The organism is Metaplanococcus flavidus, assembly GCF_042675885.1.
Lineage (GTDB): Bacteria > Bacillota > Bacilli > Bacillales_A > Planococcaceae > Planococcus > Planococcus flavidus.
Genome location: NZ_JBHTKI010000001.1, coordinates 1 through 57,671 on the forward strand (window position 1 = coordinate 1; position 57,671 = coordinate 57,671).

Below are 57,671 nucleotides of genomic sequence, written 5' to 3' on the forward strand. Positions count from 1 at the left end.
GTTGTTGTGGTGACTACCATTATACAGGATTTGGGGAGGTGCTCTATTTTCATGCCGTTACACACCTAGAGCCGCAAGGTCTCGGAATTATGAAATTTACTCATGTATCAAGAAAATCAAAAAGTCCATTGTAATTTCAGTGATCTAGAGTTGCATCATTAAATGAGAAAATATAAAGCACCTTCGATATGGTACATTTTTAACAAGTACTCAATTTGGAGGTGTTTTTGCATAGGCAAAAACGTTTATTCAAGCATCTTGAAAATTTGTTTACAACCTGTTCGTAAACGTGTACTTTTACGAACGCTTCAAAAGTAGCTAAAAAGTGCAATAAAAAACGTTCGTAAAAGTGGATAAGCACTTTACGAACGTTCTCTTATTTCCGGATACGTTTACGAACGGTGTCTCCAGATAAAATTAAAAATTTTATCATCCGTCAACATTCGCAGAGGTTCTATTTAATAGACCGATAAACGACCAGCGATGCCACGAAGGCTCCGGAAGAAAGCCAGAGGTAAGGCTCGTTCGAAAACCAGACGGAAACGGAGATTCCCGTAAATGTCAGGATGCTGAAAATGCCAGCGAACATTCTGCTCTGCAGATCGCGGCGATACTCCCGCATGCGGCCGTCCCGGTTTTCCAGGTAATTGCGCATCCGTTCCGGTTCCTCGAGATAATTGATGACTTTCTGCGGAAGAACGCGAAGCGGCCCCGTTGAATTCAGGACCCAGCGCAACACATCCCCTTTTCCGAAAACTTTCTCGCCTTCTTTCTGCGATGAAGCCCATTCCAGAATACGCGGACGCGCCAGTGCCATCAGATCGACTTTCGGATTCAGGACATGGAGCACTCCAACAAAGATTGAGACCGCACGGCCGAAGAAAGCGAACTCCGAGGGAAGCTGAACCGGCTGTGTACGGACAATCTTCTGGAGATCTTTCATCAGCCTCTCCACAACAAAACTGTCCATTTCCATCAATTCATCCGACTCATATGCCGTGACAAGACGCGCTATGGCATCTTTCAATACTTCCCGGTCTGCATGCGGCAGCAGGAATCGGAGATCTTCCAGCCCATCCAGCACCTGATCATAATTTTTGAAGATGATGCCCTCGGCTATCCGCAGAACCGCCTGCGAGTCTGATTTCCGAATAACACCGGTCATTCCGAAATCGATCAATACAATAGTACCGTCTTTCTTCAGAAGGATATTGCCTCCATGCGGATCGGCATGGAATTGTCCCCCGTAAAGCACCTGTTCAAGAAACAGGATAAACAGTCTCTCAGAGATTTCAAAACGGTCAATTTCATATTTTTCAATAAAGGCAAGGTCCGTGATCCGTGCACCTTCGATCCAGTCCATCACCAATACATGGCGGGTGGACAAATCTTCGTAATAGCGTGGGAATTGGATGCCGTCCATTTCATCAAAACGTTCTGCAAAGCTCCGGCCATTTTGCAATTCCTGCTGGAAATTCAATTCTGCCCCGATCGTTTCAGTCATTTCCAGATATAATTTCGTGAAATCGATCTGCTTTGAAAAATTGGTGAATTTGCGTGCCATCCAGATGACAATCCGCACTGCCTGAAAATCAGCGCGCAGAATTCGGCCGGTTCCCGGACGCTGCACTTTGATCGCGACTTCACTGCCGTCTTTCATAATCCCTTTATAAACTTCCCCTATCGAGGCGGAAGCGATTGCCTCCTCAGAAAGATTTTTCAGATAGGTGGTATGCGGCGTGTTCCATTCCCGCTCCAGGACTGCGACGATTTGTTCGCGTTCCACCGAAGGAACTCTGTCAGTCAATCCCTCCAATTCAGCGAGAAAGCTGGGCGGCATGATGTCGGCCCGCGTTGACAGGAATTGCCCCAGTTTGATCATAAGGCCGCCGAGTTGAAGTGCGAGATTCTTATATTGCTTGGCCATTTCAGTGACAAGTTTGTTCCATTTCTCTTCTACCAGCGGATTCCAATTGCCACGATGACGTTTTTGGAAGAGCGTTGCCCGCATAAAAAATTTTACAGCCATAAAAACTATTCGGATAACACGGATAAACGTAATCTGATTCATAAGCGGGGTCCCTCCTCTTGTACATTACATTATAGGCACTGATAGCGGAATAGTCCAAAAAGTGGTATGTTTTAAAAGGATGGCAATTAGACAAGGGGGATGAAAATGGACACAATTAATTACGAACAAAAAGGAAATCTGGCTTTCATCACATTGAATCGCCCGGATGCGATGAACGCGTTTAACTACGATATGCTGATGGAACTCGGACAAGTGGTTGAGTCGATCCGCATCAATCCTGATATACGCGTAGTGGTCTTTACCGGTGCCGGAGAAAAGGCATTCAGTGTCGGCGCGGATTTAAAGGAACGAAAAACACTGACGGACCAGCATGTTAAACGCAATATCTACAAGATCGGCGAAGTTTTTTCCACAATAGAGAACCTTCCGCAGCCTACCATCGCCATGATCAATGGCTTTGCCTTCGGCGGCGGAATGGAACTGGCACTTGCATGTGATTTCCGAATCGTATCGGATGATACATTACTCGGCCTGACGGAAACAAGCCTCGCAATAATTCCTGGCGCCGGTGGAACCCAGCGGCTGCCGCGATTGATCGGGGAGTCGAAAGCGCTGGAGCTGATTCTGACTGCGCGCCGCCTGAAACCGGCCGAAGCACTGGACTACGGATTAGTGACACGCGTCGCATCGCAGGATGATCTTGCCGAAGTGACCGGTGCCTTTGCCGATTCGATGCTGGGGAACGGCCCAATTGCCCTGCAGCAGGCGAAATTCGCCATCAAGAATGGCATGAATGCAGATCTGCAGACCGGACTGCATATTGAAAGAAAAGCTTATGAACTGACGATACCAACCGAAGACCGCGTCGAAGCGCTGCTCGCGTTCGGTGAAAAACGCAAACCTGTCTTTAAAGGGAAATAAAATATTTGAAACACAAAAAGAGGCCCTCTGCTCAGGAGAGGGCCTCTTTTGTCTTGCTATTCTTCTTACAGGTATTTCTCCATCCAGCCGGCAATCTGCTCGAGACGCGCAAAACGCAGATTCGGTTTGCCTGTACGGGACAAGTTATGGTCCGCTTCCGGGAAACGCACAAATTCCGTTTCTTTGCCCATGCTTTTCAGTGTGATATACAATTGCTCCGACTGTTCGATCGGGCAGCGGTAATCATTTTCTGAATGCAGGATCAATAATGGTGTTTCCACATTCTTGGCATACTTCAAAGGTGAATGGTGCCACAGCTTATCGACATCCGTCATATCCGCCTGTATCTGCCAGTCGGAGAAATAATAGCCGATGTCCGACACACCGAAGAAAGAAATCCAGTTGGAAATTGACCGTTGAGTTACGGCCGCTTTAAAGCGGTTGCTGTGTCCCACGATCCAATTGGTCATAAAGCCGCCGTAGCTGCCGCCTGTCACGCCGAGACGCTCCGTATCAATCCAGCTGTTCGCTTCAATAGCGCCGTCAAGCGATTTCATGATGTCTTCGTAATCGCCGCCACCGTAATCGCCGCGCACTGCATCGACAAATTCCTGGCTGTAGCCGTGGCTGCCGCGGGGATTGACATACAGAACACCGAATCCGCGAGCTGCGAGCAATTGCATTTCGTGGAAAAATGAATTTGCGTACATGGCATGCGGGCCACCGTGGATATTGACCACCAGTGGATATGTCTTCCCTTCTTTAAAACCATAAGGCTTCATCAACCATCCGTGAACAGCCCAGTCCTTCGCCCCTTTCGCGATGATCAGTTCAGGTGCAACCAATTCGGTTTCATCCAAATAAGTTTTATTGAATGAAGTCAGCGCTTTGCGGTCACCGGTGGCAATCGTCAAATGATACAGTTCACCCGGGTCCACCGGATTGGTGATCGCGGCAAGTGCGAATTCGCCGTTTCGTGCAATATCATAGCCATAGACATGCTCCATGTCTGGAGAAGCCGGATAAACTGCGCCGTCCAGCGATGCGAAGTAAAGGCGCACATCGCCCATTGTTGATACCTGGAAGTAAAGGTCATTATCTTTGGTCCAGACAGCTCCTGGTGCGTCTGAACTTTGCTGATGATCCGCAACTACATAATCGCCGACCGGCACATCGATTCCTTCAGTCAGGCAGATAGACGACTTCGACGCAAGCGTGTGAACGTAAAGTTCCGTGTGCGTGGCGTTCTGATAATTGCGTGTGCTGCCCACATAAGCGATATGTGCATCGTCATGGGAAAACGCCGCACTGCCAAAATATCCTTCTTCATCCACGAGCACTGTTTCTTTCTTGCTTTCTGTATCATAGATGAACAACGGCTGGCGGAAGACGAAATCGAGGTTCTCTTCACGCGTCACGCCGTATACGAGCTTGCTGCCGTCATGCGATACGGCTTCAAGTCCATGATGATATGTGCCGTCCGTAATCTGTTCAACTTCCTTGGATTCGATGTCAATGAGGCCGATCTGGCGATGAAATTCCTTTGGCAGCAAACCCATGCCATCCATTTTGTATTTCATCTTATCGACGACATACGGTTCAGGAAATTTCTTTTCATCTTTTTCTTCTTTGTCCGTGAAAGTCTGGCCTTCTTTCACCATTGCGTCAAACCAGATCTTCTTGTTGCACGGAGACCAGCGGAAACTGTTGACCCCTTTTTCAAAATCCGTCAGGTCGCGCGCTTCTCCGCCTCTTGCCGGCAAAATATATAGCTGGTTTTTTTCGGTCCGGTCTGACAGGAATGCGACAGATTTGCCGTCTTCCGACCATTGCGGCGACGACACGCGCTGCTTGCCGTATGTCCATTGCGACAACTCGCCTGTCTCCAGTGAAACATGCCAAAGATGCGATATGTATTTATTGTCTTCTTCATCGATGTGCGTCCGTATAAAGACGGCTTCTTTGCCATCAGGCGAAAGATGCGGATCTGCCACCGAGATCAATTTTGTTAAGTCTTTTATTTCAACTGCTTTTTTAGCCACTTTATTTCCTCCTCAAAACTATTTCGATTCTCGCAATACTTACTCTTCCACTATAATGAAAAATATCAGTAATTTCAATGAATTTCAAAATTAAATAAGTTGATATAAAGAATCAGTATATATATCGCTTCGGCGCTTTGGACAGTGCAAAGATTATGCTTCTGCGCAAGCTCGTCGCAAAGGAGGCGCCATCTTCGTTTGGCGCACCTTGCCTCCCGCAATAAGCCGAGAAGACCACTCGTCTTATTGCTCCGGCCCGTCCTGAGCCGCGCCGGCGCTGGGTGATTAATTTTGGCGCAGAGAATCTCTAAGATATGGAGCAAAACGGCGCAGACGCCCAGGGGACCAAGCGAAGTGCTGAGATCCACTCGGGCGAAGTGAAACGAGACCGAGTTAGCTCAGCGCAAGCCAAGAGTTGGCCGAAGGGAGTTCGGCCGAGTCTTTGCGACGAAGCTAGCGCAGCGATGCAGGAGCACGGGTTTTGGCAAGCAAGCTGTTTTGCGGAATATCGACTACGTTGAATTATTAGTTCACCTTTTTAAAAAGAATCATAAGTGCTGATTATTATATAAAACACAAAACCCCCGGCAATTTGCCGGGGGTTTTACTTGTTTTAATTATTGCTGGCTCAAAGCCTGTTCTTTCAATGAACGGCGCAGGATTTTGCCTGTTGTGTTTTTCGGCAGTTCATCAAGGACTTCAAAATGCTTCGGCACTTTGTATTTCGCAAGATGTTCCGCGCAGTATCTTTGAAGATCGCCAGTTGTGTAGACCTGGTCTTTCAACACGACATACGCATTGATCGATTCACCGAAGTCTGAATCCGGCAAGCCGACGACAGCTGCTTCGGAAACGCCCGGATGAGCAAACAGGACTTCTTCGACTTCACGCGGGTAGACGTTATAGCCGCCGACAATGATCATGTCTTTTTTGCGGTCGACGATGAAGAAATAACCTTCTTCATCAACAGTCGCTAAATCGCCAGTATATAGCCAGCCGTCTTTGATCGCTGCATTTGTTTCTTCCGGCATTTTATAATAGCCTTTCATGACGTTCGGTCCGCGGACGATCAATTCTCCAACTTCCCCGACAGCCACTTCTTCGCCAAGTTCGTTAACGACTTTATTTTCTACATTGATGATGGATGTTCCGATCGAACCGGCTTTGCGTTCGCGGTCAATCGGATTGAAGCAAGTAACCGGTGAAGCTTCGGATAGACCGTAGCCTTCGGAAATGCGGACGTTGAATTTATCTTCGAAATTATGAAGCAATGCGACTGGAAGGGCGGAGCCGCCTGAAATCGCCATTCGGATGGAATCGAAATCGGACGATTTTGCCTCTGGATACTGGTACATGAAATTGTACATGGTCGGAACTCCCGCAAAGACTGTGGCATTTGTAGCTATGATGGCATCAAATACGTCTTTCGGATTGAAACGCGGAACAAGGATAATTGTAGCTCCCTGGATCAGTGGAGCATTTACGACTACCGTCAAAGCGAAAACATGGAATACCGGCAAAGTTGCCAGTACACGGTCGGCAGACGTAACTTTCAGGTATTCGCCAACATCCCGTGCATTAGAGTAAAGATTGCCGTGTGTCAGCATCGCCCCTTTTGGCTTGCCGGTAGTGCCGGACGTGTAAAGGATGACTGCCGTATCGTCTTCAGCCACTTCAACAGGCAGGTTTACAGAAGATGCGTTGAAGAGCATATTGCTGAATGCGTTCACTTTGCCTTTCACAGCATCCGGCAACTGAGCCAGTTTGGCACCGGTTGACGGATCTGTTTCGCAAATGATATAGGATTCGACGGCCGGAAGTGCCATATGCGCTTTTTCCACAAGGGGCAGCAAGGCATCGAGTGCAATGACTACTTTGGCATCGCTGTTGTTTACTATGTAAGCGATTTCATCCGGGGTATAAATCGGATTGATCGGAACAGCAGTCGCTCCCAGGCGCATTGTTGCGTAAAGTGAAATCAGGAAATGAGGCGTATTGCTTAACAGAAACGCTACGTGGTCCCCTTTTTGTACACCCATCGATTCCAGTGCGTTGGCGAATTTCCCGACAGTCTGTTCAAATTCTCCGTAGGAAGTATCCTTCCCCATAAAATGATAGGCCGCTTTTGATGGGTTCTGGCCGGCAATTTCGTGAACACGTTTTACTAAATTCATTTTGCATCCCTCTTTCGTATTGAATGAATACTCATTCATAATCGTCACTTTCTTCATTATAAAATAAATCTTCAGACAATACAACAGACACCGTGAATATCACGATGCCTGCAGATGGGTTATATAGCGCCAGCGGATGAGATAGAAATAAAGCAATTGAATAATCGTGAAGGCGGCAAGCACGATTGCCATTTCCCCTAAAATGGAAAGTTCTGCAAATTCGTCCCACACCACTTGCAGCGAAATGAAAGCGAAACAGCTGTGAAGCAGCGCAAGAGTCCATGGCAGGAAAAACTGCGGTACCAGCTGGCGGTTAACGATTTTCAGCAGCTCTTTTTCTGTCATACCCAGCCGCACCAACAGGGCATATTGCTTCCGGTCCCGCTCCAATCCTGTATACAGTTTGAAGTAAATAAAACTACCGGCTGCCAGCAGGAATACCAGCGCAACCATCACGCCGATGAAAAGCATCAGCGCAAATGAAGATTTGAACCAGCGATAATCTTCGCCAGGATTTTCAAAATAATAAGCGACCGAACCAAAGTCAGCCGTTTCGAAAGCCTCTTCCATTTGTTTCGAAAGAGCGTTGCCGACCCCGAGCGTTGCCGTCCAGTCCGGCACATCAAAAGCATAGTACGTGAATGAAGACTGCTCCGCGGTAAAGCCGGCTAACGGTTCATCTATCGCAGCGAAATCCTGGTCGTTCACAATGATGCTATTGGCATTCAGCGTATGATTGGGAAACATGACATGCGGATAGGCTTCTGCGATAAAAAGCGGAACTCCACTTTCAGTAAGCGTTGTATCCGTAATCGTTACATCCAATTCTTCCCGTGATTCCCGGGAGTATGGGATAAAAATTCCTTGTCCCGGCTCGGGAGCGACTTCTTCTTGGCCCAGCGCTGCTGCAAGCCGGTTGAATTGCGATGCCTGCAAAATATCAACTTCATTGCCACTGGCTTCCGAGGTCTGCCGTTTCACGGTCAACGGTGCAATGTCATATGCAAGGCCCTTCTGCTCCAATTGAGTTGCCAGCAGGTTGATATGTTCTGCTTCCTGCGGATTTTCTTCAAACGAAATATAAATCAGGCTGAGCGGATTCGATTCCCGGAAATCTCCGGTATAGGAAGTGAAGGAAGCGAGCGTTCCCACTGTCAGGAAAGCGATGGTCGACACGATGGTCACGATGAAGAACATCTGCGCGCTGTCCTTCAATTTGACTGACGAATCCGCGATGGAGACAAGCCTGGTCTTGTCCCAGAAAAAGGTTTTTTTCATTTTAAAGAGATTGAGCAGCGTATGGATCGAATGCGTAAAGAACAGATAAGTGCCGATGGTCGCAAGCGGCGGAATGATGAAAGCCATCATATAGACGGTCGTATCAGTGACAAGCGTTGCGAGCGTATAAGCTATTACAAGAAAACCGATGCCTGCCGCAGACAAAATATACGAACTTTTCCCTGTCTCGTCAACTTTCCAGTAACCCTGAAGCAGATTCAATACTCTCTTCGTCCGGATAAAGCCGACGCTGATAAATGAAATGATGATGAACAGGCTCGCAAATGCACCGATCGTCAAAAGGAAAGGCTTCCAATCCAGATACAGCGGCAGCGATTCCAGCTCCATAATTTCGCGGCCGATCATAAAAAAGAACTTCGAAAACACGAATCCGAATGCGATTCCTGCAGCCGTCGAGATGCTGCCAAGGATCATCATTTCAAAAAAAATCATTTTGCTTAACTGCTTTTTGGTCATCCCGAGATGCACCAATACCCCAAACTCCTTCGACCGTGCCTGCAAAAAGGCGCTCATCGAATAAAACAGGAAAAACAGCGTAAAAATATACAGGACGACTTCAGCAATCAGCATGCCGCGGACAGCCAATGTTCCGAGGCCTTCTTCTTCGAATAAGGGGTGGAATATGAACATCGAATAGACAAAGAACACCATGACCGACACCACACTGGCAAGGAAAAAAGCGGCGTAGCTCCTTAAATTGCGCAGTACATTACGGTAAGCGAGCTGCCGAAAGGTCATTTACATTGCCCCCCAATAAAGATAGGACGTTCAGGATGCGCTGATAAAAAGTCTGGCGCCGGTCATCGCTGTATATTTCATTGAAGAATTCACCGTCTTTGATAAAGAGCACCCTGTTGCAATAACTGGCAGCGATCGGGTCATGGGTCACCATGATGATTGTTGAGCCTTCTTCCCGGTTGATCGTTGACAATAATTCCAGTACTTCCCGTGATGCTTTTGAATCCAGGTTTCCCGTTGGTTCATCCGCGAGAATCAGATCCGGCTTATGGATGAGCGCACGCCCGATTGCGGTGCGCTGGGCTTCTCCTCCGGAGATTTCATTTGGCCGTTTGTGGAGAATCGGCGTCAGGCTGAGGCGGTCGGCAATTCCCATAACCCGGTTCGTCATTTGGTCCAAAGGTACATAATCGAGCGTCAATGGCAGCACCAGGTTTTCTTCAACCGTCAGCATCTGCAGCAGGTTGAAATCCTGAAAAACAAAGCCTAATTTCCGCCGGCGAAAAAGAGCCAATTCGTTCTTGCCCAATTCATGCGGATCGATGCCGTCGATAACTATACGGCCGGAAGTGAGATCATCAATGGTGGATATGAGGTTCAGCAGGGTCGTCTTGCCGCTGCCCGATGGCCCCATGATTGCCAGGAATTGCCCCTTTTCAACTTCAAACTCCAGTTGATTGATGGCCCGGTGCGTCACTTTTCCTTCATATACCTTTGTTACATCATCTATTTTCACTAATGGCATTTTTTTCCTCCTGTAGGTCTGAATCCTGGTTTGAAAACAGAATGGATACAGTCGTTCCCTGGCCCACAGCTGACTCGATGACCAGCTCGTGACCAAGTTTATTGCAAACTTCCTTGGCTATATAGAGACCCATTCCGGTGGATTCTGCTGTCTTCCGGCCATTTTCACCTGTGAAAAAGGCTTTGGTCACTCTCCCTAAATCAGTGGAAGGAATCCCCAGTCCTTCATCCTTAATTGAAAGGTGGATAGGGCTATTTTGGCAGGCGGCGGTAATGTATACTTTTTTGTCCTTTTCGAACGTATATTTAATGGCATTAGTCAGCAATTGCCCCAGGATGAACTTCATCCATTTACGGTCGGTGGCCACGATGAAATCTTTGCCCATCTCGATTACCGGATAAACTTGTCTGGAAATAAACAAGCGTTTGTTTTCAGTAATGATTTCTGTTGCCAGTCCATGCAGATTCACTTGCTCTATGTGCATATCCTGTTCGAACGTATCGAGTCTGGCGTTCATCAGAACCGTATCCAGACTTGCTTTCAGCCGATCAATCTCCTCGGAAACACTTTTTTTATCCAATTCATCCGGATTTTGCAGCAACAATTGAATAACTGAAATCGGCGTTTTCATCTGATGAACCCATTGATTCATGAATTGGAGATGTCTGTTTTGTGAGGCATAAAGGGTTTGTGCTTCATTTTGATAGACCTTATACAGTTTCTGGAGGTAAAGATCAATTTGGATCTGCTCGGGCGATCGGCCTTCCTTTTGCAGCATGTGTTCCATTTTGTCGGGATTTTCAGTAATTTTCTTATAATAACGATGGCGCTTAATATACCTGGCTCCCAAAAATGTGGAGGTCAGAAGAATGCTGATGACAAAAGAATAGATGGCCGTATCGAGGTTCCGAAAACCGTCCAGCCAATAAAGAATCATGATAAAGGCGACCAATACTGCCTGAAAAACAATATAAGCGGCATGTTCTTTTAAAAAGAGGCGTAGCATTACAGTTCCCCCTCATCGATCAGAAGGCGGTAACCTGCTCCCCTTACCGTTTCGATGACAGACAGAACTTCATAATCCGCCAATTTTTTGCGCACTCGCGTCATATTGACATTCAGCGTATTTTCATCGACAAATGCCTGGTCATCCCACAGCTCTTCCAGCAATTGTTCGCGGGAGATGACTTTTGGGTAGTGAGACAACAACAGTCCCAGAATCGTCGCTTCTTTTTTTTGCAGCGGAATAACATCATTTTTCACATGCAATTCCATTCTCTCCATATATAAGGTGAGGCGTCCTGCTTTGACAGAACGTTCTTCCTGCTTTAACGCATATTCCCCAAAGGCTCTGCGGAGGTGACTCCTTATTTTTGCAAGGACGATTTCATAATGGAAAGGTTTCGTGATAAAATCATCGCCCCCGTTTTCCAAAGCGAAAATCTGATCCATTTCACCGGACCGGGCAGAGATGAAGAGGATTGGACAAGTGGTGGTCAGTCGGAGTTGCCTGCACCAATAATAGCCATCATAGGAAGGAAGATTGATATCAAGCAGAATCAGATGAGGCTCGAACGCTTCAGCTTCTTCCAGAATTTTATCGAAATCCTTGGCTGTTTCCACTTCATAATGGTATTTGCGCAATGTCTCCGCGAGCATTGCGGCAATTTTCAAATCATCTTCCACGATAAAAATCCTTTGTGCTGACATATAGACCCTCCTTCCCTTTTCTTTTCATTCTAACAAAAGAGCCTGCTCAAAAGCAGGCTCTTCATTATTTCTTAATAAATTAATTTCAAAAAATCTTCTTTCGTGATGCCTCCAAGAAGTTTCGGGATGTCCATTCCGGAAATCGCTTCATCCAATGCATTGCGCTCGTACTTCACACCAGTCAGGGCATTTTCGAGTTCAGATATATCACCGACTCCGAAAAAGTCGCCGAATATTTTAGCGTTTTCCACTACCCCTTTTTCGACTTGCAGGCGTACATCGATGCCCCCGACAGGGAAACGGTGCGAATGTTTCACATTGAATTTCGGTGACTTGCCGTAATTCCAATCCCAATTGCCATAACGCTGGCGGGAAATCTCATGGATGCCTTCCCAGTCTTTATCTGTCAGTTCCCACAATTTCACATTTTCTTCGCCTTCGAAAATAGAATGAAGAATCGCAGAACGGAATTCCGTTACGGTCATCGGTGTTTCGAGAAACTCAGAGATATTGGCAACACGGCTGCGAATCGATTTGATGCCTTTCGATTCGATTTTTTCCTTGCTCACTTTCAGAGCGGAAACCACTTCTTCGATATTGGTATCAAACATCAGCGTGCCATGGCTGTACATCCGTCCGCGAGTCGAAAACTGGGCATTGCCGGAAATCTTGCGGCCTTCAGCCATCAAATCATTGCGGCCGGATAACTCGGCGTTGACCCCGAGGCTGTTCAACGCATTTACTACAGGTTCAGTGAATTTACGGAAGTTACGGAAGCTTTCGCCATCATCCACTGTGATGAAACTGTAATTCAAATTGCCATGATCATGGTAAACCGCTCCCCCACCTGACAGGCGGCGCACGACGTGGATGCCATTGGAATCCACATAATCCGTATTGATTTCTTCAGCGGTATTCTGGTTCTTTCCGATAATAATTGAAGGTTCATTGATATAGAACAACAGGAAAGGATCCTTTTCTACGTCCATGTTCTTCAATAAATATTCTTCAATAGCAAGGTTGATGCGCGGATCGGTGATTCCCTTATTGTCTACGAAATACATAATCTCTCTCCTTTAGCTTTTATCCTCTTTTCAGTTTAACGGATAATTAAAAATAATTCACTGTTGAGAGTTGACTTCTTCTAACTGTTATAATACACTAGGTTTAATTATCACAGTACTATAACAAAAAGGAGCTGGAATGAATGATTGAGAACGTAGTCGAATTTTTCAAGAACCTGCCACCGAAACAATGCGCAACTTGTGGAGAAAAGATTGAAGAACAGCACGAGTGCTACGGTACTCAATGCAATTCCTGTTCCGAGCTATAAGACAAAAAAAGGCAAGCGCAGAAAAAATGCGCTTGCCTTTTATATATATAGGATGAATTTCAGAATCCGATAAATATGCCGCTTCGGTGCTTTGGACAAGGGCAAAGATTATGCTCCTGCGCAAGCTCGTCGCAAAGGAGGTGCCATCTTCGTATGGCACACCTTGGCTCCCGCAATAAGCCGAGAAGACCACTCGTCTTATTGCTTCGCCCAGTCCTGGAGCGCACCGGCGCTAGGAAAGTAACTTTGATTGAGAGAGTATCTTAGATATGGAGTAAAACAGCGAAGACTCCTGAGGACCAAGCGAAGTGGCGAGATCCACTCGGGCGCAAGCCCCCCAGAACGCGAAGCTGTTTTGCGAAATATCGGCTACTACAGGCTTATTAGTTCAACATATATAGACGGAAACTGTATCAGTAATAATCAATGATTTCTTGAGCGAATCCTTTTGCATCTTCTTCTGTTTGCCCGTCAATTAACAAATAGTAGAGGGAATATCCAACCCCTCCTGCTTCGAAGAACATTATAACAGAACCATCCGCCTCATTCTCGATGAATTGATATTGGACTTCCTGTCCCGCGATCTCTATTAACTCAGAACCACTTAATGTTGCACCGCCTTCTGGAAAGATATTCAGGGTCACCGCCGAAGAACTTAGATAAAAGTCCCCGTAAAGCACTTCGCTTCTGTTTTCTTCTTCCCAAGCTTCCACGTCAATGCCTTCAAACAATTCCTCAGTAGACTCCTGATAAGTTACGGTTGCCTGCTTGGGCTCATCCCTTACAACCTCTTCGCCGCCTTCCAGCATGAAGTGATATTCAACAGCGGCAAAAGTTGCCGGATAGTCATCGTGTTTTGGGACATATGCCTCTACGTCTAATTCTTCACTAATAGCCTGCTGTATTACTTCTGTGTCATTTATCTCTTCTGCAGAGCCGTTTCCTTCCGCTTTCTCAGATTGACCGCAACCTGCCAAAACTCCTGCAACAATAAACAATAATGACATATTCCAGATTTTAAAATGCTTTTTCATAGGAGCCTCCTTTTAGAGTTCGTTTTTTTCCTCAATAAATATTTACGCTGCTCATTTGTAAAAGTTTTACTATTTTATGTATTCCCTTCCAAATTTTAAATAAAGATTACTACTTTTTGCAGAATAGATAGAACAAATCCCTAAACAAAAAACGTCCGAAAATGTAACAACCATTTTCGGACGTTCTATATAAATCAATGGCCGTGGCCTTCCATGTCTACCTTGCTGTCGGAATCATCACTGTCATCCGGAACAATTGACTCGGGATCCGGATTGCCCACAATAATTTCCTGCTTTGGCATGACATGAAGGCGGCGGGCCGTTGTATGCGCCTGGATGAAATATAATCCTTCTTCATCGAAGCTTGCTTCAGCTTCATAAACGCCGTCGCCAATATGTTCAGCCGTCAGCATGTCGCTCGCGTCACGGTGGCCGGACTCCCATACTTCATACACCACTTCATCTGCGTCTTCCACCAATTCTTCACCTTGTGTGACCGTTACCGAAAGAGTCATTGTCTCTCCCGGATCAGCTGTTTCCGGTGAAGTGAAATCGGTCTCGATCAGTTCAGTACTCGGCCCGGCGCCAGCAGAGTCATCTTCTTCTCCACAGGCTGCAAGCAGCAGGAGGCCAAAAAGTATGGCCGTCCAAATAATTTTCTTCATCATGATTTACTCCTCCAAGTGTTCATTCGCAGAAAGGAACCGGCAATAAACAACTTGCCTTGTTTTCATACTTCATGCCCGAAAAAATAAACCCCTTATTTTTCAGCCAATTTTTTCATCACTACATCTGCAAGGCCATCGATGAACAGCGGCTGTACGTTCGGCATTTCAGGACGGCGGTAAGCTGCGCCGATTTCATCGCAGACAACTTTACATTCGTAATCATTGTCAAACAGCACTTCGAGGTGATCCGCTACAAAACCTACCGGTGTGTAGACAAATGAGTTATAACCTTTGACATCATGAAGTTCGCGCGTCAGATCCTGCACATCCGGACCGATCCATGGTTCTGGTGTCTGCCCGGCACTCTGCCAGCCGATTTCGTAATTTTTTACGCCAGCTGCCTGTGCGATCAAATCCGCCGTTTCTTTCAATTGATCCGGGTACGGGTCGCCGTTCGCGATAATCTTCTCCGGCAAGGAATGCGCAGAAACGATCAGGCATGATTTTGCCCGTTCTTCTTCTGACATTTCAGCAAATGCCGCACTGACTTTCTCGCTCCAGAATTGGATGAATTTCGGTTCAGTGTACCAGCTTTCCACAGACGTCAGCGAAATGCCGGCTGCTTCGGCCGCTTCAGCCGCGCGCCCGTTATAGGATTTAACGGAGAAAGTTGAGAAATGAGGCGCCAGAACAATTGAGACCGCTTCTGTAATGCCATCCTTTTTCATCGCTTCCACTCCATCTTCCACGAAAGGTTCGATATGTTTCAAGCCTAGGTAAACTTTGAATTCGATGTCATCCTGCACTTCGTTCAGACGCTCGCATAATCCATTCGCTTGATCCTGTGTGATTTTTGCCAGCGGAGAAAGGCCCCCAATTGCCTTGTAGCGGCTGCGGAGATCTTCCAGGCTTTCTTCGCTCGGCTTGCGGCCACGACGGATATGCGTGTAGTATCTTTCGATATCTTCTTCCTTGTAAGGCGTTCCATACGCCATCACCAATAATCCCATTGTCTTTTTCATCATCAGTCACCTCTGAATTTTTTTAGTCTGTTATTTTTGAGATTTATAAGCCGCACTGTATTCATGCACAAATGCAGTAAGGCGTTTTAATGTATCAGGATTCACTTCAGGGAAAACCCCGTGGCCCAGGTTAAAGATATAGCCGTCCTGCTGCATGCCCATATCAAGGATATTTTTTGCACGTGCTTCGATTACCGGCCAATCAGCCAGCAGATAAGCGGGATCGAAATTACCCATCAACGATTTCGTCAGCCCCATTTGGCGTGCTTCCGAGATTGGCAGACGCCAATCAAGGCCCACTACATCAACCGGCAAGTCGTGCCATTCTTTCGCCAGATGGCTTGCACCGACTCCAAAAATCGTCAGCGGCACGCCTTCTGTACGCAATTCATTGAAGATGCGGTCCATGACCGGTTTGATGAAAATCCGGTAATCCTCCACATTCAATGCGCCAACCCAAGAGTCGAAAATCTGGATGGCTTTGGCTCCCGCTTTGATTTGGGCTTTTACATATGGAATAATCGTGTCGGCCAATTTATCCATCAATGCAAACCACATTTCAGGCTGTGAAACCATCATCGCTTTCGTTTTGTTATAGCTTTTTGATGGTCCGCCTTCGATCATATAGCTGGCAAGTGTGAAAGGAGCACCGGAGAAACCGATCAGCGGCACGTCCAATTGTTCTTCAGTCAATAATTTGATGGTCTTCAATACATAGTCGACATCCTGCTCAGGATTGATTTCACCAAGTCGGCTGATATCTGCCATTGTGCGAATCGGGTTATCAATTACCGGACCGATACCGGCTTTGATTTCCACGTCCACTCCGATTGCCGGCAGCGGGGTTACGATATCTTTATAAAGAATCGCAGCATCGACATTGTATTGGTCAACCGGCAATTTTGTGACATAAGCACAAAGCTCCGGCTGATGCGTAATCTCTTCCAGTGAGTATTTTTCTTTGATCTTGCGGTATTCCGGCTGTGAACGGCCAGCCTGCCTCATAAACCATACAGGCACATGATCCGTTTTTTCTCCTCTTGTTGCCTTCAGGTAAGTATCGTTAAAAGCCATAAAAAAAACATCCCTTCCAAATGTATCATCCACTGCATATCGTTCTTATATCCGTATATACTATAGACGCTCTGTTTTCCATTGTATAGATTGTACAAACAAATGTCATAAAATAGCCCCTTCTGACTTCACCAGTTCGACAAAGAAGTTTGCTGTTATTTTCTTTGGGGAAAGTTATACTGTATTTATATATATGGGAGGGATTATAATGAATCTATTCATGACAACGGGAACTTATGAGTATATGAAAAATATGCGAGACAAGCATCCCCAGGAAAATATGGTGGTCATGCAGGGCGAAGACACTACATTAATCCTGCACGAAACAGAGGGCAAAAGCATTTTCCAGACACCGCGACGCTATGAAGTGGTAGATGGCACAGGGGAATTCAAAGAAAAAGGATTTTTTGTTTTTAATAATATTCCTGTAACCGAAGAAGGCCGCCCAATTTTTGAACATCGCTTCAAAAATCGTGCAGGTGCAATTGAAAATGAGCCGGGCTATGTCGCTTTCCGCGTCCTGCGTCCGCTGGATTCCGACACTTATGTTGTATTGACTGAGTGGGAATCGCCTGTCTATTTCGAAAAATGGAAAGAATCGCAGGCATTTTCAAAAGCGCATTCAAAACCTGAAGGTGCCCCGCAGTCGAAACCGGTAAATATTTTCTCGGGATCTTCGTATGTCACTACTTATCAAGCAAAACCAGAAGATGAATGATCGACAGGCTCCGCTTACTGCGGGGCAAAGTACATAATTGGAACAGGAGGAAAATTAATTGGTTTTTGTTTATTTTTTAATAGCCGGCATCATCACCGTCTATGCTTCGATTAAATTATCGCAGTATGCAGATGTCATCAGTGAAAAAACAGCAATGGGCGGCATGATGGTCGGTACCTTGCTATTGGCCGGGGCAACTTCCCTGCCGGAAGTTTCAACGAGTTTTTCTGCTGCGGTCATCGGCAACGCCGATATCGCAGTCGGCAACATGATCGGATCCAACCTTTTCAACTTATTCATCCTGGCAGGGTTTGATTTCCTGCTGCGTAAGCGCCGTATTTTGGACCGCGCTTCACGAAACAACATCTATACTGCCCTTTTGGGTATCCTGTTAACCGTATTGGTCATTATGGCGCTTTGGTTGCGAATCGACACACAGATTCTTGGTGTCGGCGTTGATGCCCTGATTATCGCAATCACTTATATTGTCGGTATGGTACTCATCAATAAATTGCCTTCACTCGACCCTGCAGCAGAAGCGGCAGCTGAAGAAGAGGAAGAGCCGGACAACCCGAGTTCGGTCCTTTCACCAAAAGGCGCGATTGTCCGCTTTATCATTGCGGCACTTGTCATTCTCGGTGCCGGAACAGCATTATCAGTCACGGGTGATCAGATTGCCATCATTACCGGCATCGGTTCCAGTTTTATCGGCAGTTTCCTGATTGCAGCCGCAACTTCACTGCCGGAAGCGATTGCTGTATTTGTGGCATTGCGCCTCAATAATGTCAATATGGCTGTCGGCGCGATTCTCGGATCGAATATCTTCAACATGATCATCCTTGCTTTGTCTGACCCTGTTTACAGAGAAGGCAGTTTAATTGCCGCTGCAACACCGGGCGCAACGATGATCATCGCATCCGGGGTTTTCATCATGTCCCTATTGGCGTTGTATTCACTGATCAGAAAAAACAGTGCAACCGTCATGACTTATGCACTGCCATCACTTATCATTGTCATCATCTACTTTGTAGCATCTTATATGAACTTTACGTATTAAGAGAAAAGCGAAAGCGCCCGTTAAGCTCTGAAAGGCATAAGACGATTTGGCGAAGCGGCGTGTTTTCAGCCGCACAGCCAAAGTGGCTTATGACCCGAAGAGCTGGGCCGCTGGAGTCTGGACAAAAAAAGAGAGCGAACTTCGCTCTCTTTTTTTATGTTATTATTTACTGAATAGTACATATTTTCGAGGAGGTATTTTATTGGTGATTGAGAAATTATACGCGGAACTTGATACGGCTTACCCTGAGATGGTGGATATTCGCAGACATTTGCATATGCATCCCGAGGTTTCATTCAATGAAATAAAAACTGCCCATTACATCCGGCATTATTACGAACAATTGGGTATTGAAGTCCGGCATAAAGTCGGAGGAAATGGTGTCATCGCGACCATCCACGGTGCAAAACCTGGAAAAACAATTGCTTTGCGGGCTGATTTTGACGCGTTGCCGATTCAGGATCAGAAGGATGTTCCTTATAAATCCCGGAATCCGGATGTGATGCACGCCTGTGGGCATGACGGCCATACCGCCACACTTCTTGTGCTGGGCAAAATCCTTCACAGCCTGAGAAATGAACTTGAAGGAACTTATGTTTTGATTCATCAGCATGCGGAAGAGCTGGTGCCAGGCGGAGCAAAGGCGATGATCAAAGAAGGCGCACTTGACGGTGTCGATAAGATTTTCGGTACGCATTTATGGTCGATGACTCCTCTTGGGCAAATCGATTATCGCGTCGGCCCAATTATCGCTGCTGCCGACAGCTTCACTTTAAAAATTCAAGGTCGTGGCGGCCACGGCGCCATGCCGCATAACACGAGAGATGCTATCGTTCTCGGCTCTCAAATTGTGATGAATCTTCAGCAATTGGTGTCGCGTCGTGTCGATCCGCTGGAGTCTGCCGTGTTATCTGTCGGTTCTTTTGTGGCTGAAAATCCCTTTAACATCATTGCCGACCAAGCCGTTTTAAAAGGGACAATCCGTACATTCAATGAAGACATCCGAGATCTCATGGAAGAAGAGATGGAGCGCGTCATCAACGGCAATTGCCTGGCAGCGGGCTGTACTTATGAATTCACCTATAACCGGGGCTATCCTCCACTCGTCAACCATGAAGAAGAAACTTTGTTCTTAAAAGAAATTGCTGAACAGGTGCCTGGCGTCAAAACATTGTATAATGCTCCGCCGTTAATGATAGGCGAAGATTTTGCCTATTATCTTGAAAAGGTGCCCGGAACGTTTTTCCTGACCGGCGCCATGCCTGACGGAGAAGTTTATCCACACCACCATCCGAAATTCGATTTCAAGGAAAAAGCAATGCTCATTGCCGCCAAAACACTTGGCAGTGCAGCGATAAATGCTCATAATTAATTCCAAAAATCCCGCTCCCTGAAGAATCAGGAGCGGGATTTTTCATTGCTGTTTCTTATTTTTCGCAAAAGTGGTCGTGGCCAATGAAACTCCCAGGATTATGGCAAAAACGATGCCGGCTGTACCATATGCCTCTTTAAACAACAGGACAGCGGCGGCCAACAGGGATTGGATCAGCTGTAAAATTCCAATAAGTTTCCAAACTGCCTGCCCCCGGGTGAAATCAGATAACGGAAAAAGATTATCCATACGGAAATGCTGAGTCTGGTTTAAGCCTTGCCATAGCTGGATAGCTGTAGCGAAAGCGAGAGCAGCCGCAAAGATTGCCGCGGCAATCGGGAAAGGAATCAACCATGCACCAGCCATCGTCAGCAGCGTCAGCCGCACCCATAGATAAAACAATTCATCAGAGCAGATGAACGTCCGCCACACCAGGTAATAATGGGCATCTTTAGGCTGCGTTCCGATAATTTTATAAACCCAGTTAAGCCAGCGGCGTGGCTTAATCTTTCCTTTAATCTGAGGGACATCAGTGAAATAATTCGCAAACTGGTAAAAGCGAAGCATGCGATTTTCTTCCAACCGAACAAAATGTTCATAAGGAAACGGAAGATCCGCCGACCGGTTTTGCGCCCATTTACCATAACCAATCATTGCCAGCAGGAATACAGCGGCGAGTAAAATCACTTCGTCTACATAAAAATATGTAAAAGCCCCTGTCAAAACAAAACGGACGATTCGATCCAACCAGGATTTATTGCCTGCAAAAGCTTTCCTGATAGAAAATTCTGTCTGTATGTTCCACCATTTGATGATCAGCAGGAGCAAAGGAAAACCGACCAGGTAGGAAGTTTGCAACCCATAGAGGGCGTTGACCATCGGCAAGGATACGATAAATGCGATGATCGGAATGTAGAGCTGCGATAAGAATGACCATCTGAGCGCAGGTTTCAAGAACTCGTCCAGTTTGCTTTCAAGCGGCAAAAAATAGACCATATCCGCTTCTTTCAATAATGTCGATGGCGGACTATAGGCGAGCATTACACCAAAAATCAAAGCCAGCAGCCAAGCCGCCGGAAAATCCTGCGGGACATTCTGCACCCAATCGCTGTAAGCGTAGCCAGCTGCACCAAGAGCAAACAGTAAAACCACGGCAATATGTCCTGTGAAAATATATTTTAAATAATTCTGGACTTCAATGGTGTAGCTATGAAGTCGCTTTGACCAGACATCATGCAGGTTCTTCATTATCATCATCCTCGGTCATCGCGATGTAAAGGTCGTCCAATGTAGCGTCAGGCATGCCGAATTCCATTCGAAGATCGTCCATTGTGCCAATCGCACGCACCCGCCCGTTATGCAACAGGATTATCCGGTCACAGTATTTCTCAGCAGTGGCAAGGATATGGGTGGACATGAGCACCGATGCCCCCTGCCTCTTCTGCTCTTCCATTTGATCCAGCAGCGATTTAATGCCGAGCGGATCCAAGCCGACAAATGGTTCGTCAATAATATAGAGCGCCGGGTTCACGAGAAAAGCGCTCATGATCATCACTTTTTGGCGCATCCCTTTTGAAAAATGGGATGGAAACCATCTCAGCCTCTTTTCCATTCTGAATTCCTTCAATAATTCCGCAGAACGTTTTTCAAATATATCCTGCTCAAGCCCATAAGCCATGGCCGTCAACTCCAAATGTTCCCGCAAAGTCAACTCCTCATATAGGACTGGCGTTTCCGGAATATAGGAAAAAGAAGTTCGATAGGCATCCATATCTTCCTGAAAGCTTTTGCCATTCAATTTAATAGTTCCTGACTTAGCTTGCATGATGCCGATAATATGTTTGATGGTGGTACTTTTGCCGGCGCCGTTCAAGCCGATCAACCCAACAAGCTCCCCTTTGCCGATTGTAAAACTGACATCTTTCAATACCGGTTTCCGGGTATATCCCCCTGTTAACGATTCCACTTCCAAAACAGCCAATTCCAACACCTCTTTCTTACAATAAAATTAGTTGAATTAAATAATCAAATATATAACGCTTCGGCGCTTTGGACAGTGCCAAGACTATGCTCCTGCGCAAGCTCGTCGCAAAGGAGGTGCCATCTTCGTATGGCACACCTTGCCTCCCGCAATAAGCCGAGAAGATTACTCGTCTTACTGCTCCGGTCGGCATTCGCCTGCTCCTGAGCCGCGCCTTTGCTAGGGAAGTGATTTTAGCTGAGAGAGATCAGAGATATGGAGCAAAACAGCGAAGTGTTGGCCGAAGGTAGTTCGGCCGACGCTTTGCGACGAAGCAGCGCAGCGATGCAGGAGCACGTGTTTTGAATTTATTCGATTCGAGCCCCCAGGCAAGCGAAGCTGTTTTGCGGAATATCGGTTACTATAGATTATTAGCTCAACTTGCTATAGCCATTGTATCAAAATCTGCGGGTGATTTCTTTTCCTTAATGTGAAATATGATAGACTGAAGAAAATGGAAAGGGTGTTGTATATGACGAATTGCATTTTCTGCAAAATCATTTCAGGTGAAATTCCAAGCGTTAAAATTTATGAAGATGAACATGTCTTCGCTTTCATGGATATTATGCCTTTGTCGAAAGGGCATACCCTGCTCATCCCGAAAACGCACCGCGAATCAGTCTATGATCTTCAAGAAGATGAAGCAGCGCAGCTTTTCAGCGTTGTACCGAAAATCGCTTCCGCTATCAACGAGACATTCAATCCGGAAGGCTTAAACCTGCTCAATAATAATGGCACAAAAGCCGGACAGAGCGTTTTTCATTTCCACCTGCACTTCATCCCCCGCTACGGCGAATCGGATGGCTTCGGAGCGAAATGGATCACCAAAGAAAAAGAATATACGACAGAGCGGATTCAGGAACTGGCTGAGGAAGTTAAAACTAAATTAGCCTCCAAAGCTTGATTTACTTCCAAAGAACAGATAGAATCAGAAATAAGTTTTTCGCTTGCGGTCATGAGGACACGCCGGGAAGAGCTTAAAATATAGCCTTGAGCTGAGGAGAGATGAGAAATGAATACGAAAAACCTTGTACTTATGGCGCTGCTGGTCAGCGTTGGGGCGGCATTATATGTGGTCATCCCAGGAATTAACGGCGGTATGAAGCCGGACTTTATGCTGACGATGATGTTTGTCGGTATCCTGCTTTTCCCTAATGCAAAATCGACATTTTTACTGGCAGTTACGACGGGGGTTATTTCCGGATTGTTTTCAACATTCCCTGGAGGATTTTTCCCGAATATCATTGATAAATTTATCACGGCTTTCGTCTTTTTGGCGTTTGTCTATGTTTTGAAAAAAGTGGCATCGAAATTGCCGGTCGCCATTGCATTATGTGCAGGCGGCACTGTTCTTTCAGGCTCGATTTTTCTGTCAGCCGCAATTTTCGTAATCGGCGCGGAAATTCCATTTACTCTGCTTTTCACTACAGTTGTATTGCCGGCTACGATTTTTAATGGGATCGCATTTGGCTTGATCTACCCGATTGTGGTCAAATTGGTGAAACGATCCAACTTTGAAACCGCTGTTACCCCGGCGATCTAAAAAAGCTTTTCAGCATATTATTTGCTGAAAAGCTTTTTTTCTTTGAATAGCAATTCAGTTTTATGTTTTAATTAAGTTAAATAGAGGAAAAGACCTTTATAGGACGAAAGGGGCGCATTATTTATGAAAGCATCGAATTTTTTTGTAGGGCTTGCGACAGGGCTCGCTGCCGGAACAGCTGCTACCTTGTTTTCCACGCCAAAATCTGGTGAAGAACTTCGGACTTCTGTCAAAACGGCTTCCACAGACTGGAAGGAAAAGTTGGCAGATGTAAAAGTACAGGTCAATCAATTAAAAGAATCTGTAAATACCTTGAAAATCGAAGCAAAAACAAATGTACCAGAAGCGATGGCGGGATTAAAAAAATCCATGGCCGAATGGCAGGAAGGCACTGCACCAGCCAAAGAACATCTTCAGCTGGAAATAATGGCCATCCAGAATGCAATTGAAGAATTGCAAAAATCCATCAGTAAAGATAAAAAAGATGATGATGAAGACGATAAAAAGTACGTGAAAAACCAAAAAAATGATGATTATTCATCAGAAGATGATAAAAAAGTTTCACAATAAGTCCATTTTCATCCCATAAGAGATAAAAAACTGCCATTTGGCAGTTTTTTTAATAAGTTTTTTTACTATTCGGACTTTTAATCACTTTACTTTATTGCTATAATTAAGAAAATCTCAAATTATGGGAAGAAGGTGCTTTTGTGGAGGAACGTGAATACACGATGAAAGAAGCGATGATGTTTAGCCAGCGAATCGGACAATTATCTAAAGCCTTATGGAAAGCGGTCGAAAAAGATTGGCAGTTGTGGATCAAACCTTATGATTTGAATATCAATGAACATCACATTCTGTGGATTGCTTATCATTTGAAAGGCGCATCCATTTCAGATGTGGCGAAGTTCGGGGTCATGCATGTTTCCACAGCCTTCAACTTTTCCAAAAAGCTCGAAGAACGTGAACTTTTATCGTTTTCCAAGCGGGATACTGACAAGCGCAACACGTATATCGAACTTTCGGAAAAAGGCCAGAACTTGATGCAGGAAATGATTGAACGGTATAACGAAACACCTCATTCTATCATAGACGGCTCTTTAAAACTGCGTGAGCTTTATGGTAAATTCCCAGAATTCCTGGATGTCATGGCCGTTATTCGGAGCATATACGGGGATGACTTTATGGAAATTTTCGAGGCTTCCTTCAAAAATATCGAATCCAAATTCGATGAAGAGAACCATATCGTTGAGACTGCCAAAAAGAATGAAAACGTTGTCTGAAATATTGTTATAAATAGGGTTGCATTTCTCTAACAATCATTGTATTGTATGTATCGACTCAACAGAGAATACCGTCATGTGGGGGATACTACAATGCATTGCTGGAAAACGATAAATGTAAAAAAAGAATATGGCTCCAATCGTCTTTTCACGTTAGCAGTAATTGCCGGAATGGGTGTTTTTACGACGTTTTATGTTTTCTTGACATTCATTTATACAGCGCCTCTTTCCGACCGCCATTTTTTGTATTTCATATTGGCGATAGTGGCAGTTTATCCGCTCCATAAAATATTCCATTTCATCCCACTGATGGGCAGCCGGAAATGCCTCAAGTTTATTCTGCGGAAACAATTGGGCATGATTCCGGGAATGACACTGCACATCAAAGAACCGGTGGCCAAGACTAAATTTCTTCTTGCATTGCTTTCGCCTTTTATTTTGATGAATTCCGTGATCCTATTGCTGAGTGCCCTCTTCCCTGCCTATATCCATTATTTCGCCATTTTGCTGGCATATCATTGCAGCCTCTGCCTTACGGATTTGATTTATATCCGCCACATCCTTCGCACGCCGAAGCATGCGCTGATAGAAGAAACAGATACCGGTTTTGAAATACTGGTTCCTGAGGCAATCAGTTAATCCTGTATTTTCCTGCCGGATTTGTTATACTTGAACCTGAGGCAGAGGGGAGGAAATCCATGATTATCGCATTAGTTGTTATGTTCTCAGTGTTTTACCTATTCCAAATCAATCGAATGACTTTGGCATTGGTGACATCACGGGAAATTCCAGAAGAAAATCACGAAAAAATATTCCGCACCATTAATATATTGATTACGATTCTATTAGTATCACTTTATGTAGGCGTAGAATTTACCCCATAAGTCTGCTTGCCTTTTGGCAGGCAGCTTTTTTTTCTGTATTTTATTATTTAATATATGCTGATTAAATAAACCTACAATAGTCGATATTCCGCAAAACAGCTTCGAAGACATTAGCCGAAGCATGCGAGGCTAAGTCTTTGCGACGAAGCAGCGCAGCGATGCAGGAGCACCTTAACGGACACGCACTTCGTCGAAACGACGTTGGAAAGCCAACGCCGTTTCTGCTCCCCTGGGCGTCTTCGCTGTTTTGCTCCATATCTTAGAAACTCTCTTCACCAAAGTTAATCACCCAGCGCCGGCGCGGTACAGGAGCAGGCGAATGCCGACGGAGCAAAAGACGAGTGGTTTTCTCGGCTTATTGCGGGAGCTAAGGTGCGCCAAACGAAGATGGCGCCTCCTTTGCGACTAGCATTGCGCAGGAGCATTGCGCAGGAGCATAATCTTTGCACTGTCCAAAGCGCCGAAGCGATATTTGACTTACAACCTTTAATTCACCATCAGAAGAAACTTTTTTAATTTTTAAACGTTTATGGTATAGTAACTACGGCAACCAGAATGTAAGATAGGAGCGGAAACTATGAAAAAATCAGTATTAACATTTACATTAGCGGCATCTGTACTGGCATTGGCAGCTTGCAGCGATGACAATGCAGACAGCACTGTAATTGTATCTTCGGATGTTGGGGATATTACAAAAGAGGATTTATATGAAGAAATGAAAACTTCAATCGGCGGACAGGCGATCCAGATCCTGATGATCGAAAAGGTCCTTTCTGAAGAATACGAAGTAACTGAAGAAGAAGTCCAAGCAGAAATTGAAAGTTCAAAAGAAGATCTTGGCGAAAACTATGAACAATTCCTCACGCAAAATAATCAGACAGAAGAAAGCTACGAAAAAGTAGTCCGTTTGAATTTATTGCAGGAAAAAGCTTTGTCGGATGGTGTCGAAGTGACTGACGAAGAGATCCAGGCTGAATATGAACGCCAAACTACAGAAATTAACGCAAGTCATATATTGGTTGCCGATGCAGAAACTGCGGCAACAGTTAAAGAAGAACTGGATAACGGTGCTGATTTCGCTGAAATGGCACAAGAGTATTCCACAGATGGATCTGCTTCTGAAGGCGGAGATCTTGGCTGGTTCGGACTCGGTGCGATGGTACCTGAATTTGAAGAAGCTGCCTTTAATTTAGAGGCGGATGAAATCAGCGAACCGGTTCAATCACAATTCGGCTTCCACATCATTAAAGTGTCGGACAAACGTGAAATTGAAGACGCTGAGCCTCTTGAAGGCCAGGAAGAAGATATCCGCAGTGACCTGGTTACGCAAAATGCCGATCCGGCTACGTTGCTTCCGAAAATTGCAGCATTGATGGAAGAAGCAAATGTTGAGATCGAGGATGAAGAATTAGAAGGCGCTCTTGATGAAATCATGAACGCAAGCGCTCCTGCTAAAGAGTAAAAGTAAATAAATTAACACACAAACCCCCATTTCCTTTGAAATGGGGGTTTGTGCGTTAAATTTTTGGATTGTAGAAAGAACGGTTTTCCAATGGGAAAAGCCTTTCGGAAAATTCGCCGGGCTTTGTTTTTTCAAGTGCCCGGTCGAGCATCATCATTTTGGCGTCGATGTTATCAATATAATGAAGCATTTCCGCTTCTTTGATCATTGGCCGTTTCGGGCTTCCCCATTCTTCCTTGCCGTGATGCGACAGCACCATGTGCTGAAGAAGCATCACTTCTTCTCCTTCGATTTCGAGTTCATCAGCTGTTTTCGAAATTTCGTTCACCATGATTGAGATATGCCCCAATAGGTTGCCCTCCACTGTATAAGTGGTTGCAATCGGTCCGGATAGTTCGAACACTTTCCCAATATCATGCAGAATGATTCCTGCATACAGCAAATCTTTGTTCAGTGACGGGTAGATGCCCAGCAAAGCTTTACCCAATCGCAGCATCGACACGACATGATCCGCAAGACCGGATACATAATCATGATGATTGCGCGTCGCTGCCGGGAATGTAAGGACGCTTTGCTGATGTTTTTTCAGAATATGGCGTGTAATCCGCTGGATTTGTGGATTCTCCATCTCGAACAGATATTGCATGATTTCTTCAAATAATTCTTCTGTACTTTTATCAGAAGCCGGCAGCAAATCACCGATCGACTGGTTTTCTTCCGGTTTTGCAGGTCGTATGCTTTTGATGCGCAATTGATTTTTTCCGCGGTAATTATGGATTTCCCCACCTACGCGGACAATGGTTTCCGCTGCAAACAATTTTTCATGTTCATCTTTTGTGTCCCATAACTTCGCTTCGATGTCCCCGCTTTTATCCTGCAGAACCAATGACATGAAAGGATTTCCGGTAGTAGTGACTCCTTTGACCGATTGTTTGATCAGCAGAAATTCATCTATTGTTTCTCCAACCGCGCGTTGGGTGATTCCTTTTTTCATAAATACACACTCCTTCCAGTGTTGGCCACGTCGATCACTTGTGCTGAAGACCATGCCTCGCACATTTCTTCGTGGCAAGTGAAATAAATGAACTGATGATCCTTTTGCAGCTCTTTTATCAAGTTTATCACTTGCTGCAGCCGCAGGCGATCAAAATGGACAAATGGATCATCCATGATGATCGGGTATGGATGGCTCTTCTGCATCGACACCGCCAGACTGAGACGCAGTGCCAAATATGCCTGCTCTTTTGTCGCCTGGCTCAGTTCGGCGATATGGAATCGCATTCCGTCGGTTCTGATTGCCTCAAAATGGCCATCCGGATGAATTTCCATCTCAGAGTATGTTCCACCGGTCAAGCGCTGGAAGAATTCACAGGCTTTCGTAAGAACAGCAGGCAGTGATTTCTCCTTCAAATCAGCCATTGTGCTTCGAATCGCTTCAATTATCGCTTTATTGATCGACCAACGCTGAGCCAGTTCATTGAATTCCGCCTTTTTCACTTCAAAATTCTGAAGTTTGCTTTCATATGCTTCGTCGGTCAGCAAATGAGTTACGCGCTGCTGCAGCTCCGCCCTTTCATTGACAAGCACATTGCGCTTCTTTTTCAATTGTGAGAGTTCGTTCTCCAAATCCAATATGCGCTTTTCAACAGAATAATCCGGCTCTGCCGCTGCCTCTCGATCAGCACCGATCGCTGACAATTGGCTGGAAATAAGCTCCATTTCCTGTTGCAGTTCCTTTTTGCGGAGCCAATCAAGATGGCATTGATAGAACTCTTCAACATTTTCGGTGCTACTTTCCTCCAGTAATTTCTGCTTTTCGGCTTCCATTTCTTTCAGAATAATGGATTGCTGCTGCTTGTCATCAGTTAAGGTTTGTCTTTTTTCGGCTATTTTTCTATTTCCCTCTTTAAGTTCATCCAATTTTTTCCCGGTTAATCGCAAATTTGTAAATAGATCTGCCGATTGTACATATTGACCGGTTACAGCTGCCGTTTTTTCAAGCCATCCGGTTTCTTCCTCCTGCGCCTGTTTCAGGGACTCTCCGTTTCGCTTCAGTTTGGCTTGGATTTCCTGCACTTTCCGGATCGTCTTGAATAACTCAATGACTGTAGACTTGCTCGCGGAAGTTGAGATGCCCATTTGTTGGAGATAAGCGTCCAACTCTTTTTTCGCAGGTTTTTCATTCACTTCAGTTTTCAGCTCTTCGATTTTTTTGTCGGTTCTGGAGATTATGCGGAGCGTATCCTCAATTTTACGGTTATGCTCAGCCACTTTATGCATAAGCGTCTCCATTTCTGTTTCCCGTCCGGCATACCGCTTGATGACATCGTCCACCTCTTCAGATGAACCTGGTTTTCTGCGGGCTTTCAACAGCATCCAGACCCCTGCTGACGCCGCGGCAGAAGCCAGAATGCCAATCAACATGTCTTCACGCACAACGCCTGCGAGCACGCCTGCAGCGCCAATTGCTATAAGAATATAGGACAGGAGCTGATTTCCAGTCTCATTGCCCATTCGCTGCAACGCTTTGGCTTCAGCGAGCTTGACCGATACTTCAGGCCATTTGGCCGCAATGTCCAGTTGCTCTTCCGTAGGGGCTGCGCTTTCAAGATAGGACATCTCCTTTTCAGCTTCAATCAGCTTCTTCTGTTCATCCTGCAGCTCGCGGTCACGGAAGCGCCCGTTTTCTTCTTCTTTATTTGCTGACTCCGCCAAGTTTAAAAGCTTTTCTTCATTGACCAATGAGACGTCAAACTCCAGTGCCTCGCTAATGTCCATGCCGATCAGCCCAAGATGACGAACTAGGTCTTCCTCCAACTCTTCCGTCTCATTTTGCAGATTTTGATAATTGGATTGGAACCGGTGCCATTCTGTTTCTTTTTCGAGCAATTCCTGTATTCCGTTTCCCGAATCGTCAATTGCTTTAATGTCAGGCAGAGCAGTCAACTCATTTTCCAAATGTTTCGTTCTGGCGGCACCCTCTGATATCCGTTCCATCAACTTGTCCATTCTGCGGCTGCCGTCAGCAGGAAAAGAATCAACGGCAATCCCTCTCAGCTGCTCTTCCAACCTCTTTCTCTTTTGAACCAATGGCGCGGCCTGTTGCAGCTTTGCTGCTCCCTTCAATGCTTTGGAAATATTTTCTTCCCGGTCAGCCAGTTCGTCAATCTGACTCTTCACTTCATCAAGTTGTGCAAGAAAAGGGCCATACATATCCGCCTCTTCCCTGAACTCCTTTAATTCTTTTTCGTCATTCCTCAGTTCTTCAATCAGCCCATTCAGTTGCGGATTGCGTCCCCCTTTTTTAAAAAGGCTCCCCATATCCTTTTCAAGTTCTGCCTCCAGCTGGGTTATCGCATCGACGCCGGTGGTTCCCGAAGCGAGCAGGGTGCGGCTCAACTGCTCTTCAGTCATCCTATCGAGTCCCTGTAATTCATGGATGGAAAATGAAAAAATAGCCTCAAATGAAGCACGGTCATAATCACGCAGAATTTTTTTCAAATCCATTTCCGCCCCTCGCTTACCGTCTTCGAAATAGACAGTAACATCACCAGCGGCTTTTCCTTTTATCCGTTCAATGACCAACTGCCCGTACTGTTCATCCACCAGTTGAAGCTGGCCGCCGTATTTCCCTCCGCCTTTTGGTTCGTAACGGCTTCCTGAATGATTCCGTGAAGGGAAGCCAAAAAGGATTTGAATGATGAATTGCTGGATGGTCGTCTTCCCGGCTTCATTATTGCCATAGAAAACCGCTAATTCTTCATTGAGGTCAATAGCGAGATTTTCATGCTTGCCGAAACCGTAAATAGTCAATTTCTCAATTCTCATCCGGCTATTCCCCCGCTCTCATGGCTTTATGGATTTTCGGGATTGCTGCTGCAGCAATTTCTTCTATCGAATCGTTTGTAAGAGGTTCCAGATACCTGCTTGCTTTCGGATGCTGATAAAGATCTTTCAGCGCCCTTTTCCATTCGGTTTGATTCCATTCCGAAATTTCAGTGGAGATTTTTTCTCCAATCGCTGATACGCGTGTTTCGCTGTAAGCATCTTCCATGACTATGCCGCTGATCCAGGCTTCCGCCGTACTCGAATCAATCGCCTCCTGGATTGCTTCCAATAACGCAGCTTCGGAAACATCTTCCAAAAGTTGGGATGATTGTTCATCGAGGTCATTTAAATGAAGAACAGCAATGACAGCATCGTTTTCAGTCGTGTAATTTGCCGCTGCCTCCACACTGGCGTCGATCAATTCATTCATGTGGATAATGCCTTTGCAGGAAACGTAAAGGGAATCAAAGCATACGGCTGAGCTGCGAATAAACTCCATGTGTGTCTCCGAATTTTCCAAACGCACATCGTAAAATCCTTTTGCCCCCGATTCTTTCCGGTGCCTGCCCTGTATATTTCCAGGGTAGACGATGCAGGGGTCGTGATGGAGGATCTGCCGCAGATGAATATGGCCGAGCGCCCAATAATGATAATTCTTGCTGAGCAATTGTTCCTTTTTAAAAGGCGCATAAACGGCATGGCTGGAATCACCGTCCATGCTGCCGTGCAGCATTCCGATATGATAGGCAGATGCGTCTTCCGCAGAAGGAAATTCAGTAATTCTCGCCTCTTTTATATGGCGTTCACCGTAACTGAAACCTGTCACTGTAACCGTTTTGTCGGAAACTGGAAAGCTGTGGCTCGTTACTTTGTCATCAAAGATATGGACGTTGTCCGGCAATTCAAAACGCGTCCAGGAACCTCCGAGATGATCGTGATTGCCGTGGCTGATAATTACTGGAATACCGGCCAGGTTAAGACGCTCCATTCCCTGCTGGAATTTATATTGAGCGCGAAGCGTCCGATCTTCCCCGTCATATATATCTCCAGCGATCAATATAAAATCCGGTTCCTCCCGGACTGCATAGTCAATCAATGTGTCAAACGCCTGGTAAATGGTGTCGGCAAACTTTTTCCGCTGTGCGGCTGCCAGTCCGGATATGCCGGTAAACGGGCTTCCCAAATGTAAATCTGCTGTATGTATGAAACGTATCGGCGCCATTCTTCAACCTCTTCTCTGAAAGCGAATATTTGTTCTAATTTTACCATGCCCACCCCATAAAAAAAACTGTTTGCGAAAATCTCTCCGCAAACAGTCTTGTGATTTAACGAGTACGCAGTCGTTTATTTTTTATTGCCCAAATGGATTGCTTTACCGATATCCTTCAAAGATTGGGAAGAGCCGTACATCAGCACGCCGCCGCGGTAAACTCGGGCCCCGAACCAGCCGAGTACGCCGATTGTCGCGAGCATGATAGCAATTGATAATAGCGGCTCCCAAAGAGGAATGTCGAGCATACCGACGCGCAGGAACATGACCAGCGGCGCAAAGAATGGGATATAAGATGAAATGGTCACATAGCTCGCTTCCGGCATGCCGATTCCCGAAAATGCGATGAACGATGAAATGATGATCAGAAACATCATCGGCAGCATCAATTGCTGCACATCTTCCGTGCGGCTCACCAATGAGCCTAGCAATGCCGCGAGAACGGCATAAAGGAAATAGCCCAGCAGGAAGAAAAGTATGGCGACCAGGAATGTGCTGACTTTAATCTCCGAGAATCCCATGACGCTGAAAAATCCTTCCGCCATATTTGAACCGGATGTTTGAAATGCAAAATACCCGGCAATCCCGAAAATCATCATCTGTACGATTCCGAGTGTGCCGATCCCCGCAATTTTCGCAAACATATGCTTGACTGGGGATACACTCGAAATCAAGATTTCCATTACGCGGGAAGATTTTTCATTGGCCACTTCCATCGCGATCATATTCGGATAATAAATTACCGCCACATAAATGAGCAGAATGAGAACGTAGACGAGCCCCCTGGCCTGGCTCAGCTCTTCTTCTGTTTTGGAAGTAGCCGAAACGGCTTGCCGTTCAAAATCAGCCGGCATGAATAACTCTTCAACTTCAGCTCCGCTAAGTCCCAACTGTTCAGCCGTCATGGACGTCTGAATCGCCCGGACAGCGTTTTCCACAGCAGAGCCTGCTCCCATTTCATTGGCTGATTCTGAGACATAGCGTGCAGACAGCCTGTCACCTTCTTCCAGCACCAGATAGGACTCGATTGTGCCTTCCGTTATGCCCTGTTGCAGTTCTTCTTCTGACATGTCGGTGGGCATTGCCTGAATTTCACTGTCACTCTGTGCGAGCTGCGCCTGCAATTGCGGCACCAGTTCACCACTGTCTTCGATGACATGAAGAACTTGCCCTTCCTCGTCGCCGTCAAATGATTCAATGATCCCCGGCAGGTTTGCCAGCAGGAAAAATGCCGCTGCAACGATCACCGTAGTGATGATGAACGATTTCGTCCGCGCTTTTGTCATGAATGCCTGTTTGAATATAATCCAGAAACTATGCATATGCTTTACCCACCTTTGCGATGAAGATTTCTTCCAATGAAGGTTCTTCAATAGAAAAGTGGCGCAGCTGACCCAATTTCATGGCTTCTATTAGAATCTGCTGAGCTGTCGATTCGTCGGCAATCTGGAGTACTGCCCCGTCGATCGTCTCCCTGTATTTTTCAACACCGTACAGCTGGCTCAGGCTGTTTAGATCCTGATCCATTTTCAAGCGCACATTCTGTTTGCCGAAATTCCGTTTCACTTCACGGATAGAGCCCCCGACCACCACTTTTCCTCGATCAAGAATGCTCATATCATCACATAATTCTTCCACATGGTCCATGCGGTGACTGGAAAAAACGATCGTTGCGCCTTGTTTCTGCACGTCCAAAATCGCGCTTTTCAGCATTCCTACATTGACCGGGTCAAGCCCTGAAAAGGGTTCATCCAAAATAATCAACGATGGTTTGTGGACAAGAGAAGCGATTAATTGGATTTTCTGCTGGTTCCCTTTGGATAACTCTTCAACCTTTTTGCCGGCGTAATGCGGCACCTCGAAACGCTCAAGCCAGGCAGCGGTTTCCCTTTTGGCATCGTCTTTTGACATCTTCCGAAGCTGTGCCAGGTATATCAATTGGTCTTCCACTTTCATCTTCGGATATAAGCCGCGCTCTTCCGGCAAATAGCCGATGATCGGGCTTGTCTGATAGTTGATCGGTTGGCCGTTCCAACTGACCTTACCGTGCGTTGGATCGAGCAATCCCAGAATCATCCGGAATGTCGTCGTTTTACCGGCTCCGTTGGCTCCCAGAAATCCGTGCATTTGCCCTTCTTCGACTCTCAAGGACAAATCATCGACTGCAATAAAGTCTCCGAATTTTTTTGTGGCGTTTTCTACGGATAATGCCATTTGAAGTCCTCCTTTATATATGTATAGTTGTAATACGACCGCTGCCCTGAAATGTTTCAAACAATTGCAGGACATTTGGAATAAAACCCTTTATACTGAAACTGAATAGTCATTCAGAAAGGATTGATGCATAATGAGAACTTATAAACTAACGGCATTTGAACAGACAGGCAAAATGATAGCTGACGAAACATTCACTGCTGAAAACGATGACCAGGCAAAAGAAAAAGGCCAGGAAATCCTGAAGGAAAAAGGTTTGGAAGACCAGACGCACCGCCTGGCTTCTCCAGCTGGAAAACTTTTGCTTTTCCATTCATAACCAATAAAAAGTGTCCCGGACCATTTTGGCCGGGACACTTTTTTCATTCATTTATCGTCCAGTAAACTCCGGTTTACGCTTTCCAACAAAAGCCTGGATGCCTTCCAGATGGTCTGTGGTTTTGCGCATCGCTGATTGAGCTGCTGCTTCCATTTCGAGCACTTTATCCAGCTCGTCCAGCTTCAGCGTATGAAGAATATTTTTCGATGCCAACCGCGACAGCACCGGCGAAGCCAATGCTTCATTGGCGTATGCATCAGCCTGCTCCATGGCACGGCCTTCCGCTGTCACTTCTTCGATCAGCCCTTTCGCCAGAGCGTCATGGGCTTTCAAGGTTTGGCCCGCCCAAATGATTTCTTTGGCTTTCGGCACACCGACACGTTCTTTCATGAAGAAATGGCCGCCGCCATCCGGTACCAGGCCGATGCCGATGAAGTTCATCGCCAGCTTACTGTTTTCCTCGGCAATGACGTGATCACAGGCCAATGCCATACTGAAACCGAGGCCCGCCGATGCACCGTGGATAACCGCAACCGTGATTTGGGGAAGCGTATAAAGGGCTTTCGCCAAACGGCTTACATCTTTCATGACCAGCTCTATATCCATCGGATTGTTCGGATCCATCATTTCTTTGATGTCGCCTCCGGCAGAAAATGCGCGGCCTTCGCCGTATATTTTCACCACATGAAGAGAATGCTCGTTGTGCAGCGACTCGAAGCAATCCGCCAACTCCTTCATCATCTTCGCGTTCATGGCGTTCATAGAATTTGGACGGTTTAATACGACATGGCCAATACGGCCCTGTTTTTCAAACTGAATTGTTTCGTACATAGAAAAAAGACACCCTTTCGTAAAAATGAATTGTCATTCATCTTTACTTATTCGGTGTCTTTTTCCAAATCCCTCTATTTTAGACAAAGGAAATTAAGTTTTCATGTCCAGACTCCAGCGGCCCAGCTCTTCGGGTCATAAGCCGACTCAGCTGTCCAGCAAAGAGCGCTGCTTCGCTGATCCGTCTTATGCCTTTCAGAGCTAAACGGGCGCCGTCGCTTTTCTGATTACATGCTTTCGTATAATGATTGAACCGGCTTAATCAAAACGCGGTTAACTTCTTCGATCATTTGGCTAAGGCCCATTTCAGCTTCAAGCATCGCCAAAATTTTCTCGTTTTGCTGAGCTGCCTGAGCAGTTGTTTGAGCACCCATCATTTCTTCTTCAGAAATTTCTTCACCTTGCTGCTGTTTTTGCTGAAGCGTGATTTGCAGGTCGCGGAAACTCTTGAACAATTCATTCGCTTCGTCGTCTGCTTTTACTTCGTCTACTGCTGCCTCAAGTTTTTGGAATTCCTCTGTCGAACGGAATGTACCTTCCAATTTGTTGATGTCGTCATAAATGTTTACTGCCATTTTAAAATCTCCTCTACAATATATTTAGCACTGTGACCAACACTCCCTGGAGAATACCAACAGCTCCCCCGATGAATGCGCCCAGCACTGTGATCATTTTGAATTCTCTCCGTGAAATCCCCAGAACCAATTCTTCCAGGCGGCTCAGCGGCAGAGAATCCACTTGCTCTTTCACCATACCTTCGATGTTGATCTTGTGTACGGTCTCTTCCAATTTTTGCTCTCCTTGCTCGAAAATGAAATCGGTGACAAGTGGAGTAAAGTTTTTACTTGTCCATTCTAACCCTCCGGGCCAGGACTGTGCAAGTGTCCCGTTCAAACGGCCTTCGATATTGGCTGTTTCGCGGACATATTGCTTCACCGCTTCAAGAGCCGGATCAAAGTCAAATTCGCTGAGCAGTGCATCAGCGCGGCGATCCTGCAATTTATCCCATTCCGCATAAGCGATTGAAACCAATAACTCAAAAGTTTTGGGGGAATTCAGGAACTTGATGATTTCTGGCTGAATCCGGTCAACGAGTGGCCGGGATTCCCCGAGCAGCGAATGCAGCATATTGCCGAATCGGCCGCGTGAAGCCAAAAATTCATCGAGCAGAGTCTTGATGGCACGGCGGCCTTCCATCGATTCAAAATAATCAGAGCCCCTGTCAATGGCATATTTCACCGATTGAATCATTTTTACTTCGGCTTCATCTTTCCAGGAGTCCGGCATCAGTTCCCGGACCGTCTTGCCCTCAATATAAGAAAGGAGTGAATCATATTGCCGTTCTACCAGCCTGTCGACTTTACGTTCTATTTTTATTTCCACATTCTTCTGGCCGGCAGCATCGAGCCAATCCTTGAAAGTTTTTGGTGATTCAAAGATATGCTTGGCCAATTGACGCTGGATCCATTTCTCTGTTTTCACACGCATTTCTTCATTGAAGAAACGCTTTTTGAATGTTGCCGGTGTCAGTAGGTGTTCCACTACTGTTTTGCCGAGTTGCGTAGAAAGCTCATCCCGCCGTTTCGGAATCAATCCCGGGGTGAACGGGACGCGGAAATTGCCGATATATTTGGGTTCATAAGGCCAAAAAAGCATTTTAATGGCAATGTGATTGGTAACGCCACCAATCAGTGCCCCGATGAATGCCATAAAGATCAATGTTAGAATAATATTCAATTTCGTCACTCATTTCTTTTTACTTCTTTGTCAATCGAGTTTCTTGCCTTTATAATGGAAGCACAAGGCAAAGGAGGATCTGTATGCTGCAGCATTTTAAATTTACACCGATGTTTGAAAACCGCCAGCTTCCCGGCTGGAATATCTCTTTCTTTTACCGGAATGAGCGCATCACCGGCGAATACCATCCAGACGGCACAATCACCTGGGGGAATAAACAGCCCGAAGATGAAGAGGCTGTTAAAGTGATGATTCACGAGCTGATGCTCTATCATGTATACGATTAAAGCGCTGGCGCAGCCGGCACCGCGACGTCCTGTCGCGCCGGCTGCATGACCCACATCCTGTGGGCCTAAGTCCAGCGCTTTTTCTTATCGGTTTCTCCATTATAAAGTAAAGACTTGTGAATTTAATAGTAATAGCATTTCGTATTATAGCTGGAACCGATATTCCGCAAAACAGCTTCGCTTGCCTGGGGGCTCGAATCGAATAAATTCAAAACACGTGCTCCTGCATCGCTGCGCTGCTTCGTCGCAAAGCGTCGGCCGAACTACCTTCGGCCAACACTTCGCTGTTTTGCTCCATATCTTGGAGACTGGCTCAGCAAAAGTCACTCTCTAAGCGCCGGCGCGGCTCAGGGACGGGGCGAAGCAATAAGACGAGTGCTCTTCTCGGCTTATTGCGGGAGCTAAGGTGCGCCACGAACTTCCGGCGCCTCCTTTGCGACGAGCAGTGCGCAGGAGCATAATCTTTGCCCTGTCCAAAGCGCCGAAGCGTTATGAAAAGAAAATTTATTTTCTTATATTACTTTTTTTAATATCGGAATAAAAAAGGGAACGCCCCCTTACCCGATGTGCTGGGCAGAGGACATTCCTGATTGGATCTGATACATCTGATAGTAGGTGCCTCCGAGTTTCATCAGTTCATCGTGCGAACCGGCTTCGGCAACTTCACCGCGGTCAAGCACCAGGATGCGGTCGGCGTTTTTAATAGTTGATAACCTGTGGGCAATGATGAAAGTCGTTCTTCCTTTTTTCAATACTTCCATCGCATGCTGAATGATTTCTTCTGTTTCAGTATCGATATTCGAAGTGGCTTCGTCCAGTATGAGTATCGCCGGATCAAAAGCCAATGCCCGAGCGAACGATACCAATTGCCGCTGGCCCGAAGACAGGGTACTGCCTTTTTCGACTACGGCTTCATCAATGCCATTCGGCAGGTGCTTCAGCACACGTTCGCCGCCCACCTCTTCCAGTGCTCTGATGGCGCGTTCACGGCTGATGCGTTCATCATCCAAAGTGATATTCGATTCAATCGTGCCGGAGAATAAATAAGGATCCTGCAATACAATTCCCATATGCTCACGGACCGACTGCCTCGACATATCATTGATATTTTTGCCGTCGATCGTAATGCTTCCTTTCGAAACATCATAAAATCGGAACAGCAGATTCATGATTGAACTTTTCCCTGAACCGGTGTGTCCGACCAGAGCCACTGTTTCCCCTTGTGTCGCCTCGAAATTTAGATCTTTCAAGACATATTCTTCTTCTTTATAAGCGAACCAGACATCCTCAAAACGAACATTGCCCCGGTATCTCGCAATTTTTTCATCACTGACATTTTCTCCACTGCGATCGAGAAGGCGGAACACCCGTTCGGCAGCCACCAGCGCCTGTTCCAGTTTTGCAAACTGGTTGACAATGCCGCTGATCGGATTGAAAAGCCGGATGATGTAATCGACGAATGCATAAAGCACACCTACGGTCACAACCGAATTACCGGTCATCGAGGCTCCGCCGAAATACCAGATGAAAGCGATGAAAACCAGTGAACGCAAGATTCCTACCATATTATGGGAAGCTGCAGCTTCTAAAATCAGCAGCTTCTGCTGAAATTTGAAATGCACATTGTTCATTGTTTCAAATTCTTCTTTCATCTGTTTCTCGCGGCGGAACGCCTGGATGATCGTCATGCCTTGAATCGATTCGTTGATCATCGCGTTCATGTCACTGACTTTTTCACGCACGACATGATTGTATTTCGCCGCATATTTCCGGTAGACAAGCATCCAGATATACAGCAGCGGCACAATTACAAATGTGATTAACGCCATGCGCCAGTCGAGGTAAAATAATGCGGCGTAGATTCCGGCCATATACATGAAGCTTGTCGCAAATTGCGACAGCACAGTAACAAACAGTTCACGGATCGCTTCCGTATCATTAGTGATTCTTGCAACAACTTTACCCGCCGGCAGATTATCGAAATAGCGGATAGGCAGTCTCTGCACGTGTTCGAATACATCATTGCGCATTTTCCGGATAATCCTGTTTGCGCCTTTTTGCAACAGGATATATTGCAGGTAGCGGAATATTGCAGTGACGATGCCGAGCACAAAGAACAGCGCCAGCAGGTAGGCGATCGGTTCAAAATCGATTGCTTCTCCGGAAGCCGGTATATGATTATCGATTATTTCTTTTGCGATGAGCGGCGTCGCCAGATCGGCTGCCACCGCAATAGCAAGAAAGACAAGCCCGACAATCAACACACTTTTAAAATTTAATGCATAATTTAATAATCGTTTTCCTGTAGTCATTCTTACACCTCCTCAATCTGCTGGCGGAGGAATTGTTCGTTATACCATCCATTTTTCTTCAGCAAATCGTCATGTGTTCCTTCTTCGATGACGACTCCGTCATCCAATACGACAATCCAATCCGCATGCTGCACGGCTGACAGGCGGTGGGTCGTGATAATTGTCGTTTTACCGGAACGTTCGGCCTGGATATTTTCGATGATCCGCGCTTCGGTTTTGGCATCAACTGCAGACAGCGAATCATCAAGAATCAGAATCTCAGGGTTTTTAATCAACGCTCTCGCTATCGAGATGCGCTGTTTCTGGCCGCCTGATAATGCGACCCCTTTTTCGCCAACCAGCGTATCGAGACCGCCCGGCAGCATTTCCAAATCTTTTGTAAAATGAGAAAGGCGAATCGCCTCTGCAATATCTTCTTCCGTCGCATCAGATTTTCCGAACAGGATATTGGCGCGGATTGTCCGAGAAAACAACACGTGATCCTGTGGCACATAGCCGATCCAGCCACGCAGCTGATCTTTCGTCAAATCTGAAAGCTCAATGCCATTCAACATGATGGATCCCTGGCCAGCCGGGTATTCTCTCATCAATTGCTTGACGAAAGTCGTTTTGCCGCTGCCGGTTTTACCGACAATCCCCAGCGTCTGTCCGCTGTTCATCGATAAATTGATGCCCTGCAGATTTATCGTACTTGAAGTCGGATAGGTGAAACTGAAATCGCGGAAGCCGATGTTTTCCGGTTTATCAGCAAAAACAGGTTTTTCGGGATCCACAACATCTTCCTTATAATCCAGGGTTTCATTGACGCGGTCCAATGAAGCGTTGCCGCGCTGAAGGATATTGATCAACTCACCGATCGCAAACATCGGCCAGACGATCATACCGAGATATACATTGAACGCCACGAGATCACCGAGCGTCATGACACCATCTGCCACCAAAAGGGCACCGTAGCCGAGACCGATCATATAACTGATCGCGGTCAGAATTTTGGTCACCGGCGCAAACAAGGCATCAATCCGTTCGACCGCCATATTCTTTTCATAAACATCATCGGTCATTTCGGCGAATTGCTGTTCTGAAGCCCGCTCCTGAACGTAAGCACGCACCACGCGGACACCGCCAACCGATTCCAGAACACTGTCGTTCATATCACCGAATGCATCCTGTGCAAGCGTATAGCGGTCATGAATTTTGCGTCCAAGTATCTGGACAATAATCGCCAGGATCGGCAACGGAATCAACGCCAATAGAGTCAATTCCCATGACACCAGGAATCCCATCGCAATAATGATCGTCCCCATATATAAAGTCGAATCGACAAGCGTCAATATGCCAAATCCCGCAGTTTCCGAGATTGCCCGCAAGTCATTTGTAGACCGCGCCATCAGATCACCGGTGCGGTTCTTCTCAAAAAATGTCGGAGTCATTTTCAGGAAATGGCCCATGAGGCTTGATCGAAGCTGCCGCTCGATAACGTAAGCCCCACCGAACAATTGATACTGCCAAACAAAATTAATGAGATAAGCCAGTATCATGGCGACCGCCAAGACGATAATATATTGCCACAGCAATTCTGTTGTCAGCTCATTTTGCGCAATCGCATCAATGGCGACTCCGATCAGCCACGGCGGAATGATTTCAAGGATATTGGCAATAAGCAATAATCCCACAGCCACCGTATAACGCAGCCAGTTTTCTTTAAAAAACCATCTTAACTTCCATAAAACATCAAACATAAAAAACTCCTTCTTTCCCTTACAATTTCAGCTAATCGCCTTCTGCCGATTCTTTTGTCATTATTTTTCTTTGTTGGATTTTTCCCATTTTATATTCTCCTCTATTTTTTATTTGGCGACTGATCCCCAGTGCCGATTATTTAAACAGCTGAAGCTGATTAAAACTTATGAAATGCGGACAATAAAAAAGCGCATGCCGATTTTTCTCGGCATGCGCTCACGAAAAAAGGACAGGTGGTCAGACCGGTCCCGAAAATTTCTAGTCACGAAGTAAATTCAAAGACAAAAAAAAGGATGGCCTGACGTAAGTATGGAATTATATGGGACTATTGCATTTACTTTTTTCATCGTCAAAACCTCCATTCCTTCAAATTTGATAGCTCAAGCGTAACACTGCCTTTTTTGAATTGTCAACATAATTTTTAAAAAAGAGAATATTCGTAAAGCTCAGCTTGTAAGCATTGCTCAACACAATCTGATTTTATTCGTTTGAATCTGCGGGCTTTATTTACTATTGCAAAACAAACAAATGTTTTTCTTTTCAGAATGGCGGGTACTTTTAATAATAAGAGAAAATAACAGCGGGGTGAAGTTCATGTTTAAAAGAATTGCAATCGCATATGATGGATCAGACGGCAGTAAGATGGCTTTTGATAAAGCACTCGAATTGAAGCAGGATTTTCCGGAAACGGAATTGACGATTATTTACGTAAACGAAGAAACACAGGAAAGCACCAGTTTCATGGCTCCCGGAGATACCCCTTCATCTATCATAATCCCTGATGTCGATGGCACAAATGCCCCTTTCACACCGGGTGCTGTGGATGAGGGACGCACCTCCAGCGATACTCTTGAACGTCAATCCGAGTTTTCAAAACACATGCATAACTCCATTCAACAGCAATTGGATGAAAAGAACGTCGAGGCCAACGTTTTAGCCTTGGAAGGCAATGCGTCCAAAACAATTCCCGCTTTTATAGAAGAACAAAAAATAGAGCTTCTTGTTGTGGGCAATAGCGGAAAATCCGGCTTGCAAAAGTTCTTCATCGGCTCGGTCAGCAAAAAACTGTTAAAGGATTCTCCATGTTCCGTTCTGGTTATCAAATAGTATAGCTAAGACACTTCTGCATCACAAATAGCATATAAACACTAGTTTAAAGCTAAAACGAATGGGTAAACATTACTAAAGTATAAAAAACTCGAAACAAAGGAAGAAGGAGAACAGCCATGTCCAAGCAAACCGTCTACTTTCTGTCTTCACACCAGCACCGTGGACTCATGGCTGAGATTTGGGCAAACCGGCTCGACCTTCCTGATTGGGAAATTCGAAGTGCGGCTTGGAGTCAACATTCAATCAGCGAGACTCCAATGGAAATTATGAAGGAAATCATTCTTGATCTGCCTGTGGTGGAACCAAGAACCTATAATCACGATGAAGTCAGCGAAGCGGATTTGATCATCGCGATGCATGACGGTGAATTGGAACAAGATGATATACCCTCAGATTTGCCCGCTCAGAAATTGTTGCGATGGGATATCCGGAATCCTGAGCTGCGGTCATTGGATGAAACAGAACAATGGGCATTATATCAGGAAATCTGTGATGAAATCGCCATGAACATTAAAGATATGGAGACTTATTTCCGGTCTGATTATATGTAAAAAACCTTCACCCCGATAAATGAGGTGAAGGTTTTTTTGATGTTACCGATAAAGCACTGCCCGGACTGGACTGCCTTCCGCGCCGGTGATTTTCAACGGCAACGCAGCTAGTTGGTATACCCCCGGTTCAATATGGTCCAGTACAACGCCTTCCAAAATATAGCGCCCGTGTTTATTCATCGATTGGTGCATAGGCAGCTCTTTGCTGTGTTGCTGATCAACGGAAGGAACGTCCACTCCAAGGAGGCGGATTCCTTTCGCCTTCATCCATTCTGCAATCGCACCTGAAAAAACCGGCCATGTTTCCGGAAATTGCTGGCGGTCACTCCAGCTGCAACTTTTCAACAGGATTGCTGTGACGCCTTCTTCTGGTTCCGGCAAATTTTCCACCCCAACTTCCCCCAATTCCTGCACGTCCACGACTTGAGCTGAAGTCAGATAAACATCTAATGGCATTTCTTCTATCTTCAGTCCATCATCGTCGTAATGAAACGGTGCGTCGATATGGGTACCCATATGAGTGCTGGATTTTATTTCCCCCACATTCACTGATCCGCTCTGCTCCTTCGTCACAGAAAGAGAATATTCAAACGGGCGGTCTCCGGGCCATTCCGGTGTCTCTGCATTCAACTCCATGGAAATATCAAAAATTTCTTTTTTTGCCATCTACGCCACCACATTTCGTTCGTTTGTGTAATTCTTAAATAATTCTTCGTCCATAATCGCTTTAAGGATCTCTATCGTGCGCTCTACATCATCGAATGATGTGTACAGAGCAACAGGCGCGAGCCGGATAATGTTCGGGGCACGGAAATCGGGCACGACTCCTTTATCTTTCAGCGCTTTGCAGATTCTTGCCGCTTCCTGATGGGACAGCGCGATATGCCCTCCGCGCTCTTCGTCCTGCTGCGGTGTTACATCGGTCAATTCCGGTAATTCATTTACCAATCGGCTGCGCAATAAAGAAGTAAGTTTCAGGGATTTTTCCCGCACATTTTCAATTCCGGCCGCTTCGAAAATTTCTATGCTGCCAAGCAGCGGTGCCATACTGAAAATGTTCGGCGTGCCGATTTGATAAGCCCCCGCTCCTTCCGCTTTAGTAAAATGATGATCCATGTCGAATTGTTTGGCTTTATCAGAACCGAACCAACCGGCATTTCCAGGCAGAAGGTGATGGTGGCGTTCATGGATATAAAGGCCGCCAGTTCCGCCAGGACCCGAATTCATGTATTTATAATGGCACCAAACCGCAAAGTCGACACCGTCTTCATGCAAGTGGTGCGGCATCGCACCAATGGAATGCGCCAGGTCAAAGCCTACCAGAATCCCTTTATCATGTGCCGCTCCGGTAATTTCACGGATGTTCAGCAATTGGCCGCTCCGATAGAGCACGGATGGCAACAGCACGACCGCAACATCTTCCGTCAATTGCTCCAAAATGTCCTCAAATTCCAAGGTGTAGCCATCGCGGCTTTTTATCTTCCGCATCGCCATTGCGGGATCCAGTCCGCGCAGCCGAATATGGCTTTCCACCGCGTAAATATCCGATGGAAAGTTCAGTTCGTCAACCAGCACAACCGAACGTTCCGGCGTCGGCTGGAATAAAGTCGACAGCATCTGGTGAATATTCGAAGTGATTGACCCTGTCACCATCACTTCATTTGCCTGAGCGCCGACAAAAGGCGCGATGCGCGAACTCATTTCTTCAGCAAGCGTAAACCAGGGATTGTCCCCTTCCGTCCATCCGTCGATGCCAAAATTCTTCCAGCTGTCCATCAAGCTGAGCAATTTCCCTTCTGCCCGTTTCGACATCAGCCCGAGTGAATTGCCATCCATATAAATTTGCCCTTCTTCCATATAAAACTCATTTTTAAAATCCCTCAGCCCATCCTGCTCATCCAATTGTTTCGCGGTCACCATTGTCATCTTCCTTTCATCTATAGGAATGCATACATTGCAGCCCCTAAAATTGCCGTTATCAAAACGACAATCCAAGGTGCGAGTTTAAAATAGACTAACATGGCAAAAGCAATTATCGCAACGGCAAAGTCGGCGGGCCGTTGAATCGCTGACACAAACACAGGATCGTATAAAGCAGCAAGCAAAATACCCACTACCGCCGCATTTACTCCTTTCAATGCAGCCTGCACGCCAGGTTTGGTCCGAATGACACTCCAGAACGGCAAAGTGCCGATGACCAGCAGAAATGAAGGCAGGAACATGGCAAAGACTGCGATTATGACGCCCCAGCCGCTGCCCATCAATTGGCCCAGATATGCCGACAGCGTAAAGAGTGGACCGGGTACTGCCTGCGCAGCTCCGTATCCGGCGATGAAAGTATCGGCATCCATAAAGCCCGGGACGACTTCCCGTTCAAGCATCGGCAGCACGACGTGGCCACCGCCGAAAACGATTGATCCGACGCGGTAAAAAATATCAAAAATTGCGTAGTAGCCAGATTCGATCAAAGGCCGCAATAACGGCAGCCCGATTAATAATCCGGCGAAGATCGTCCATGCGGCTATTCCGGTCTTCCTGCCGAAAGTCAGTGCCAGCTTGACAGCTTCCGGCGCTTTTTCATTGCGGTAGATGAAGTAGCCGATTAATGCAGCCACAACGATGACGCCGATTTGCGCCCACGCGGTCGGCACGAGCAGAATTGCCGCCGCCGATAGCACAGCGATGGCAATCCGTTGCCGATCCGGTGCCAGTGATTTTCCCATGCCGAGCAATGCATGGGCTACGACGGCCACTGCTACGATTTTCAACCCTTGGATCCAGCCGGCATCAAATGATGCTCCCGAAATAAACATTGCAAACAACGCCAGTATGAGAACCGAAGGCATCGTGAAACCGAACCAGGACAGGAATCCCCCGAGAATTCCTCCCCGCAGCATGCCGATGGAAATGCCGACCTGTGAACTGGCCGGACCTGGAAGGAATTGGCATAAGGCGACCAAATCGGCATAAGCCTTGTCATCCAGCCACTTTCTTTTCTCTACATATTCATCCCGAAAATAACCGAGATGGGCAGTCGGCCCGCCAAATGAGGTCAAGCCCAATTTGGTCGAAGCTTTTAAAATTTCCACGTATTTATTCTGTGCCATTGGAGTCTCTCCTTTTTTTGTCTGTACTTAAGGATAACCGATTGCTTATGTGAGTTAAATTACAACTATGTAAATATTATTTGCGGAATTGTTTGTCTTTTTATTTTCCTTCCCGTATCATTAAATTACTTTATATTTCTCCAGGAGGTGCAGACTTTGTTTCACTCTTCTTTTTTTGACTGAAACAAAGGAATTATTTGGATATAGCCATACAATTGATTGCCTTTTTCTTGCTGATCTGTTCAGCAGCTTTTTTTTCGGCAAGTGAATATGCCATTGTAAAAGTCCGCAGAAGCCGGATTGACGAGTTGTTGGAAGAAGGCCATAGCAATGCGCCTGCAGCAGAACGCATCGTGAAAAATGTGGACGAATATTTATCCGCCTGCCAGATCGGCATCATGATTTCTGTACTGGGCCTTGGCTGGTTGGGCCACGCAGCGGTCGTCGACATTATTGCCCCATTGATGACAAATCTGGAGTTGCCGAAATCGGTTGCCGGCTTTTTGGCATTCCTGATTTCCTTTTTCATTGTATTGACACTGTTGACCATCGTTGGTGAGCTGGTGCCAAAAACAATCGCCATCCATCAGGCGGAAAAAATCACGCTTGCAATAGCCAAACCGCTGATAGTGGCTTATAAGCTGATGTATGCGTTAATATGGATTTTTCATAAATTAACTAAAATGATCGTAGGCTGGTTCGGCATCAGCCAGATTTCCCGATCGGATATCGGACATACCGAGGAAGACCTGAAAATCATACTTGCTGACAGCTTGCGGAGCGGTGAAATCAATTCTTCCGAGTTTGCTTTCGTCAATAAAATTTTTGAATTCGATGAACGCATCGCCAAGGAAGTGATGGTTCCGAGAACCGAGATGAAGATCATCGAAAAAGATCTCACCTTGAAGCAAGTATTAGAAATAGCCGGAATGGAGCAATTCACCCGTTATCCGGTCATCGATGGTGACAAAGATCATATTATCGGTGTCCTGAATATGAAATATCTGCTGACAGCGTATATCAGGAATCCCCTCAATGGCGACAAATCCGTGGAAAACTTTGTTCTTCCTGTTATCCAGGTCATCGACACAATGCCGCTGAGTGAATTATTACTGAAAATTCAACGGGAACGGATACATATGGCAATACTAAGGGATGAATATGGTGGCACATCCGGCCTTGTCACAATTGAAGACATCATTGAAGAGATTGTTGGTGACATCCAGGATGAATTCGATATTGAAGAAGTCCCCGAGGTCCAACAAATCAGCGATGACCATTATATTTTCAGCGCGAGGATGCTGATTGAAAGCATTAATGATATACTGGAAATAGAAATTGATGAAGAAGATATCGATACGATCGGCGGCTGGCTCATGAGCAAGAATTTTGATGCCATTCCCGGAGAAAAGATAATTGAACAGGGCTTTGAGTTTCAAATCAAAGAAGTGGATGGCCATCACATCCTTTATATCGAAGTCCGGAAAATTGATGAAACCGAACAGGATGAATAGCAAAAGCGACTCTCATGCGGGGGTCGTTTTCACTTTGTTTGGAAGATTTGGAGGAAGGAAACTTTATGGAGTTATACACAAATTTGCGCCGCGGGGAAAAAGGCGCCTGGCTGAGCATTGGTGCTTATGTATTCCTCAGCACCTTGAAACTGGTATTCGGTTTTGCCGGTTCGTCGGAAGCATTGAAAGCCGATGGTCTGAATAATTTGACTGATATCATCGCTTCAGTTGCCGTATTGGTCGGATTGCGGATTTCTCAAAAACCACCGGATGACAATCATCATTATGGCCATCTGCGGGCTGAAACGGTCGCTTCCCTTTTGGCTTCTTTCATCATGGCCGTCATTGGTTTGCAGGTTCTTCTTGGTGCCGGACGTAATTTTTTCTCTCCCAGTGAACAGACCGAGCCTTCTCTATACACTGCGGGAATTGCTTTCTTTTCGGCAATCGTCATGTACGCTGTTTACCGTTACAACTTAAAATTGAGCCGGGAAATCAACAGCACTGCTGTTGCAGCAGCAGCTTATGACAACCGCTCGGATGCACTTGTCAGTATCGGTGCGGGAATTGGCATACTTGGCGCCATTCTTGGTGCACCGGTCATTGATGTCATAACAGCATTTATCGTCGGGCTGATCATATTGAAAACGGCTTTGGACATCTTCAAAGAATCAGTGATGACACTCACCGACGCCTTCAATGAAGACGAACTTGAAACTTTATCAGCCATCATCAGAAAAGTGCCCGGTGTCCGGAAGTTGAGCGATTTTAAAGGACGCCATCATGGCAACGTCATGTTTGTGGATCTGACAATCGAAGTGGATCCTATGCTGAATGTAACTGAAAGCCACTGGATAACGGAAGAAATTGAAAGAAAAGTAAAAAAAACGAAACCAAATTGTGTTGTACTCGTACATATAGAGCCGGACTATTCTGATTATGAAGACCCGGAGAAGAAGGAGGATTAAATTATGTTCGATTTTATTGATCAAAAGAAAGTAGTGTATATTACATTCTCAGTCATCTTATTTATTTCTGCCATAATTGCACCAATTGGAGTTTTTTATCCAATTAAGTCAATGTTCATCACACCTGCTGCCTATGAAATTGGTACCTCTTCCATTTCGATGATTACCGGAGGTATCGGCCTTGCACTCCTGGCATGCGGTTTGGTTGTTTTGGCTACAATGGAGCAGCGAGTGAAGAAATACGGAGCAGCTTTTATATTATTCGTTGTGGGAATAGCTGGAGTAAGCTTTTCACTGACCGATTATTATTACATAACTTCAGAAAACTTCGTTCACAACGCCCCTTTTGCTTTAACATCCGAAAAATACGAATGGACGGATTTTGAAAAAGTGGAGGAACGGATCATCAAAGAAAACGGGGTCACCAAGGTGAATGCCGTGACTTTCTATATGAAAGATGGCACCGTGCTTGATATGAAGGCAGGAGCGATTCTATCGATGACCGGCACCATTAAAAATAGCGTGGAGCGGTCAGGCGGCAACGTCGAACGGATTCAGGAAGATGAAGTGTAAATTTTAAAGCCCCTTGCCTAAATTTAGGCAAGGGGCTTACTTATTTATAGTGGGTGGGCTGCCAATTCAATATCATTTTCGAAGAACAAGCCGGCAATCGAATGGCGAACCCTGCTTTCGAGCTGCTCCTTCATCTGGACATCGGTTACATGCACTTCCACCTGAAAATCCAAAGCGGAATTTCGGAAACCGATGAATCTGATATCGGGCTGTTGATCCTCCGGAACACCGTCCATGGCCGCAATTTCTTTTTGTGCAGCATCACAGATTAATTTTTCGACTTTCGCGGTATCGCTGCCATATGCGACACTGACCTCCACCCTTGCAAACAATTCAGCACTGGAACGATTTTTGACAATTTGCTCGATGAAATATTGGTTCGGCACAACAAGCGTCCCGTCTTTTAACGTTTCGACGACAGTCGACCTCAATTTAATCCGCTTAATCTTACCTATTTTATTGTCGATTTCGACCATTTCCCCGACTTCCATCGGACGTTCAAAAAGAATGATGATGCCTGACACGAAGTTCGCGGCAATATTGCGCACACCGAAACCGATACCAATGCCAAGGACACTGAAAACGACACCGAGTGCAGTGAGGTCAAGGCCAACCGTAGTGAAACTCAATGCCAGCGCGAGGAACATCACCGTATAATAGATCAGCCGATTGATGGTGAAGCTCAAACCGACATCTATATCAAATTGCTCGTAAATAAACGGCATAACGTGGCGGTTGAATGTTTTAATGATGCGGCTGGCAAAAGTCACAATCATGATGACCACGACGATCAGGAACACAGTCACTTCAACGCCGTCTGTCTCATAAAAGGGATGGGTCAGCCATCTTTCCTTCCAGAAATAAAATAAGAACAGAATAATGGAACTGTAGAAGGCCAGCCAGTTCAGGATGGCTTCGATGATCGGTATGAATCTTTTCTTGTGTGATGTTCGTTTCAATATCGTTTTTACGATCCACTCAATTGCCAGTTTGACGACAAAAATCAGGGAAAGATACACAAAAAACATGAAAAACTCCTGAACTGACAATTCTTTCAGCACTTCTACACCCCTGAAGGTTTGGCCATTCTCCATGATCCCCCTCCTTCCTTTTGCCTGATAAAAGTAAAATCAATCATGTTTCATTCATCATCAGATTGATGGAAGACTGTCCGAGCTGATCGGAAAGACTGTCCACTTTATTCTGCAGAAATTTACGGTCAAGTGACTTCAGCTGCGCAGAATTGATTCCTTCCAGGACGTATAATTGGATGTTCCACAAATCGCCGTAGCGGCTGGAAGGCGTCGATTCAGCGGCTACAATCAAAGAATCCGTGATCGCCGACAGCACGGAGATGTCATACTTGCCATAATAGGCAAGCTGATAATAGATTTGGTAGAGAATCTCTTCGAACACCGGCAATGGATACAGCACGCGTCCATTTCCCTCCTGGTCAGTGAATACCAAGCCGCCTGTATGAAGATTTCCGATTTTTCCAAGCAGATTGCCGAGGCGGAGAATAATATCATTTGCCGTGTTTGGGTCATTAATGCCCGGCGATATTGCCCGCAATGCAATTTCCACCAGTTTCTGCATAGCGAATTCAATATCCTGTTCCGAAGTCCGCTCTTCCCCGATAACAAAAAATTCATCAACCGGAAATTCTACAGAATCTGCCATATAAATATTTACCAATGGTTTATTTTCATGGACATATTCACCGATACAAGTCACCACTTCAATTTCCAAGTTCTTTTTTTCAGCAAACTTCAGCAGTTTTTCAAAATAGATGTAGCCGATAAAGCCTGCTTTCCCTGCCATGACTGTCCTTTTGATGCCATCAGGTTTCCAGCCAATCGCGGGACCGACAGCTTTAGATTCGAGTTCTTCGAATTTCCCTACCACACGCTCTGTATCTTCCACCAATTCGATTACCAATTTTCCTACCTGAACCGTGGTGGAAATATGGTGGATAAAATAAGCGAATGTTGCCAGACAAAAGAACGCGATCACGATGCCGACAAAAGTGGAGATTACATCATGACTGTATAGATGTGCTCTCATAAACAACAGCGATAAGGTATTATAAATGAAACCGCCAAGAAATACGCCCAGCACTCTCCATGTCAGCCGGTCATGGACGAAATTCTTTAAAGTCCTTGGTGAGAATTGAGAAGAGTACATCGTCAGCACGACGAGAATAGTGGAAAATGTGAAAGTAGTCATTGTCAGTAAAGCACCGGACAAACTCCCCATGATTGTTTTCGCCAAATCCACGTTTGTCAGGAGTATTGAAGGTATATATTCACTCAACTCATCGATCCAATGCAAATCGACATAAAAGAACAGAATAGATAACACCACCGCAATAATACTGTACACAGCGGGAGTCACCCATAACTTCTCTTTAATCCAAAACGCAAAATTTTTCATATCTCTGTTCCCCCTCGTTATCCCTATAACGAATATTTCCCCTGTCGCAGCGTATGACAAACTCTTCATTGCACTATTATTCATGAGTGGTATTTCTTAGACCAAAAAAAGCTTCCGGTTGGCGGAAGCTTTTTATTGATCAGTTATTGGAATTTTTCTGGGCACTCAGTTCAAAAAAGAGACTTTTTTTCAGGAACCATTCCCTTTCCACTATTTTGTGGCTGTTCCAAGTGCATAGCGGATGAGGCTTTTGACGAATCGGTCAAAATGCGCAAACCGCGGATCCTGTGTCTGTCCGTTTTTATAACGGTAATAAATCTGCTGGACGATGACTGCCAACTTGAAGTACGCAAAGGTCAGGTAAAAATCGATTTGTGAGACGTCACGGCCGCTTTTTTCAGCATAGCTGCGAATAAATTCTTCCCGTGTGAAAAATCCTTCATTGACAGTGACAGAAGGTTTGCCCATTCCGAATTTCAGAAGTTCCGGATCATCCGCTTGTATCCAGTAACTCATCGCGGCTCCCAGATCTGCCAGCGGATCGCCGACAGTCGTCATTTCCCAATCAAACAAGCCTGTTATTTGAGAAAAATCTTCGCTGAACATAGCGTTATTCAACTTAAAATCGTAATGAATAATGGTCGGTTCCTGAGATTCGGGAATATGATCCATCATCCATTGTTTCAAATTTTCAAGCCCATCGATTTCATCTGTTTTGGCTCGTTCATAACGTCCGATCCAACCGCTGACCTGCCGCTCCATGAAGCCTTCTGGTTTTGCCATTTCGGCAAGCGCAGTTTGGTAAGGATCGATGGCATGCAGTTCCACCAGGGTATCAACCATTTTTTCTGAAATTTTTCTGCCGATTTCAGCTGTTACTTCCATACCATCCGGAAATTCCGTGTCCAAAACAATTCCATGGCGCCTTTCCATGACAAAAAAAGGACTGCCGGCAATTGATAGATCTTCGGAATACACATATGGCTTTGGCGCAGAAGGAAAAACTGGCGCCAGCGACTGCAGAATCCTGAATTCCCGTTCCATATCATGCGCTTTCGGGGCAACCGGTCCGAGAGGCGGTTTTCTGAGAACCCCTTCCCATTCACCGATTTTCAAGGCGTAGGTCAAATTGGAATGCCCTGCTCCGAATTGACGGATTTCCAGCTCTCCCTCAGGCAATCCATCAATTGAAGCCTTCAAAAATTGTTGCAGCTTAGCCTTATCGATCTCTTCTCCTTCTCTTACAGGAATTGTAGCAGCTTCAAAATCTCTCATCGTTTTCCCTCCCCTTTATTGATATTTTTTTAATTCCAGTTTGGCAATCTGGTTGCGATGGACTTCGTCCGGACCATCCGCCAGCCGCAGTGTTCTCGCATTTGCCCATTGTGCCGCCAAGGTGAAATCGTTGCTGACACCTGCTGCGCCAAATGCCTGGATGGCACGGTCAATAACCCTCAGCGCCATACTCGGTGCTGTAACTTTGATCATGGCAATTTCCGCTTTCGCTTCTTTATTGCCGACGGTGTCCATCATATACGCGGCTTTCAGTGTCAGTAGACGTGCCTGTTCAATATCAATGCGCGAATCGGCAATCCATTCACGGATGACCCCCTGGTTCGCCAGCGGCTTGCCGAACGGCGACCTTTCCTGAACACGCATACACATTTCTTCCAGCGCGCGTTCTGCCGCTCCGATCAAACGCATGCAATGATGGATTCTGCCGGGTCCCAGCCTGCCCTGTGCGATAGCAAAGCCTTTGCCTTCCCCCCAGATTATATTCCCTGCAGGAACGCGGACATTGTCAAAATTGATTTCTGCATGGCCATGTGGTGCGTGGTCATAACCGAATACCGGCAGCATCCGTTCAATCGTTACGCCCGCTGTGTCCAAAGGTACCAGAATCATTGACTGCTGTTCATATCTGGATGCATCCGAATCGTTCTTGCCCATGACGATGGCGATTTTGCAGCGCGGATCGCCCGCTCCCGAAGACCACCATTTGCGACCGTTGACGATATAGTCATCACCATCTTTTATGATTGTTGCTGATATATTCGTCGCATCACTCGATGCGGCGTCCGGTTCCGTCATTGAAAAGCATGAGCGAATCTGCCCGTCCAAGAGCGGTTCGAGCCATTTTGACTTCTGCTCTTCCGTGCCGTAACGCACCAGTACTTCCATATTGCCGGTGTCCGGCGCGCCGCAATTGAACACTTCGGGTCCAATCAGCGACCTGCCCATAATTTCACACAGTGGCGCATATTCCTGGTTGCTGAGCCCTGCCCCATACTCACTGTCCGGCAGAAACAGATTCCACAGTCCCTGCTCCTTCGCTTTCTGCTTAAGCTCTTCCATTACCGGCGGCACCTCCGTCCAGCGGTTCTGCTGCTCGTTCAATTGCTGTTCATATACCTTTTCATTCGGATAAACATGCTCTTCCATAAAGTTGGTCAAACGCTGCTGCAGTTCTTGAGTTTTTGGCGAATAGGAAAAATCCAAAATTTGTTCCACCTTTCTTTATACTGACCAGTTGGTATGTTCAGAATATTAATTTAATGGTAGCGTTTCTTTTGGTTGTTTGCAAGGGACCACCATTCTTTTTCCGAATTCCCGCAATAATTTGAATCGCGAATAAAAAAGCATTGACCATTTCTGCTTAATCCGGTATCTTAAAGATAACTTGAGGAAAGAGGTGGGGTATTATGGCTATTCTATTCATTGCACGCAAACAGCAAATCCAGTCTATCGTATCCCGCTCCGTGTATCGCTGACGATACGCTTCTTCCATTATGCCCGGGAACCATGGACTGCGATTTGCACGACGCATCCATGGTTTTTTATTATGCATAAAAATTGGAGGAACTCAAATTGACAATTATTGAAAATTACGGCTGGAATGAAAAGTGGCAGGAAAAAATCGAAACAAACGGAGTAACCGGACGTGTGGTGCTCGAACATAAAAATCTTTACCGCGTGATAACAGACCAGGGGGAATGGCTGAGTTCCCTGGCCGGGAAATTTACACACAGTCACTCTAAGAAGGAATTTCCTTGTGTCGGCGACTGGGTCGTTGTGGAGAAAATGCCGGGCGAAGAAAAAGGCATTATCCATCAGGTCCTTCCCCGCATCTCCAGCTTCTCAAGAGGAGCGGCAGGTGAAACGTCCGATATCCAAACAATCGCTGTCAATGTGGACTACGCATTTCTTGTGATGTCGCTGAACCATGATTTTAATGTCCGGCGGCTTGAACGTTACCTGCTGGCCACATGGGATTCGGGTGCCAACCCGATAGTCGTCCTGACGAAAAGGGATCAGTGTGAAAATATCGAGCCTTACCTGAAAGAAGTGGATTCGGTTGCCTTCGGGGTTCCGGTCCATGCCGTTTCAAGTGTCACACTGGAAGGAATCGACGAGCTGCAAAACGTTCTGGCCGGCTCCAAAACTGGCGCGCTGCTCGGCTCTTCCGGCGTCGGCAAATCGTCTCTGATCAATGCGCTTGCCGGAACCGAACTGATGGCGGTCCAGGAAATCCGGGAAGACGACAGCAAAGGCCGCCATACAACCACACACCGCGAAATGGTGTTATTGCCGACTGGCGGATTGCTGATCGACACGCCTGGAATGCGGGAATTTCAGCTGGGCGACTATTCCGAAGGAGTCGAAACAGGATTTTCGGATGTTGAAACGCTCGCAGAAACTTGCCGTTTCCGTGATTGTGCACATGGCAATGAACCCGGCTGCGCTATCCGGGAAGCACTCGAAACCGGTGAACTGCAGCCAGACCGATTCCGCAGTTACGTTAAACTGAAACGGGAACTTGCCCATATGGAACGAAAAAGTGATCTTGCCGCACAAAAATCGGCACGTTCAAAATGGAAGCAGATTACAAAAGATTCGCGGAAACGTCCGGTCAAAAAACGATAAATTCAAAAAGAGGCAGAACCGCAATCAATGCGGTCCGCCTCTTCTTTATTATTCAATCCCGGCCTCAGTCAATCCATGTTTGACTGCATATAATGCCGCCTGGGTACGGTCCTGGACTTCCAGTTTCGCGAAGATATTCGAGATATGCGTTTTAACTGTTTTCTCGGTCACGTACAACGCGGACGCAATTTCACGATTGCTTTTCCCTTTTGTCAGTTCCGCCAGCACTTCTTTTTCCCTCGGCGTCAAATAGTTTACCGTATGCGGTGCAGGTGCTGCCGGTCCTTTCATCAATTCAGAGGACGCTTTTGGGTGAAGCGTGTTTTCTCCTCTCATTAAACTTCGCAGCGACTCCACCAGTTCATCGGGTTCGATATCTTTCAGTTGATAGCCTGCCGCTCCCGCTTCGATCGCCGGCACGACGTGGTCGCGGTCTGAAAAGCTGGTCAGCATCAGCACAATGATTTCCGGGTTTTTTTCTTTGATTTTCCGTGTGGCCTGAATGCCATCCATCACCGGCATCACTAAATCCATCAACACAATATCGGGCCTCAAACTTGCAGCCATGTCCACAGCTTCTTTGCCGTTAGAAGCTTCGCCCACCACTTCAATATCTTTCTGAGTCTTCAAAAAAAACAAAAGACCGCGTCTTACCACATGATGATCATCAGCTATTAACACTCTCATCAAACTGAGCCCCTTTTCTAATAAGGAATTCTTACAAGGATCTCTGTCCCTTTATCCATTTCACTGGACCATTCGACCGTTCCGCCTTCCGATTTCGCCCGTTCTTTCATGCTCAGCATGCCGATGGAAGGAATCGTATGATTTTCATCCATAATGAAACCTCTGCCATCATCCTTCAGAACCAACAGCACATCTGTCGAGGTTACAGACAGGAACAACTGACCGTGGTCGGTTCCTGCATGTTTCCGAATATTGTTCAGCGCTTCCTGGGCAATGCGGAATAAGGTTTCTTCCGTTCTGGAAGGAAGCTGGATCACGCCGTTCACTTTCGTCTCCAGTTCCAAACCAAGCATATCCGCATATCCTTTGATCCCTTCGAGCAAGCCGCTTTCCAGTCCCTTAGGCCGTAATTGCCAGATCAGCGCCCGCATTTCATTCAACGCTTCCTGTGTCAGGTGCTGAATATCACTGAACGTTTCCTTGATTATTGGATCACCTGACATTTCAACACCGCCTCTTGCCGTAAGCGTTACAGAAAACAGCAATTGATTGACTGAATCGTGCAGATCACGGGCAAGTCGGTTGCGTTCGGTCACCAGCGCCAATTCCTGTTCCTGTCTTGTCAGGCCGATGCGCTTGATGGCGGACCCGATCTGAAAGGCTACCGATTCCAGCAATGCCAACTCATCAGCTGAAAAGCGCTCTGTGTTTGGTGCAGCAATATTCAGCAGACCGAATTTCTCCAAACCGGATTGCAGAGGCACCGTTGCATGATGTGTAATCCTTCCGTGGTCTCCGGTCTTTTCCGAAATCGAATTTTCAATGCGCTGGCAGGCAATGATGTTGGAAGCTTTCTCCAAATCGCCATCATGATAACGTTTGACACACCAGCAACCGCCCTTTTGAAGGTGCCGGCAATCGTCCTCTTCGAGAGCGGTTGGCAGATTTTCCTGTGCCATGAGCCGGTGCTTACCTTCTTCATCAATAAAGAAAATCCACGCCGTTTCGAAATTCGAACCTTTCAACAGCTTCTTTATAGCACCGCCCAGCATCCGTTCCATATCCGTTTCTTCATTCAGCAATTCCGCAATCTCTTTCAGCAGAATCACATTGGAATGCTCACTCAGCATCATTT

The 57,671-nt window shown here is 46.1% G+C and carries 53 protein-coding genes; 20 read left to right on the forward strand and 33 right to left on the reverse strand.

The annotated features are described in order from the left end of the window. Nucleotides 1-454: 454 nt before the first annotated feature. Complete coding sequence (locus ACFQ1X_RS00005) at nucleotides 455-2,071, reverse strand: ABC1 kinase family protein (protein WP_144841106.1); 1,617 nt, start codon at nucleotides 2,069-2,071, stop codon at nucleotides 455-457. 105 nt (nucleotides 2,072-2,176) lie between these two features. Between ACFQ1X_RS00005 and ACFQ1X_RS00010 the strand changes: the two genes are divergently transcribed. Next, a complete protein-coding gene (locus tag ACFQ1X_RS00010; protein WP_144841105.1) occupies nucleotides 2,177-2,953 on the forward strand; it encodes an enoyl-CoA hydratase-related protein in 777 nt (258 codons plus the stop codon). Nucleotides 2,954-3,018: 65 nt separating this feature from the next. On the opposite strand, the gene ACFQ1X_RS00015 is transcribed toward ACFQ1X_RS00010, so the two are convergent. From ACFQ1X_RS00015 to ACFQ1X_RS00045, 7 genes are all read right to left on the reverse strand, one after another. After that, entirely contained in the window at nucleotides 3,019-4,995 is a 1,977-nt protein-coding gene (locus ACFQ1X_RS00015; RefSeq protein WP_144841104.1) for a S9 family peptidase, read from the reverse strand. Nucleotides 4,996-5,612: 617 nt separating this feature from the next. Then, nucleotides 5,613-7,169, reverse strand: coding sequence for a fatty acid--CoA ligase family protein (locus tag ACFQ1X_RS00020; protein WP_144841103.1), 1,557 nt, complete (start codon nucleotides 7,167-7,169; stop codon nucleotides 5,613-5,615). 99 nt (nucleotides 7,170-7,268) lie between these two features. Further along, complete coding sequence (locus ACFQ1X_RS00025; protein ID WP_144841102.1) at nucleotides 7,269-9,206, reverse strand: ABC transporter permease; 1,938 nt, start codon at nucleotides 9,204-9,206, stop codon at nucleotides 7,269-7,271. After that, on the reverse strand, nucleotides 9,178-9,951 hold the full coding sequence (locus tag ACFQ1X_RS00030) for an ABC transporter ATP-binding protein (RefSeq protein WP_144841101.1): 774 nt from the start codon (nucleotides 9,949-9,951) through the stop codon (nucleotides 9,178-9,180). Before ACFQ1X_RS00030 ends, ACFQ1X_RS00025 begins: the two co-directional genes overlap by 29 nt. After that, a complete protein-coding gene (locus ACFQ1X_RS00035) occupies nucleotides 9,929-10,957 on the reverse strand; it encodes a sensor histidine kinase (protein ID WP_144841100.1) in 1,029 nt (342 codons plus the stop codon). Before ACFQ1X_RS00035 ends, ACFQ1X_RS00030 begins: the two co-directional genes overlap by 23 nt. Then, nucleotides 10,957-11,661 carry a response regulator transcription factor gene (locus ACFQ1X_RS00040; RefSeq protein ID WP_144841099.1) on the reverse strand — a complete coding sequence of 235 codons (705 nt, stop codon included), beginning with the start codon at nucleotides 11,659-11,661 and terminating at the stop codon, nucleotides 10,957-10,959. The genes ACFQ1X_RS00035 and ACFQ1X_RS00040 overlap by 1 nt, the downstream gene beginning before the upstream one ends. A gap of 71 nt (nucleotides 11,662-11,732) precedes the next feature. Next, entirely contained in the window at nucleotides 11,733-12,725 is a 993-nt protein-coding gene (locus ACFQ1X_RS00045; protein ID WP_144841098.1) for a lipoate--protein ligase, read from the reverse strand. 143 nt (nucleotides 12,726-12,868) lie between these two features. Between ACFQ1X_RS00045 and yhfH the strand changes: the two genes are divergently transcribed. Beyond that, on the forward strand, nucleotides 12,869-12,994 hold the full coding sequence (gene yhfH, locus ACFQ1X_RS00050; protein ID WP_144841097.1) for a protein YhfH: 126 nt from the start codon (nucleotides 12,869-12,871) through the stop codon (nucleotides 12,992-12,994). A gap of 413 nt (nucleotides 12,995-13,407) precedes the next feature. On the opposite strand, the gene ACFQ1X_RS00055 is transcribed toward yhfH, so the two are convergent. The 4 genes from ACFQ1X_RS00055 to hemE form a co-directional block, all read right to left on the reverse strand. Then, nucleotides 13,408-14,028, reverse strand: coding sequence for a hypothetical protein (locus tag ACFQ1X_RS00055; RefSeq protein ID WP_144841090.1), 621 nt, complete (start codon nucleotides 14,026-14,028; stop codon nucleotides 13,408-13,410). Between the two features lie 194 nt (nucleotides 14,029-14,222). Then, nucleotides 14,223-14,696 carry a FixH family protein gene (locus ACFQ1X_RS00060; RefSeq protein ID WP_379080841.1) on the reverse strand — a complete coding sequence of 158 codons (474 nt, stop codon included), beginning with the start codon at nucleotides 14,694-14,696 and terminating at the stop codon, nucleotides 14,223-14,225. A gap of 92 nt (nucleotides 14,697-14,788) precedes the next feature. After that, entirely contained in the window at nucleotides 14,789-15,721 is a 933-nt protein-coding gene (hemH, locus tag ACFQ1X_RS00065; protein ID WP_144841089.1) for a ferrochelatase, read from the reverse strand. 27 nt (nucleotides 15,722-15,748) lie between these two features. Next, entirely contained in the window at nucleotides 15,749-16,792 is a 1,044-nt protein-coding gene (gene hemE, locus ACFQ1X_RS00070; protein ID WP_144841088.1) for a uroporphyrinogen decarboxylase, read from the reverse strand. A gap of 208 nt (nucleotides 16,793-17,000) precedes the next feature. On the opposite strand from hemE, the gene ACFQ1X_RS00075 reads away from it, so the two are divergent. From ACFQ1X_RS00075 to ACFQ1X_RS00085, 3 genes are all read left to right on the forward strand, one after another. Further along, nucleotides 17,001-17,510, forward strand: coding sequence for an antibiotic biosynthesis monooxygenase family protein (locus ACFQ1X_RS00075; RefSeq protein WP_144841087.1), 510 nt, complete (start codon nucleotides 17,001-17,003; stop codon nucleotides 17,508-17,510). A 58-nt stretch (nucleotides 17,511-17,568) separates the two neighbouring features. Continuing rightward, entirely contained in the window at nucleotides 17,569-18,567 is a 999-nt protein-coding gene (locus ACFQ1X_RS00080) for a sodium:calcium antiporter (RefSeq protein WP_144841086.1), read from the forward strand. Between the two features lie 205 nt (nucleotides 18,568-18,772). After that, complete coding sequence (locus ACFQ1X_RS00085) at nucleotides 18,773-19,939, forward strand: amidohydrolase (protein WP_144841085.1); 1,167 nt, start codon at nucleotides 18,773-18,775, stop codon at nucleotides 19,937-19,939. A gap of 42 nt (nucleotides 19,940-19,981) precedes the next feature. Here ACFQ1X_RS00085 and ACFQ1X_RS00090 read toward each other — a convergent pair whose 3' ends face one another. Both ACFQ1X_RS00090 and ACFQ1X_RS00095 read right to left on the reverse strand, forming a co-directional pair. Next, entirely contained in the window at nucleotides 19,982-21,187 is a 1,206-nt protein-coding gene (locus tag ACFQ1X_RS00090) for an ABC transporter permease (protein WP_144841084.1), read from the reverse strand. Further along, nucleotides 21,171-21,920: an ABC transporter ATP-binding protein gene (locus ACFQ1X_RS00095; RefSeq protein ID WP_144841083.1), complete on the reverse strand. Its 750-nt coding sequence runs from the start codon at nucleotides 21,918-21,920 to the stop codon at nucleotides 21,171-21,173. The genes ACFQ1X_RS00090 and ACFQ1X_RS00095 overlap by 17 nt, the downstream gene beginning before the upstream one ends. Before the next feature lie 511 nt (nucleotides 21,921-22,431). On the opposite strand from ACFQ1X_RS00095, the gene ACFQ1X_RS00100 reads away from it, so the two are divergent. The 7 genes from ACFQ1X_RS00100 (at nucleotide 22,432) to ACFQ1X_RS00130 (ending at nucleotide 27,131) form a co-directional block, all read left to right on the forward strand. Next, on the forward strand, nucleotides 22,432-22,863 hold the full coding sequence (locus ACFQ1X_RS00100) for an HIT family protein (RefSeq protein ID WP_144841082.1): 432 nt from the start codon (nucleotides 22,432-22,434) through the stop codon (nucleotides 22,861-22,863). Nucleotides 22,864-22,971: 108 nt separating this feature from the next. Then, nucleotides 22,972-23,502 (forward strand): tryptophan transporter, encoded by a 531-nt coding sequence (locus ACFQ1X_RS00105; RefSeq protein ID WP_144841081.1) that lies wholly within the window; start codon nucleotides 22,972-22,974, stop codon nucleotides 23,500-23,502. Between the two features lie 123 nt (nucleotides 23,503-23,625). After that, complete coding sequence (locus ACFQ1X_RS00110; protein ID WP_144841080.1) at nucleotides 23,626-24,072, forward strand: YtxH domain-containing protein; 447 nt, start codon at nucleotides 23,626-23,628, stop codon at nucleotides 24,070-24,072. A 140-nt stretch (nucleotides 24,073-24,212) separates the two neighbouring features. Further along, complete coding sequence (locus tag ACFQ1X_RS00115; RefSeq protein WP_144841079.1) at nucleotides 24,213-24,785, forward strand: HTH-type transcriptional regulator Hpr; 573 nt, start codon at nucleotides 24,213-24,215, stop codon at nucleotides 24,783-24,785. Nucleotides 24,786-24,878: 93 nt separating this feature from the next. Then, the gene (locus ACFQ1X_RS00120; RefSeq protein WP_144841078.1) at nucleotides 24,879-25,424 is read left to right on the forward strand and encodes a DUF3267 domain-containing protein; all 546 of its coding nucleotides are present in this window, start codon (nucleotides 24,879-24,881) and stop codon (nucleotides 25,422-25,424) included. A gap of 59 nt (nucleotides 25,425-25,483) precedes the next feature. Beyond that, nucleotides 25,484-25,669, forward strand: coding sequence for a hypothetical protein (locus tag ACFQ1X_RS00125; protein WP_144841077.1), 186 nt, complete (start codon nucleotides 25,484-25,486; stop codon nucleotides 25,667-25,669). 577 nt (nucleotides 25,670-26,246) lie between these two features. Further along, nucleotides 26,247-27,131: a peptidylprolyl isomerase gene (locus tag ACFQ1X_RS00130; RefSeq protein ID WP_144841076.1), complete on the forward strand. Its 885-nt coding sequence runs from the start codon at nucleotides 26,247-26,249 to the stop codon at nucleotides 27,129-27,131. A 55-nt stretch (nucleotides 27,132-27,186) separates the two neighbouring features. On the opposite strand, the gene yhaM is transcribed toward ACFQ1X_RS00130, so the two are convergent. The 5 genes from yhaM to ACFQ1X_RS00155 all read right to left on the reverse strand — a co-directional run bounded on the left by yhaM (nucleotide 27,187) and on the right by ACFQ1X_RS00155 (nucleotide 34,443). After that, a complete protein-coding gene (gene yhaM, locus ACFQ1X_RS00135) occupies nucleotides 27,187-28,125 on the reverse strand; it encodes a 3'-5' exoribonuclease YhaM (RefSeq protein ID WP_144841075.1) in 939 nt (312 codons plus the stop codon). After that, entirely contained in the window at nucleotides 28,122-30,959 is a 2,838-nt protein-coding gene (locus ACFQ1X_RS00140; protein ID WP_144841074.1) for an ATP-binding protein, read from the reverse strand. Before ACFQ1X_RS00140 ends, yhaM begins: the two co-directional genes overlap by 4 nt. Nucleotides 30,960-30,963: 4 nt before the next feature. Next, nucleotides 30,964-32,181, reverse strand: coding sequence for a metallophosphoesterase family protein (locus ACFQ1X_RS00145; protein WP_144841073.1), 1,218 nt, complete (start codon nucleotides 32,179-32,181; stop codon nucleotides 30,964-30,966). Between the two features lie 122 nt (nucleotides 32,182-32,303). Continuing rightward, nucleotides 32,304-33,551: an ABC transporter permease gene (locus tag ACFQ1X_RS00150; protein WP_144841072.1), complete on the reverse strand. Its 1,248-nt coding sequence runs from the start codon at nucleotides 33,549-33,551 to the stop codon at nucleotides 32,304-32,306. Continuing rightward, nucleotides 33,544-34,443, reverse strand: a complete 900-nt coding sequence (locus tag ACFQ1X_RS00155) for an ABC transporter ATP-binding protein (protein WP_144841071.1) — start codon at nucleotides 34,441-34,443, stop codon at nucleotides 33,544-33,546. The genes ACFQ1X_RS00150 and ACFQ1X_RS00155 overlap by 8 nt, the downstream gene beginning before the upstream one ends. Before the next feature lie 133 nt (nucleotides 34,444-34,576). Between ACFQ1X_RS00155 and ACFQ1X_RS00160 the strand changes: the two genes are divergently transcribed. Beyond that, the gene (locus ACFQ1X_RS00160; protein WP_144841070.1) at nucleotides 34,577-34,762 is read left to right on the forward strand and encodes a YhzD family protein; all 186 of its coding nucleotides are present in this window, start codon (nucleotides 34,577-34,579) and stop codon (nucleotides 34,760-34,762) included. A 51-nt stretch (nucleotides 34,763-34,813) separates the two neighbouring features. On the opposite strand, the gene ACFQ1X_RS00165 is transcribed toward ACFQ1X_RS00160, so the two are convergent. From ACFQ1X_RS00165 to ACFQ1X_RS00175, 3 genes are all read right to left on the reverse strand, one after another. Continuing rightward, nucleotides 34,814-35,593, reverse strand: a complete 780-nt coding sequence (locus ACFQ1X_RS00165; RefSeq protein ID WP_144841069.1) for an enoyl-CoA hydratase — start codon at nucleotides 35,591-35,593, stop codon at nucleotides 34,814-34,816. 227 nt (nucleotides 35,594-35,820) lie between these two features. Continuing rightward, the gene (locus ACFQ1X_RS00170; protein ID WP_144841068.1) at nucleotides 35,821-36,168 is read right to left on the reverse strand and encodes a YlbF family regulator; all 348 of its coding nucleotides are present in this window, start codon (nucleotides 36,166-36,168) and stop codon (nucleotides 35,821-35,823) included. A 13-nt stretch (nucleotides 36,169-36,181) separates the two neighbouring features. Beyond that, complete coding sequence (locus ACFQ1X_RS00175) at nucleotides 36,182-37,330, reverse strand: DUF445 domain-containing protein (RefSeq protein ID WP_407943666.1); 1,149 nt, start codon at nucleotides 37,328-37,330, stop codon at nucleotides 36,182-36,184. Nucleotides 37,331-37,413: 83 nt separating this feature from the next. On the opposite strand from ACFQ1X_RS00175, the gene ACFQ1X_RS00180 reads away from it, so the two are divergent. Beyond that, nucleotides 37,414-37,617 (forward strand): YheE family protein, encoded by a 204-nt coding sequence (locus ACFQ1X_RS00180; protein ID WP_144841067.1) that lies wholly within the window; start codon nucleotides 37,414-37,416, stop codon nucleotides 37,615-37,617. Nucleotides 37,618-38,174: 557 nt separating this feature from the next. On the opposite strand, the gene ACFQ1X_RS00185 is transcribed toward ACFQ1X_RS00180, so the two are convergent. Next, a complete protein-coding gene (locus ACFQ1X_RS00185; protein WP_144841066.1) occupies nucleotides 38,175-39,929 on the reverse strand; it encodes an ABC transporter ATP-binding protein in 1,755 nt (584 codons plus the stop codon). A gap of 2 nt (nucleotides 39,930-39,931) precedes the next feature. Then, complete coding sequence (locus ACFQ1X_RS00190; RefSeq protein ID WP_144841065.1) at nucleotides 39,932-41,668, reverse strand: ABC transporter ATP-binding protein; 1,737 nt, start codon at nucleotides 41,666-41,668, stop codon at nucleotides 39,932-39,934. 595 nt (nucleotides 41,669-42,263) lie between these two features. Between ACFQ1X_RS00190 and ACFQ1X_RS00195 the strand changes: the two genes are divergently transcribed. Further along, nucleotides 42,264-42,776: a universal stress protein gene (locus ACFQ1X_RS00195; RefSeq protein WP_144841064.1), complete on the forward strand. Its 513-nt coding sequence runs from the start codon at nucleotides 42,264-42,266 to the stop codon at nucleotides 42,774-42,776. 119 nt (nucleotides 42,777-42,895) lie between these two features. Beyond that, nucleotides 42,896-43,330 (forward strand): arsenate-mycothiol transferase ArsC, encoded by a 435-nt coding sequence (locus ACFQ1X_RS00200; RefSeq protein WP_144841063.1) that lies wholly within the window; start codon nucleotides 42,896-42,898, stop codon nucleotides 43,328-43,330. 42 nt (nucleotides 43,331-43,372) lie between these two features. Here ACFQ1X_RS00200 and ACFQ1X_RS00205 read toward each other — a convergent pair whose 3' ends face one another. From ACFQ1X_RS00205 to chrA, 3 genes are read right to left on the reverse strand one after another with little or no spacing between them, the layout of a single operon-like run. Next, entirely contained in the window at nucleotides 43,373-43,996 is a 624-nt protein-coding gene (locus ACFQ1X_RS00205; protein ID WP_144841062.1) for a cyclase family protein, read from the reverse strand. Further along, nucleotides 43,997-45,250 (reverse strand): kynureninase, encoded by a 1,254-nt coding sequence (gene kynU, locus ACFQ1X_RS00210; protein WP_144841094.1) that lies wholly within the window; start codon nucleotides 45,248-45,250, stop codon nucleotides 43,997-43,999. Between the two features lie 17 nt (nucleotides 45,251-45,267). Then, nucleotides 45,268-46,437, reverse strand: a complete 1,170-nt coding sequence (chrA, locus tag ACFQ1X_RS00215) for a chromate efflux transporter (RefSeq protein ID WP_144841061.1) — start codon at nucleotides 46,435-46,437, stop codon at nucleotides 45,268-45,270. Between the two features lie 197 nt (nucleotides 46,438-46,634). Here chrA and ACFQ1X_RS00220 point away from each other — a divergent pair, with 197 nt between their 5' ends. The 3 genes from ACFQ1X_RS00220 to ACFQ1X_RS00230 all read left to right on the forward strand — a co-directional run bounded on the left by ACFQ1X_RS00220 (nucleotide 46,635) and on the right by ACFQ1X_RS00230 (nucleotide 49,492). After that, entirely contained in the window at nucleotides 46,635-47,951 is a 1,317-nt protein-coding gene (locus ACFQ1X_RS00220; RefSeq protein WP_379080864.1) for a hemolysin family protein, read from the forward strand. 65 nt (nucleotides 47,952-48,016) lie between these two features. Continuing rightward, nucleotides 48,017-48,919: a cation diffusion facilitator family transporter gene (locus ACFQ1X_RS00225; protein ID WP_144841060.1), complete on the forward strand. Its 903-nt coding sequence runs from the start codon at nucleotides 48,017-48,019 to the stop codon at nucleotides 48,917-48,919. 3 nt (nucleotides 48,920-48,922) lie between these two features. Further along, nucleotides 48,923-49,492: a hypothetical protein gene (locus ACFQ1X_RS00230; protein WP_144841059.1), complete on the forward strand. Its 570-nt coding sequence runs from the start codon at nucleotides 48,923-48,925 to the stop codon at nucleotides 49,490-49,492. A gap of 44 nt (nucleotides 49,493-49,536) precedes the next feature. Here ACFQ1X_RS00230 and ACFQ1X_RS00235 read toward each other — a convergent pair whose 3' ends face one another. The 4 genes from ACFQ1X_RS00235 to ACFQ1X_RS00250 form a co-directional block, all read right to left on the reverse strand. Continuing rightward, the gene (locus tag ACFQ1X_RS00235; RefSeq protein WP_144841058.1) at nucleotides 49,537-50,586 is read right to left on the reverse strand and encodes a mechanosensitive ion channel family protein; all 1,050 of its coding nucleotides are present in this window, start codon (nucleotides 50,584-50,586) and stop codon (nucleotides 49,537-49,539) included. Between the two features lie 40 nt (nucleotides 50,587-50,626). Beyond that, complete coding sequence (locus ACFQ1X_RS00240) at nucleotides 50,627-51,925, reverse strand: DUF2254 domain-containing protein (protein ID WP_144841057.1); 1,299 nt, start codon at nucleotides 51,923-51,925, stop codon at nucleotides 50,627-50,629. A 210-nt stretch (nucleotides 51,926-52,135) separates the two neighbouring features. After that, nucleotides 52,136-53,200, reverse strand: coding sequence for a phosphotransferase family protein (locus ACFQ1X_RS00245; RefSeq protein ID WP_144841056.1), 1,065 nt, complete (start codon nucleotides 53,198-53,200; stop codon nucleotides 52,136-52,138). A 15-nt stretch (nucleotides 53,201-53,215) separates the two neighbouring features. Next, entirely contained in the window at nucleotides 53,216-54,424 is a 1,209-nt protein-coding gene (locus tag ACFQ1X_RS00250) for an acyl-CoA dehydrogenase (RefSeq protein ID WP_144841055.1), read from the reverse strand. A 369-nt stretch (nucleotides 54,425-54,793) separates the two neighbouring features. Here ACFQ1X_RS00250 and rsgA point away from each other — a divergent pair, with 369 nt between their 5' ends. Next, a complete protein-coding gene (gene rsgA, locus ACFQ1X_RS00255; RefSeq protein ID WP_144841054.1) occupies nucleotides 54,794-55,849 on the forward strand; it encodes a ribosome small subunit-dependent GTPase A in 1,056 nt (351 codons plus the stop codon). Nucleotides 55,850-55,897: 48 nt separating this feature from the next. Here rsgA and ACFQ1X_RS00260 read toward each other — a convergent pair whose 3' ends face one another. Both ACFQ1X_RS00260 and ACFQ1X_RS00265 read right to left on the reverse strand, forming a co-directional pair. Beyond that, nucleotides 55,898-56,539 carry a response regulator gene (locus tag ACFQ1X_RS00260; protein ID WP_144841053.1) on the reverse strand — a complete coding sequence of 214 codons (642 nt, stop codon included), beginning with the start codon at nucleotides 56,537-56,539 and terminating at the stop codon, nucleotides 55,898-55,900. A 14-nt stretch (nucleotides 56,540-56,553) separates the two neighbouring features. Next, nucleotides 56,554-57,669, reverse strand: coding sequence for a GAF domain-containing sensor histidine kinase (locus tag ACFQ1X_RS00265; RefSeq protein ID WP_144841052.1), 1,116 nt, complete (start codon nucleotides 57,667-57,669; stop codon nucleotides 56,554-56,556). Nucleotides 57,670-57,671 lie beyond the last annotated feature (2 nt).

Coding starts and splice junctions, on each gene's coding strand:
- ACFQ1X_RS00230 (WP_144841059.1), top strand. CDS start 48,923: ATGTTCGATTTTATTGATCAAAAGAAAGTAGTGTATATTACATTCTCA.
- ACFQ1X_RS00225 (WP_144841060.1), top strand. CDS start 48,017: ATGGAGTTATACACAAATTTGCGCCGCGGGGAAAAAGGCGCCTGGCTG.
- ACFQ1X_RS00195 (WP_144841064.1), top strand. CDS start 42,264: ATGTTTAAAAGAATTGCAATCGCATATGATGGATCAGACGGCAGTAAG.
- hemH (WP_144841089.1), bottom strand. CDS start 15,721: ATGATGAAAAAGACAATGGGATTATTGGTGATGGCGTATGGAACGCCT.
- ACFQ1X_RS00030 (WP_144841101.1), bottom strand. CDS start 9,951: ATGCCATTAGTGAAAATAGATGATGTAACAAAGGTATATGAAGGAAAA.
- ACFQ1X_RS00200 (WP_144841063.1), top strand. CDS start 42,896: ATGTCCAAGCAAACCGTCTACTTTCTGTCTTCACACCAGCACCGTGGA.
- ACFQ1X_RS00035 (WP_144841100.1), bottom strand. CDS start 10,957: ATGCTACGCCTCTTTTTAAAAGAACATGCCGCTTATATTGTTTTTCAG.
- ACFQ1X_RS00235 (WP_144841058.1), bottom strand. CDS start 50,586: ATGGAGAATGGCCAAACCTTCAGGGGTGTAGAAGTGCTGAAAGAATTG.
- ACFQ1X_RS00120 (WP_144841078.1), top strand. CDS start 24,879: ATGCATTGCTGGAAAACGATAAATGTAAAAAAAGAATATGGCTCCAAT.
- kynU (WP_144841094.1), bottom strand. CDS start 45,250: ATGGTGACCGCGAAACAATTGGATGAGCAGGATGGGCTGAGGGATTTT.
- ACFQ1X_RS00265 (WP_144841052.1), bottom strand. CDS start 57,669: ATGATGCTGAGTGAGCATTCCAATGTGATTCTGCTGAAAGAGATTGCG.
- ACFQ1X_RS00145 (WP_144841073.1), bottom strand. CDS start 32,181: ATGGCGCCGATACGTTTCATACATACAGCAGATTTACATTTGGGAAGC.
- ACFQ1X_RS00055 (WP_144841090.1), bottom strand. CDS start 14,028: ATGAAAAAGCATTTTAAAATCTGGAATATGTCATTATTGTTTATTGTT.
- ACFQ1X_RS00150 (WP_144841072.1), bottom strand. CDS start 33,551: ATGCATAGTTTCTGGATTATATTCAAACAGGCATTCATGACAAAAGCG.
- hemE (WP_144841088.1), bottom strand. CDS start 16,792: ATGGCTTTTAACGATACTTACCTGAAGGCAACAAGAGGAGAAAAAACG.
- ACFQ1X_RS00005 (WP_144841106.1), bottom strand. CDS start 2,071: ATGAATCAGATTACGTTTATCCGTGTTATCCGAATAGTTTTTATGGCT.
- ACFQ1X_RS00010 (WP_144841105.1), top strand. CDS start 2,177: ATGGACACAATTAATTACGAACAAAAAGGAAATCTGGCTTTCATCACA.
- ACFQ1X_RS00165 (WP_144841069.1), bottom strand. CDS start 35,593: ATGTACGAAACAATTCAGTTTGAAAAACAGGGCCGTATTGGCCATGTC.
- ACFQ1X_RS00170 (WP_144841068.1), bottom strand. CDS start 36,168: ATGGCAGTAAACATTTATGACGACATCAACAAATTGGAAGGTACATTC.
- ACFQ1X_RS00025 (WP_144841102.1), bottom strand. CDS start 9,206: ATGACCTTTCGGCAGCTCGCTTACCGTAATGTACTGCGCAATTTAAGG.
- ACFQ1X_RS00110 (WP_144841080.1), top strand. CDS start 23,626: ATGAAAGCATCGAATTTTTTTGTAGGGCTTGCGACAGGGCTCGCTGCC.
- ACFQ1X_RS00075 (WP_144841087.1), top strand. CDS start 17,001: ATGAATCTATTCATGACAACGGGAACTTATGAGTATATGAAAAATATG.
- ACFQ1X_RS00125 (WP_144841077.1), top strand. CDS start 25,484: ATGATTATCGCATTAGTTGTTATGTTCTCAGTGTTTTACCTATTCCAA.
- chrA (WP_144841061.1), bottom strand. CDS start 46,437: ATGGCACAGAATAAATACGTGGAAATTTTAAAAGCTTCGACCAAATTG.
- yhfH (WP_144841097.1), top strand. CDS start 12,869: ATGATTGAGAACGTAGTCGAATTTTTCAAGAACCTGCCACCGAAACAA.
- ACFQ1X_RS00160 (WP_144841070.1), top strand. CDS start 34,577: ATGAGAACTTATAAACTAACGGCATTTGAACAGACAGGCAAAATGATA.
- ACFQ1X_RS00040 (WP_144841099.1), bottom strand. CDS start 11,661: ATGTCAGCACAAAGGATTTTTATCGTGGAAGATGATTTGAAAATTGCC.
- ACFQ1X_RS00045 (WP_144841098.1), bottom strand. CDS start 12,725: ATGTATTTCGTAGACAATAAGGGAATCACCGATCCGCGCATCAACCTT.
- ACFQ1X_RS00130 (WP_144841076.1), top strand. CDS start 26,247: ATGAAAAAATCAGTATTAACATTTACATTAGCGGCATCTGTACTGGCA.
- yhaM (WP_144841075.1), bottom strand. CDS start 28,125: ATGAAAAAAGGAATCACCCAACGCGCGGTTGGAGAAACAATAGATGAA.
- ACFQ1X_RS00020 (WP_144841103.1), bottom strand. CDS start 7,169: ATGAATTTAGTAAAACGTGTTCACGAAATTGCCGGCCAGAACCCATCA.
- ACFQ1X_RS00090 (WP_144841084.1), bottom strand. CDS start 21,187: ATGAAGAACCTGCATGATGTCTGGTCAAAGCGACTTCATAGCTACACC.
- ACFQ1X_RS00140 (WP_144841074.1), bottom strand. CDS start 30,959: ATGAGAATTGAGAAATTGACTATTTACGGTTTCGGCAAGCATGAAAAT.
- ACFQ1X_RS00180 (WP_144841067.1), top strand. CDS start 37,414: ATGCTGCAGCATTTTAAATTTACACCGATGTTTGAAAACCGCCAGCTT.
- ACFQ1X_RS00105 (WP_144841081.1), top strand. CDS start 22,972: ATGAATACGAAAAACCTTGTACTTATGGCGCTGCTGGTCAGCGTTGGG.
- ACFQ1X_RS00100 (WP_144841082.1), top strand. CDS start 22,432: ATGACGAATTGCATTTTCTGCAAAATCATTTCAGGTGAAATTCCAAGC.
- ACFQ1X_RS00060 (WP_379080841.1), bottom strand. CDS start 14,696: ATGATGAAGAAAATTATTTGGACGGCCATACTTTTTGGCCTCCTGCTG.
- ACFQ1X_RS00205 (WP_144841062.1), bottom strand. CDS start 43,996: ATGGCAAAAAAAGAAATTTTTGATATTTCCATGGAGTTGAATGCAGAG.
- ACFQ1X_RS00240 (WP_144841057.1), bottom strand. CDS start 51,925: ATGAAAAATTTTGCGTTTTGGATTAAAGAGAAGTTATGGGTGACTCCC.
- ACFQ1X_RS00190 (WP_144841065.1), bottom strand. CDS start 41,668: ATGTTTGATGTTTTATGGAAGTTAAGATGGTTTTTTAAAGAAAACTGG.
- ACFQ1X_RS00245 (WP_144841056.1), bottom strand. CDS start 53,200: ATGAGAGATTTTGAAGCTGCTACAATTCCTGTAAGAGAAGGAGAAGAG.
- ACFQ1X_RS00155 (WP_144841071.1), bottom strand. CDS start 34,443: ATGGCATTATCCGTAGAAAACGCCACAAAAAAATTCGGAGACTTTATT.
- ACFQ1X_RS00185 (WP_144841066.1), bottom strand. CDS start 39,929: ATGACTACAGGAAAACGATTATTAAATTATGCATTAAATTTTAAAAGT.